The following is a 57,671-nucleotide window of genomic DNA, read 5'->3' as shown; positions in this document are numbered from 1 at the left end:
AGTAGTTAAGGCCTTATACATCCAGGCAAGGCAACACGGTCGACCTCCTCCTCCCATCGACCAGCCTGACCGCGAAGGTGCGGTCACCGCCCTCCAGTCGTAGTCCATCCGCCGTGGCTGCGACTCTGCGATCCCTGCTCCTGGCTCCCCTCCCAGACAGAGCAGGGATCGCTCCCCTTCGCGGCACCAAGGCGGCGCCACTTATGTGAAGCATCAATTCAGGGATTTACGCACCGCGGGTGCGGGATTGTGCAATCCAGCACCCGGAGAATCCCGTCCTCTCGATATTACGCGCCGGGCATTCCCGAGTTCGAAAGAACGAGGGGGTCGCCGGCTTGGCGAAGCGGTGGCGGGCGCATCTAGAGTGCGAGCGAAACGCCGCGTTGAGAACGAAAGGCAGGGCTATGGGACGCTGGCGGAAATACATCATCGGGATCTGTACAATCGCGGTCGTCGGCCTTATCGGCGCGGCCTGCTTCTTCTTCTGGCCTCATGGACTTCCGGACGTCCAGGCGAGCAAGGCCCAGCCGACAGGAGCCGAACTCGTCGCCCGAGGCGAGTATCTGACTGTCGCGGCGGACTGTGCCGCCTGTCACACAACAAAAGACGGCAAGCCTTTCGCTGGTGGACTGGCCTTCAAGCTTCCGTTCGGAACGATTTACTCTCCTAACATCACGCCCGACAAGACGAACGGGATCGGGGACTGGAGCGATGCCGAGTTCGTCAGGGCCATGCGTTCCGGTGTCGGCAGACATGGTGAGGATCTCTATCCCGCGTTCCCGTATACCTCGTATGCGCTCCTCTCGACCGACGACATCCTCGCCGTCCGGGCATACCTGACTACGCTCGCTGCGGTGTCGGAGCCCGCGCCGGAGAACGCTCTGGCATTTCCGTTCAACCAGAGGCCGCTGATGCGTGGATGGAAACTACTCTTCATGCCTCGGGCACCCTTCAAATCCGATCCCGACAAAGACAAGACTTGGAACGACGGCGCGTATCTCGTCGAAGCCTTGGCCCATTGCGGCGAATGTCACACGCCGCGCGGCCTCATGTTTCAAAGGAAGCAGGGTCTCGCTCTATCCGGAGGTGACGTGGACGGCTGGAAGGCCTGGAACATCACTTCCGACAAGGAATACGGACTTGGCGACTGGAGCGACGAGCAGATCGCGGACATGCTTTCTGCGGGGCACGCCAAAGACCGCGGCGTAGCCGCGGGACCGATGCGCGAGGCCATCGATCTCAGCCTCAGCAAGCTGCCCAAATCCGATATCGACGCCATCGTCGCGTATCTCCGAACGGTTCCGGCGGTAACGGGAGAACCCGATCACAAGGCCATCCGGCGTAAGGAAGATGAACTGACAGCGGGATCGACAGAGGCTTCCGCCGACACTCAACCAGGTAAGCAAATCTACGCCGGAGCCTGCGCGAGCTGCCACGGATGGAATGGCGAAGGACAGTTCAATCCGCGAGCCGCGATCCTCGGCGGTCACGCCCTCAGCGATCCAACGGCCAGCAACGTGGTGAGGGTAGTTCTTCAGGGCTCTTCCGACCACGAGGCAGCTCCCGGAAAGACTATGCCTTCGTTTGCAAAAATATATTCTGACGAAGATGTGGCCTCACTGGCGAATTATGTCGTCGAGCACTTCAGCGGACGTAAGGGGACGGTCACCGCCGACCAGGTGTCGCAGGCGCGCTGATCGGAGAAAGAGCGGATTACGGGCGCGAACCGCATGGCCGGGCACTTCCACGTTGTCCGGCTTTCTTTCACGTCCTGAGTGATCTCGCGTAATTCGCTGGCCGCGTGAACGGAGTTAAGAATTGAGCGGCCATCCCATCGGTGATTGCGAAGCTGCCGTTCCAAGAGCTCGTTTGTGTTCGTATATCAGCTGCGCTCATGCATCTGTGGAACTGAGATCAGCTGCTTGAGGAGCCGGAATGGGACCTTTGGCGTCGGCTCGTCCTGTCTTCGGATCGGCGTCCGTCACGCCATCGGGGATTGGCGCTTATTATCCATGTTGGCCAGCTATGTTCGCGGGTCAACGACATCGGTCCGTGCAGTTCGTCGTCCACGCTCGATTCGTTCAAAGACTTCGGCGGAAGCTTTGCTGTGTGGAATTGAGATCATCGGCATGGTTGGTTCTTCTTCTGAATGAAGAGTTCGCAGATGCCGGGATGTTCGTCCAAGCAGCGGTCGTGATCCTGCCATGCTTTTTCGCATTCACCGACGCTACGCCGAGGCGTGAGTCTGAATGACATAAGGAGTTTTAATTTGTTCAAGACAACATTAGCCGCCTCGGTTGGCGTGCTTGCTTTCATCCAAGTCGCCAGCGCGTCCAGCGACAGCGCATGGAATGCCGTGTTCGCCAAGGCAAATGGCACCTGCATCGGCCAATCGCGAATGGTGTCTCCCGAAGCCACCGCGCCGGTAGTCTTCGACGATGCAGTGGGCAAAATTGCGATTCTTCTTCGTGAGAAGAGCGGCAAGTCGAACAAGGCGCTTAACCTTATCTGCCTGTATGACAAGAAATCCGGCAAGGCGTCCATCGCCGAGTACCAGTGGCTCGGACAGTAAGAAATGACGGCACGGTGATTCTATATCAACGCCTCCGGCCCGTCTGGATCTTGATCGACTATCCTGGATCACCGTCAGATCTATGCATCGCTTTCGCGATTGCTTCGAAGTACACCCAGTTCAGCGAAGGGGAGAAACTGTCGATGACTATGACTTCCCAGTCGAATTGACTGTGCCGATCAACTCAGCACTCGGTGATAGGCCAGGCTGGTCGATGAATGGTGACGGCAATTTGGCTACGTCGAGAAAAATATGGCGCGCATTCTGTCTCGCGAGGAAACGCCGCTATAATCGATAAGGCAGCGCGCACTTTGGCGCGAACCAGATCTTGCTTGGCCACACCGAGATCGGGAACGCCGTCAGTTATCGAAGTGTCGATATCCTCGAATGCTCTTAGAACTACCAGAGCATTACTCAGCTAAGAAACTCCGCCGCTTCGTGCAGGTCGGGGACGCGCATCTTCGCCTTAGCAGCTTTGCGCCGTCGTTTCAGACGTCGAGGTCATCACCTTGGGTCCCCGAAAGCGGACATGCCTCCACAGCGGTCTCGTGTCTCCTGTGCGCCCAATTCCGTCTGCGCGACTTGGGCGCGGATCAGTTCATCGACTACACTAAGACTTCCGCTGAGGCGCTCATACAAGACGTGGACCTTGTGGTCGATGCGGTCGGCGGCGCGAACATGGAGCGCTTTCCAGGGCCAATCGGACAGAATGTCATCATGCTTATCGTAACAGGGCACATGTATGTCGATCATCTTGAGTTGGCACAATTTCTCCGCGATCTGGATGTGCTTGCGTCTGCAACACGACAGCGTGCCGGCAACATTTCCTATGACGTCGCGGTGGCCGACCCGCAGGTCGGACGCTTGCTCATATCGGAGCGTTGGTCAGATCAATCCGCGCTCAGCGCTCACCTTGATGCCGCCGAGACCCTGGCGTTCGTTAGCCGCTGGCAGTTTCGGATGCGGGGCGATATTCGAAAGTACGATGCCTCGAACGAACGTGACGTCACGGAAATATAGGGTGGGTTGAGTCTGCTTTGGCCCGGTCACGGCCTTGTGCGCCGCCTTGCGCCAGGTGGGGTCATGGTGAGGCGCTGTGCAAGCTTAACAGGGCACCTCCGCGCCGTCGAAGTAGAAGCCGCCTGTTGGTCCGTTCTCATCCAGCGTCGCAAGCGACACGATGCTGTTTGCAGCCTGTTCAAACGTTCTGTAGCCGGAATGACCGTCGAAGTCGGTGGCGGTGTAGCCGGGATATGCCGCATTCACTTTCACGCCGGAGGCCGCAAGTTCCTTGGCAAAAGCCACGGTTATGGCGTTGAGAGCCGTTTTGAGCTGTTGTAGCCGAGGATTTTGACGCCGAAGAACTGATTGCTCGGATCGGAGAGCTGGCTGTCTCGTTAACGACACCTTTCTTTGAAAAATCTATCATTTCAGCACTTCAACGCTCAGAGGAGTCTCACTGAAGGGCGGCGTCAGATCGATCCGAGGTAATACCCGATAGCTTCCTCCAATTCGGTTTCCTCATAGCCGAAATGGGAGCGTACGATCTCTTCAAGTTTTCGGAATGTGTTGCCGGCCTGAATGAAATGTGCCTCCGAGGGGACTTCCGCCAATGCATCTGCCGCACGACTCAGGCGGATGATCAACTCATGGACGACCTCGTGCTCCGCCTTTAGCTTCGCCACAATCTCGCGAAACTTGCCAGCACTCGCTGCCTCAATCCGGGGAAACATGTCCGCGCTTTCAATGTCGTGGTGGAACTTGAGCACTTGGCATTCGCGGCCGCAAATCGATCCGAACGCTCGAAAATTCTCAGCCATATCGAGTGAAAGAACGAGCTGCTTTAGGTGCTCAGGTGGAGCGTCTTGCGCTTCGATCCTGGCGAGGATCGCGCCGACTTGACCCATTTCCCTCAGATGATGGCTGTGAATTGCGCCTAGTTGTCGGCCTTGGCGACGGTGTATGTCTGTTGCCTCGGGCACCGGCGGGGCTTTGGGTCGCGCAGCCTCGTCGACACTCAGTTCATCCAGCAGTTTGGTCGAAAGATCAGTCATGAAGCATGATATTGGCGTATCATAAGCCAAGTCAACGGCGTCCGCTCTGGGCCGAGCTCAGACAATGGCACCAGATGCTTTGATGGCCACTCTCGCCTTCGACACCCCAACATCGGACAATCCGCTTCCGGCCCCTTTACGGAAATCATTTCCGCTATGCGCCTTCATGTCGGACATTGAGGCCTAGCCCCGAAGGTACTCGAAAGCGGTCATGCCCCTATGACAGTGTCATGTCACCTGCGCGCCGAAAGCGGTCATGTTGAGACTTTGTGTAAGCTCACCAGGGCACCACCGCCCCGTCGAAGTAGAAGCCGCCTGTCGGTCCTTTCTCATCCAGGGTCGCAAGCCACACGATGCCGTTTGCAGCTTGTTCTACCGTTCTGTAGCCGGAATGACCGTTGAAGTCGGTTGCTGTGTAGCCTGGATCGGCCGCGTTCACTTTCACGCCGGAGGCCGCGAGTTCCTTGGCAAGAGCCACGGTTATGGCGTTGAGAGCCGTTTTGGAGCTGTTGTAGCCGAGGAAATTGACGCCGAAGAACTGATTGTCCGGGTCCGAGAGCCAGCCGAGGGAACCAAGGCCGCTGCTGACCATGACGACGGTTGCGTTCCCCGCCTTCTTGAGAAGGGGGAGAAAAGCCTGGGTCACCAGGATAGGTGCGAAGACGTTGGTCTCGTAAATGTGGCGGATGTCATTGATGGACTGCTGAGAGGGTGGGACCATCTGGCCGGGAATGCCAGCATTGTTGATGAGGACGTCCAGCTTGCCATCTTCTGTCTCCACGCGATCAGCCGCCTGCCTCACCGATGCCTCGTCAGTCACGTCAATGACAATAGACCTCGCCTCAACGCCTTCCGCAGACAGCAAGCGTAAAGCCTCTTCGCCGCGTGCGGCATCCCGGCTTCCAAGCCATACGCTGTAGCCCTTGTGTCCGAGCTGGCGCGCGGTTTCGAATCCGATGCTTTTGTTCGCACCTGTGATCAACACTGTTCTCTTGTGCATCATGTTTTCCTTTGTTATCGGCGGAAGCTGCCCGACTGACGAACAGATAGATGCTGAAATGGCTTTCGAAAACCACCCGATCAGTGCATATACTGATCGTCATGGCGAACAATGAAGACATATCCGGCTTTGATGACCTGGCAGTGTTTCTCGACATCTGCGACACCGGCGGCTTCCGGAAAACCGCGCAGCGGCTTGGGCTGTCGCCGTCTTCGGTCAGCGAACGCGTGAAGCGCCTGGAGCGGCAGGTTGGCGTCCCGTTGCTGACAAGGACTACGCGGAGCGTTTCACCAACGGATGCAGGCCGCTCGCTGGCGGAACGTCTTTTGCCGCTTTATTCTGAAGCTCGTGCTGCCATGAAAGATGCTGCAAGTTCTGAGCGCGAAGTGCGCGGCCTGCTGAAGCTCAACGTGACGGGAGCAGTCATGGTAGATATCCTGCCGCCGCTCGTTGGCCGCTTCCTTGAAGTGCATCCTGCCGTGCGCATGGAGTTCGTGGTCGAGGATAGACTTGTGGACGCCGTCGCCGCCGGATGTGACGCAGGCATCCGCTATGGCGAGCATCTCGCTCAAGACATGATAGCCGTACCGTTGGGTCCGCGCACGCAGCGGTGCGCACTCGCCGCAAGTCCATCGTATCTTGCAGGCCGAAGAAGGCCTCAGCATCCAAGCGATGTGCTTGAGCACGAGTGCATCCGACTTCGATTCTCCAGCGGGGCTTACGTGCTGTGGGAGTTCGAAAGGGAGGGCGAAGCACTCACGGTCGATCCACAGGGACGGCTGGTCGTGGGGGTGGATGCCGCCGCCGCCGCAATTGATTTCGCCCGATCCAGCCGTGGCCTGATCTATACGTTCGAAAACTGGTTACAGCCACACTTCGCCTCTGGCGACCTCGAACCAGTTCTGCCGGAATGGTGGACGACCTTCGACGGTCCCAGCCTGTATTTCTCCCGCAGGTTCATGCCCGCGCCGCTGAGAGCATTTATCGATTTTGTTGGCTCAGAAAGGAGAGATTAAGTCCAACGGACATCCGTAGTCTGCGTTGGTCCGACAGGCGACTGCCGCTTTGCGCCAAGAGCGGTCATTGCGTCTCATCACTGCACTGCGTAATCTGCGAAACGCGTACGGAAGTCATCGATCTTGATCGACCCAAGCGGGGCTGGCAAAAGTCGTTTTGCCGCGGTTTGCGGCCGCACGGGATGAGTGCGTTCGACGCAGTAATGCAGGAGGTTTTCGTGCGCGCGATCGCCATTATTATCGCCACGGTGGTGTCGATCTATGCTGGATCATCTGCTGCCGCTCCCGTGGAAATGACGGTCGACCGTCTCATCAGCATCTGTATGGCTTCCGACATCCAGGACGTGTCCGCCAATGGCGACGAGCTCGGATGGCAGCGCATGTCCGAGGCGGATACGTCGGAATGGCGTTCGGCGTTCCAGGGATACAATGGAGGATCGGTCGAGGTGGTCGGCTGGAAGCGCGAACAGTCCGACAGCACGGATTCGCTGTCGTTCTGGATCGCCGTCGGGCCCAGTGGTCATCAGGCGTGCACATACTCCACGGATCACCCTGCGGGCCTTCTTGACGCGCTGAAAGCCCGGCTCGGTTCTCCGGACGATTTCGAGAAGATGGAGGAGATCGAAAGCACAACCGCCTTCTGGAATAAGGNGCGGGCCTTCTTGACGCGCTGAAAGCCCGGCTCGGTTCTCCGGACGATTTCGAGAAGATGGAGGAGATCGAAAGCACAACCGCCTTCTGGAATAAGGAAGGGATAGAGTACGCTTTCTCGCAGACAGGATCGTCCGCGATGATCCAGATCAGCAAGGGTCGATGATGGCTACGGTCACACGATTAACCTGCTAACTGTCGGGCAGGCTTCGGAAGTCGTGTCCTATAGGCATGGTGCCCGCGATCCTCGACAACTCGGGGCTTTGCTCCCGTTGCGCTACCTGCAGGTTCCGTCTAGCCTTTCGAAAGCAAGACAATCCTCTGAGGTCAAATCCATTGAACCCGATCGACGTTATAATCGACGTGANCCGTTGCGCTACCTGCAGGTTCCGTCTAGCCTTTCGAAAGCAAGACAATCCTCTGAGGTCAAATCCATTGAACCCGATCGACGTTATAATCGACGTGATATGGCGGTCTATAGAGCGCCGGAATCGCAAGGAYTGGATGGTGTTGTTGGGAGGAATCCTTATTCTTAGCCTGGTCGGACTGAGCCTATTCCTGCAGTTCCGCTAACAGTAACAGCCGCACGCGACGACAACGTTCGCAATGGCCAGAAGGCGTCTTCCGCTTCGCGCCANGGTCGGACTGAGCCTATTCCTGCAGTTCCGCTAACAGTAACAGCCGCACGCGACGACAACGTTCGCAATGGCCAGAAGGCGTCTTCCGCTTCGCGCCACACGCAGACAAGGACCCGCTGTAACCCGATGCTGCCTTCATCCTTATCTTTGTCGGGCTTTGGCCACGGAGATGCACACCACGGCAAAAATCGGTATTCCCAGCAAAAGAATGCTCCAGGGGAAAAGTGCGATCAGGAATGCAGTAAGACTTCCTACACAGGCAATAGCTGCAATAATCACGAGTGTCGTAACGGCTGTATCTCTCATTCTCGCCCAGCCCAATCTACCGGAGGTCACATAGTATCGGCAAAATGGCAATGTTGCCACCGCTCCGACCGCTTTGCGCCTTCAATCCGAACGTTAAAGTCATCACGTCGTGCGCCTGAAAGCGGGCATGCCGCCAGGCGAAAGCTGGTGCAGAAGCTCATCGAGGCAACCGGCTTCTTTTCGATTGATCTCGGTTCGCTGGATGATGGCGGCCGGCTCGATGTGCCCTGCACAGTTCGCTAGAACAGTTCTATCCTTTGACGGCACTGGCTAGCATGTCGACAAAGGCTGTGACTTTTGGGGGCCTGAAGCGGGCGGCCGGATAAACCGTGTATATGCCGCCGGGCGGCAGATGCCACGCTGGCAGAACTGCGATCAGGCTCCCGCTCGACATCTCTCCAATCGTCAGAAAGTCCGGCAGGACTGAAATCCCACCCCCATACCGTACAGCCTCCATCACCGCCGGTGTGGTGTTGATGGCGATACCCGACTGGAATCTCACGATGCGAGTTCCCCGATCGTCATGGGTGAAGGTCCATTCCAGGGGCTCCCGCAGCGCGGCATTGGCGACGAACGGTAGGGCCGGGAGATCCTTGGGATCTCGCAACTGTGCTATCCGATCGCCGAACTGAGGTGACCCGACCAGGAGTTGCTTGAACGAACCGATCCGTCGGGCTTGCAAGCTCGAATCCGCCAGCCAGCCCACTCGGATGGCAAGATCCATGTTGTCGGCAATAAGATCGACCGACTTGTCGCTGAGATTGAGTTCGACCTTGCAATCCGGGTAGCGAGCAGTGAAGGCCGCGACAATCGGAACCACGACGGACGTGCCATAATCAAAGGATGCGGTGATCCTGAGAAGCCCCTTCGGATCGGTCCTGGCTTCGGCCAATTCGCTGAATGCGTCTTCAGTCTCACGCAGGATTGAAACACACCTTGCATGGAATATCCGCCCCGCTTCGGTTGGCTGTAGTCGGCGCGTTGTTCTCATCAACAACGTGGTGCCGACCTCCTTTTCCAATCTGGCAACCTGCTGGCTGACGACAGCTTTTGTGATGCCGAGATGCTCAGCCGCCTTGGTGAAGGACCCCGCATCGACGACAGCGGCAAAATAGACGAGGCGGTTGAGGTTGGCCATTTCCTGCATGTAGGGCTCCTGTCGATTGTAAGCCTATAGCATACATTCTGTCATTTTTGCCGATCTTTTTGTTTCAATGCGACCATGTCATTTTTGCTGCACAAGGAGCAAGACATGAGCGACAAGGTTCACATCACCTATCTTTTCGACCCTCTCTGCGGATGGTGCTACGGCGCTTCCGGTATCAAGAGAGAACTGTCATCGCGACCGGAGATAGCGGTTGAAATGACGCCGACGGGTTTGTTTTCCGGTCGTGGTGCACGGCAACTGGATGCCCAGTTTGCAGCCTTCGCCTGGTCAAACGACCTGCGCATCGCAGCGCTTACTGGCCGAACCTTCACCGAGGAGTATCGTGAACAGGTTCTTTGCAAACATGGTGGCATGCTCGACTCCGTGCCGGCCACGCTGGCGCTGACAGCCGTTTCTCTGACCGCGCCTGAAACCGAGTTGGATGCCCTTAGGCTAATCCAGGAGGCTCGCTATATCCGGGGTCTCGACGTTACCGAGAACCTTGTCCTCATCGACACTTTAAAGAACGCCGGTTTCGGCGCAGCCGCCGCTCTTTTGAGAGCATCGGACGAAGGCCTGCTCGAAGCCAATCATCGGAGACTTGTCTCAGCGCGTGCGCTCAAGGACCAGTTCCGGGTGGACGGTGTTCCGGCTCTTATCGTGGACGACGGGGAAATTCGCCGCCCGCTTGGGGCGAGCGGCCTGTTTGGCGATCCGGATTTGCTGTCGACGCTTCTTCGGCCGCGTGTATCTGCCGTCGCGGCCACCCGTTCACACCCCAATCCATAAGAGAGGACTGACAGATGACACCCAGGAATTTTACACCTGTCTTGCTTGCTTCGGCGCTTCTGGGTCTGACCATGTCGACTGCCCGCTTTGCACAGAGCATTCCGTCCTACGGAGCTCCAATTACGGTCGAGCAGGCCAAACGGGCCGCGGAAGCCGCCGTCGCTGAAATGCGCAAGCTCAATCTGGACATGACGATTGCGATCGTCGATTCGGGCAGCAACCTCGTCTATCTCGAACGCTCCAATCAGGCCGGTATCGGCACAATCGACGCGGCCATCGGCAAGGCAAAGGCCGCCAATGATATCAAGACACCGACAAAGGTGATCGGGGACATGATCCTCAAGCATGGCCAAAGCAATCTCTTAGGCGTGCCGGGTTCCTTCCCCGTTGAAGGCGGGTTCCCGATCATCGTGGAGAACAAGGTCATCGGTGCGATCGGTTCGAGCGGTGGCATGCCGGTCGACGACGGCACCGTTGCCAATGCAGGCGCCAAAGGACTGTAGCCCTGACGCTGACATCCACGCTCGCCGATTCTGCCCCTTCAGGGTGCGGCATCGGCCCCTTCCACTCGCCCATCAAAATAGGAGACACCCCATGTTCACCAGGAGAACCATCATGAAAACCACTGTTGCCGCTGGCGCTGCCGCAGTCTTTGCCTCCGCAGGCCTCGGCCACGCCGCAGGAAGCCTCACCTGGCAACATTTCCCCGCTGGTCAGAACGGCTTCTTTCGCGCACCCGTTCTGATCTCTGGAGTAACCGAAGCTGTCCTGATCGATGGTGGCTTCACGCTCTCTGACGGCCAGGCTGTCGCCGAGGCCATCAAGGCAACCGGCAAGACGCTGACCACGATCTTTGTCAGCCAAAGCGATCCGGACTATTACTTTGGTCTTGGCCCGATAAAGGCAGCATTTCCAGATGCCAAGGTGATCGCCGCCACGGCCACCGTGTCTGCCATCAACGGCAATGTTGAAAAGAAGCTCGCAACTTGGGGACCCCAGCTCAAGGACAACGGTCCGCAGACCCTGGCCGACGTGGTCCTGCCGGAGGCCTTTGACGGAAAGACGCTTACAGTGGACGGCGAAATCATTGAGATCGTTGATGCGGATGGTCTGGCCAATCGTCGCTATCTCTTCGTGCCGTCCCTGAATGCGGTCTTCGGTGGCGTTTTGATTTTCAACGGTGTTCATGTGTGGACTGCGGACACCGCCAGCGCAGAGCTTCGGGCAGCATGGGTGAAGACCCTTGATGCGATGGCTGCACGCGCACCGTCGATTGTCGTTGCCGGTCATATGACACCCGAGGCCAAGACCGATGTCAGCGGCATCGAGCACACCAAGGCCTATCTGCTCGCTTTCGAGGAAGAGCTGGCCAAGGCGAAGGACTCCGCTTCGCTCAAGGCTGCCATGGAAGCGCGCTTCCCGGGCCTTGGCATGGGTGTCGCGCTGGACATCGGCTCCAGGGTCGCGACCGGCGAAATGAAGTGGGGCTGATCGCCATGGGTGCCAATCTCGATCTGATCCGTGCCACGTATGAGGGCTCGTCAGAAGAGAATGGCCGCAATCTGCTTGCGGCCCTTGCTGCCGATGCGACCTGGACGGAGGCCGAGGGTTTTCCCTATGCCGGCACCTATGTCGGACCGGACGCCATTGTCGCTGGTGTCTTTCGGCGACTTGGTACTGAGTGGATCGGCTATCGCGCTGAAGTGCATACGTTCATGGAAGACGGCGACCGCGTGGCCGCCTTCGGGATCTATCACGGCACCTACAAAGGGACCGGGAAGTCCATGACGGCGAGCTTTGCCCATCTCTACGAGGTCCGTGGTGGCAAGATCGCCAGCATGGTGCAGTATGTTGACAGCCAGATGGTGTCGCAGGCCCTGCGCGCCGACTAAAATTCGCCAGGTATCTCGGCACGGTTCAGGACTGTGCCGAGATTGTTGTCAGTGAATGAAATGCAAATCACCAGGTCTTAATGGCGAGCCCGAAAGACTCCCCGACGGGATCCGATCTGGTTGAATACCGGAAAAGCATAATCAACGTTTCGTGCTGTTCGCTGGCGACGAATTCCCAAACATCAACGTCGCGGCTCTTGCACCTAAAGCCCCTAGAGGTCTTATGATGCCGCCGAATCGGGATGGATTGGTGAACTCAAGCGTTCTCACCGGATCGTGTAGACAGGCTTAACGGAGAGGTAACGTCCATCGGTAGAATGGGCGGGCTAACTCCACTTGCACCAGGGCAGCAGAACCGCGGCATGACTTCCAACTTTGCAATCTCCCGGACTCTGAACCCTGTTCGCGCGTTTATCCAAACAGGCTTGAATCTGCTCTCGGCTACACGGGCGAGGCTCTCATGGTCCATGGTGCCTGCTCGTCCTCCGGATGCTACGCACTCACCGACCAGGGTGTTGGTGAAATCTACGCGGTGGTTTCAAAGGGGATAAACAAGAAGCGCCGAGCCTCAACACTCGTCAACGGAAGCAGTCTCCGTAGTATGGCTTCCAACGATCCGGCAACGCGCTGCTCATGAAGGAGCGTGCCGCGCGGTTCCTGTAGAGGTCTCTGCCAATCCAAGAATGCTGATTTTAAGACTTCTGCGGGACACTGGAGGAAACCAATTGTGTCTGTCACGGGGACCAAGCGGTTTTCGAGAAGGCCAATCATACGTTCCACCCCATGACAGCGTTCTCCGCCATCTTGCCAATTTCAGCAAGGCTGCAATCCACCCTTCGCCGACACCAACGAAGCCCTTGCCTATGTCGACCGAGAACGCGCAAAAGCCAAGGTCGGGGTGACCCTGGGTCGTTCGGCTGATCGTCGCGTTTAACTTCACGGCGCGGCTCCGACGGTAAGGGAATCCGGCAAGGGAGCAATGACCGCTGTTGGCGCGAAGCGGAAGACGCCTTCTGGCCATTGCGAACGTTGTCGTCGCGTGCGGCTGTTACTGTTAGCGGAACTGCAGGAATAGGCTCAGTCCGACCNATCACGTCGATTATAACGTCGATCGGGTTCAATGGATTTGACCTCAGAGGATTGTCTTGCTTTCGAAAGGCTAGACGGAACCTGCAGGTAGCGCAACGGCAGCAAAGTCCCGAGTTGTCGAGGATCGCGGCACCATGCCTATAGGACACGACTTCCGAAGCCTGCCCGACAGTTAGCAGGTTAATCGTGTGACCGTAGCCATGATCGACCCTTGCTGATCTGGATCATCGCGGACGATCCTGTCTGCGAGAAAGCGTACTCTATCCCTTCTTTATTCCAGAAGGCGGTTGTGCTTTCGATCTCCTCCATCTTCTCGAAATCGTCCGGAGAACCGAGCCGGGCTTTCAGCGCGTCAAGAAGGCCCGCAGGGTGATCCGTGGAGTATGTGCACGCCTGATGACCACTGGGCCCAACGGCGATCCAGAACGACAGCGAATCCGTGCTGTCGGACTGTTCGCGTTTCCAGCCGACAACCTCGACCGATCCTCCATTGTATCCCTGGAACGCCGAACGCCATTCCGACGTATCCGCCTCGGACATGCGCTGCCATCCGAGCTCGTCGCCCGTGGCGGACACGTCCTGGATGTCGGAAGCCATACAGATGCTGATGAGACGGTCGACCGTCATTTCCACGGGAGCGGCAGCAGATGATCCAGCATAGATCGACACCACCGCGGCACGAAAACGCTCGCGAATGACGCCGGAAAGCGCCCCGANCACGTCCTGGATGTCGGAAGCCATACAGATGCTGATGAGACGGTCGACCGTCATTTCCACGGGAGCGGCAGCAGATGATCCAGCATAGATCGACACCACTGTGGCGATAATAATGGCGATCGCGCGCACGAAAACCTCCTGCATTACTGCGTCGAACGCACTCTTCTTGTGCGGCCGCAAACCGCGGCAAAACGACTTTTGCCAGCCCCTCTTGGGTCGATCAATATCGATGACTTCCGTACGCGTTTCGCAGATTACGCAGTGCAGTGATGAGACGCAATGACCGCTCTTGGCGCAAAGCAGGCAATCTCCTTACCCCTAAGCCGACGTCGCTGGCCTCGGTACGGTTGCCGTAAGGCGGTAGAGGAAACCTCCCGCTGCTCCACCCGACGATGCGGCAACTATCATCAGCCCGGGGTGGAGTTCAGTCGAAAGTGTCGGCGCAAGCCACATGAGCGTCGCTAGGGCGAAAAGTCCAGCGAGCAACCCGGCTATTGCGAACGTCCTCTTCCTTTTTGCGCGAAACCGGTTCAATAACAGCAGTAAGACGGCAGCGTATGGCGAGATCACAAGAAGCAAAGGTATTAGCATCAGGCTTGTAAGCACCCACGCGGCCATGGGAGCGGCCCAACCACCCGGTGCACACACTATCAGGCAACTCACATACGTTCCTACGAGGTGAGCGATAGCTAGGCTACCTGCTGCATCAAGTACACGGGTCACAAACGACTTTGCAGCAGAGCTATGCTCATCTTTCATTTATTTCCTCAAAGAAAAGAGAGCCGCCGAAGTACCAGCGTTTAAATGGTCCCGCCATCGGGAAATTCGTCGTTCAGGAAAGCAGCAGCGTCGATAATTCCGTCCAACGACAGCAAAACGAAACTCCCCTCCAGGCCGACAGCGCCGGTCGGTTGGCCGTTTGCCAGGCAGTACAGGTTTCGCACAGCGGCGGGCAGTTTCAAACCAAGCCGGCGTTCGGTCGCTTCGATCTCATCCGCGGATGCCGGCTCGCTGAACGGCCGCTTTCGGTTCGGGTCTTGTTGTTCGATCCATTGCGCCACGATTTCGAAGCTGCGTTCCATCACCGGTCCTCTAAAAAAACGTCGCCTATGCAAAATAGGCGGCCTCATCTCTTCTGCAATGACCGCTCCTGGCGCGAAGACGACCAGGCGATGGGCAGTCTTAGGTCGAGGAACTCCCCGTTAGTAGGCGTAGCTAAACTCGATGCCAGCGAAGACCATGCTCACCGCCGCGAAAACAATCCCGGCTGGGAAGAGACTGGGAGTGACCGAGTAGTAACGCCGTGAATACAAGAAGGCAGACAACGGCATGATGAAATTCGCTGCGAGCTGCCATGATCTGAGGGTGGAGAAAATCCCGGTGAGGCCGGAAGCCGTCAGGACCAATGCGAGAAGCCACCCAGACACGAGCAGCACTGCACAGCCGCCAACTGCTGCGGAGAAGACAACGCCGTACTTTTTGCCAAGGCGTCGCAGCTCGGGTATCAAAAGTCCGACAGCTACTACGCTCGTCGCCAGGAATTGTGCCCACATCTCTCGAAGAGTAAACAGCTACCAGAGAGGTGACAATACCAGAGGTCGACCGCACTCGGCCCGAAGCGGTCACTGGGAAGAATGCTGCCTAATCCACGCATATAGGCGGGACCACATATCTTTCACATTTGCTGGGCTTTCAAAAACGTGTCCTTCGCCCCAGTAACGGACAAATTCGACGGGCTTTCCGAGAGTCCGCAACGCCGTGAACATTTCCTCTGCTTGGGTGATTGAGACATAATCCTGATCTCCGTGGATCAGCACGACGGGTGCCTCTATATCAACGGCAGAAAACAACGGACTGTTTCGGACATATCGTTCGAGTATCTCCCAAGGTGGCCGAGATAGCCCGAAAATACGGCTCATAGATGCGAGGCCGTCAGCATCAACCTATTCGCCATGTCTGAATCTAACGTCTGATATGCCGAATTCTGAGATCAGATTGGTGGGGGCTGCGGCAGCAACTGCGCTTTTGAATAAATCTGTTTGTGCGACGAGATGAAGCGCTGCCCATCCCCCAAGACTGTGTCCGGCAACGTGGAGCTGCTGTCGATCGGCAAAACCAGCTGTCACGGCCGCCTCAATCGCGGGGACTACAGTGCCCAGAAGCTCTTCCGAGAGTTCGCGACGTCCCCCAACCTCAGAGTCGGTTGGCATGTCTGGTATCAGAACGATGAAGCCTTCTGAGACCAGAGGATGCAGGTTCAAAGGACTTGGATCATTTCTCGCGTCTAGATGGTGGAGGTAGTCGAACGAAGTTTCGTAGCCGGGATAGACCCAAACTATGGTTGGTCTCGCCTCTCCCGGCTGATGATCATGTGGAAGGAGGCACCGCACATGAGCTGTCTGTCCGTCCATTGTTTGGAATGGAAGACGCCGGACGTTGGGAGGAGGCAGCGCAGCGAGATGGGTATCTGTTTCAAAGACAACCTGCCCTCTAGCACTGTCGATATGCCATAAGCGCGTACCGTCCGAGCTGCGGGCGAGGTAGATGTTGCTTGACGAGGTTTCTGAACTCGCAACCAAAATGCCTTCGGGTGGGGCTTTCGATCCTGGGCCGATGCATCGTGGCGGATATTCGATCGTTGGTCGATTTGCGAACGACTCCATGGCAGCCGATAGGCCGTCCTGTTTTGTGAAGCTTTCGGCTTCACCCGTAACTGTGTCTATCTCGACGTAAGTAATGATCGGCGGGCCGATGGCAGGGCTGTCGTCTCTCAGCCTGCTCGCCGTGGCCTGCTGCCCATCCCAAGCACGTTGCCAAACAGCCACCATGAACCTAGCTGCCCTTAGATCGATATCCATCCAGGTCGGAGGTACACCCTCTGGGAGGAGCTCGCATAAGATCTTCGTCGGTCCATTCCATGCGAAGACCCCGCGAGGCGATTCAATGCAGAGATTACGATCCGAGAGGATTGTAGCCAACCCTGTGGACACCTCAATCACTGCTGGCCGGACGAAGCTGCCGTCAGTTAGGGCTACCGCAACCATGGTGCTGTCAGGCGACCAGCATGGCGACATCGCTCCGCAGCCGACTGGAAGAGGGATTTCTTGAAGTTTCCGGGTCGCCAGCTCAATGACATAGAGGTCCGCTTCGCTACCGCCTAACGTGGGAGCGAAATGGCGTGTCGCTTTGCCCGTTGGTTTCGGTAATGCGAACACGAGATACCGCCCTGAGGGATCGATATCGAATGGATGGCCGCCGAGCGTTGGAAAATCATGCAGGGAAAGTAGATCGTCTAAGCTGAATCGACCGGACAATACCAAACCTATGCGTTTGCGCCTGCTATAAATAAACAGAGCATGGCAAGTTTATCAACGGTTGCCGTGACGGAGAGACCACCGCCTGCGGCAATGATCTCACCTTCCTTGCCTCATTTTTGATGTCGTGAGAGCTATCAGGTTACCGAGCATAGTAGAGAGTACGGCGAGAACTGGGACTAACGAAAGGAATGTCCATGGCAGCGACAATTCACCCATCAGGTAGAAAGGAAAGATAAGCGGAAAGAAAAGCGGGACTATAATCGCTAATATCTTGGCCCTAAGCCACCATGAGCTCTGTCAGCTACGACCCACCAAGCCCAGATTCGATACTCCCATCCGCCCGTCTCCTCCATTCTATGGAAAATTCAACGCCTCCATTACAATGAACCTGCGGGATCAACGACGCCACCACCGTGCCCGTCTTGTCGATGACCTCCAAAGTGCCAACCCAGATGGGGATGTTCGCCTGATATGAAAAACCTGATGCGCGCGGGGTGAGTTCAGCAAGCGGGGAAGTAAACTCCTTGTTGTTGTTGAAGCGCTTGAAAGCTGCCTCGCTGGCAGTGACTAACTCTGCAATCGGTTTAGTTGCACATTCTTGAGCGTCAGCTTCAGAGCATGCACCGATAACGACAAGTGATCCTAGCGCTAGCGCTCGTCGCATAAAGCTTCCTCTCATATCAACTTAGTTGAAGCTTCCATCACATAACCTGCCGCCCTGTAAATGCGGATGGCGCCTGTGATGCGTAGGGCGCCGTGGCTACTTAGGGCGCATTCGCCGCGAACTTGGTCTGCTATCGGCCCCAAGCGGTCATTGCCTATTGCCCGGACTTGATCATCTCACGAATTTTGACCGCTTTCTCGAAATGGTCTAGCGCATTGGTTTTGATCCACCACTCGGCAGCTGATCGGGAATAATACGCTTTTACGGAAGCCTTGCGTCAAAGGTATCTCCTATCGTCCGTGGTCATGGAGTAACTGGTTCAGGTCCCTCAAGGCGGTCGTCTGAAAACCGGTCACCCCCAGTGCGGACGCGGAAATTATTTCCGCATGTTGTCAATGAGTAGAGCTGTCGTCAGGCGGTCCAACTGCGTTGTTTCGGTTCGAATCCTGTCAAGACCGTCAGGTTCAGATCAAAGCCCAGCAATTTCCAGGTCTCGCTTCTGCACACAGTGTCCGAATATTGTTGTCTCTCAACATGATCCGGCCGCCCCAGATTACATAACTTCAGAGATCCAGAACCTCGAAATATCCGGCACCCTCCTCTGTAAGGAGCGGACGAGCATCTTTGAGGGGAACCGTCAGGAGATCGTCGGTGCAGGCGAATATGACGTGTGGCAGGCCCTGCAGGGTGAAAACGAGATTATCGGCGTTGAAGTAGACTGCGAGATTGCTCCGGATGAGGTCTTCATACCCACACCCTTTCTCCGTCTCGTCATCGAATTTCTCGCGGTTTTTAAGAATGAACTGGATCAGGCTCTCGCTCGGGCCAAAGCTTAGCAACGAGGGATCCGCGACCGTAGAAGGATCGACCACAGTTCCGTCTCCGTTGGTTGCGGTCCAGCCGCGCAGCAGGGTTTCCGGCACGAGTGCTTTGCCCGTTCGCGCATCGGCGAGACGATGATCCCCGAAATTACTGGGATGAGCGCCACCGCACCAATAGCTGCCACCCTCTGCAATACCGACCAGGCGCGAAGTCAGATGTTCAACCGTCACAGATCCACCGCCGTCATATCCGCTGGTACCTTCCGCATCCTGTCCCGACCAGCCGAAGCCAAGATAGGCTCTTGCCATGCAGGAAAAGGCGGACAAGGCAAGCTGCAGGCGCTGTTGCGCCAGGTAGCGGTTGATCGGTGCTGGATCGACTTTTCCAATCGAAAGGACAACCGGATAAGAAAGTCCGGTTCGGCTGTCTTCATCCATGCGGTAGCTTCTGTCGCCAAGATTGGTCGTGACGCCTTGTTTGAAAGGGCGATCCATCTTCAGGAAATCGTAGGGCAAGCTGTCTTTGCTCAGCACCATCGGCTGGTCGGTCCCGGTGAGCGCGTAGCTTGGGTCGAGAGCAGCGAGCAGGTCTGGTTCGCTATCGGAAATCGTCCGCTTGCCCTTCTTGACGAGCTTGACCTGCAGCGTCTTGCCACTCTCTTTGTCCCGCCATGTCCCCAAAAGTCGCTCGCCGCTGCCTTCGGTTTTCAAGTTCCATTCAGCGGCGATAGGCGCAACATCGATGACGTCACCATCGGCGGTTTTGCAAAGCTTTTCGGTACAAGACTTTTCTTCGAAAAGTAGCATGGCGTCAGGATCCTTAACCTTCATGCCATGCAAAGGGATGTCACCGCCTTTGGCAAGATAGGCATAGCGTCCGGCCCGCAAACCATCGGCACCCGGCGACGCCAATTCAAGGATGATTGGCAGAGACCCGATGGAGCCGACGTAGGTAACCGCCTCAGCCGAATGCGCAACACCGGTTCCGAAGGAAAAGACAATCAAAGCAGCAAGAGGAAGGCGCATGTCTGATCCACATCCGGTTGTGATCGTTCATCTTTAACGCCCACAGCCGCGGTTCGCCAGGGATATGATTGTTCCTAATAAGACGCTGATTGGTGTACGAACCCAAGATCTTGACTTCTGGGCCTGCATGTTGCCGTCGGTTCGGATTGGTTTGAGGCGGTTTGCAGGCTTGACATCGGAGCTACGGCAATCACACATGCCCGCCTTTATGCGGCTAAGGGAGATTATCGAGATGCGTCATAGGCTTATCACGGCGACGACCGCCATTATTATGGCTTTTACCACGGGGGCGTCCGCGACAGATATTAGCCAGGACAGCGCCAACAACATCCGTGACACTCTCAATCACCTGCTGCCCAAGGACATCGCCAAGCGTGCGCCTGTTACGGTCACGCCGGCCGGATCGCGCTACGAGATCGGCTATGACTTCTCCAAACTCCTGGCGCAGATCAAGAAAACGGATTTCGACATCAAGGGCCTGAAACCCTTCAAAATCTTCGCCACACCGCAGGACAACGGGCTCTGGGATCTGGAAGGCAACAACAACCTCAATGTCACGGGGCATTTCATCGGGCCTGACAAGAAGCGCTCGGACTTCACCTATTCGGTTGCCGACATGGTGTTTAACTCGGTCTTCGACCCGGCAATAAGCTACTTCCGCTCCGGTGATTTCAGCGCCAAGGAACTGAAATTTATCTCATCAACCGATACCGAGGTGATCAAGGCCAGCTTCGGCAACATGATCTACAAGTTGACCTCTGCCGAAAGCGTCACTGCCGGTCGCCTGGATTTTGCTGCCAACGGCAAAATGAGCACCTTTGTGGAGCAGGTCAGCGGCAAGGAAATGCCGCCGATCCAGATCTCGGCAGACAGTCTGGATTTCGATACCAAGGTCAAAGGCGTTGCAGCCAAGGACTTGAAGGAAATGGTCCTGTTCGTGCTCGATCACGTCGAGCAGAAGCATCTCACCAAGGAGAGCGAGACCAAGTTCAAGGACATGCTCGGCAAAGCCTTTCCGTTGCTGAGCTCGCTTGAGGAAACCATCAGACTCAACAACCTCGCCGTCACCAGCGCCGTCGGAAGCGGCGGCGCCAAGTCCTTTGGCTATCACTTCACGTCGATGGGCCGAGCAACGCGACGCGCGTTGGCGTGGCGATCGATGCTGGCGACTTGACGCTAGACAGCGTGCTGGTTCCTGAGGGTTACACCGCCTTCCTGCCTCAAGCACTCGATATTCAGTTCGGCGTCCCGGGCATGGATTTCGCAGCCCTTGGCGACGAGTTCATGAAGACGGATTTCACCACGTCAACGGGCGACAGCAGGATGGCGGGACAACAGGAGGCCGCGAAGCTTTTTCCGGGCGGCATCCTGAAGGTTGATTTTCCGAAGGTCAGCGCCGAGTCTAGCGTCTATAACATCGAGGTATCCGGGGAGATGGAAGGCCGCGTCGATACGCAAAAAGACTACAGGGTGAACGCATCGATCGTGGCGCGCGACTACGACAAGACGATCGCGGCCGTGCAGGAACTGGCAAAGAGCAATCCGGATCTGAACAATGCCTCCTTCGGATTGATGATGATCAAGGGTTTTGCCAAGGCCGACCCTGATGGCGCGCAGCGTTGGGACGTAGCGGTCGCCAGCGACGGCTCGGTCAGCGTCAACGGCCAACAGATCAAGGGGCCGGACGCACCGGCCACTGACGAGGCAGCGCTTTCGGACGAGGTGGCTCCCTTGGACGAGACAGCGCCTTCCGACCAGACCAAGCCCTGAATTTCGTTCGGTGACAATCGCGGAGAGCCGGTTACTGGCGGCACGCCCTGCCGCAGACGATCGGAAAGTCCGCGATACCGGCCTCGCAGGCATTAGGGAAGGTTCGCGTCCGGCGGCAGAATTGAACAAATGTCCGATCTGACACAACGAGGCCCTGAGAGGTCATAACAGCGGAAAGTCGTCGTGAAAAAACTTATTTCTATCGTGATCGTAGCGAGCTTCGCGTGTTTACACCAATCCTCTCCAGCGTGGGCAGACGGTGCCGTAACTGAGCTGTTTCAAAAATATCTGGCCAATGGACGCCTTGATGAGGCAGACGAGCAGATGTTGTCCACAGCTGCCGCAGCCCCTAACAATGCTGACGCACAGTTGGGGCTCGGTCTGGTGCGATCGGCCCGTGCATTCGAAAAACTATCTCGGTCGCTGTACCGCTATGGCTTTGGCTCCAAGTCCGACGGCTATGAAATGTTTCTAGGCCGGGCCTCCGGCGAAATTGCCCGAAACGTAAATCCCGAGGCAATCACATACGACCAGTTTCGCGGCATTCTTGCGGCCTTCATTGAAGATCTGGATGCCGCCGACAAGGCTCTTGCAGCCGTCGGTGAAAAGCCGGCAAAATTGAAAGTCGACCTCTCCGTCGCGCGCTTTGACTGGAATGGCGACGGCAGGGTCGGGCCGGAAGATCACATTGGGCGGGCCTTTTCCAATCTGGACGAGAAAGGTGGGGCGCTGCCTTTCGTCGTCGGTTTTGACACTGCCGACGCCAAATGGCTGCAAGGCTACGACAATTTGCTGATGGCTGCTGCCAAGGCGTGGCTGTCCCATGATTTTTCCGAAAGCTGGAACGGGAGTTTCGGTGTCATCTTCCCACGGGCCGTCTCGACATTGTCGGTGGCCAATGGCAAAGGCGCGGATGACATGACGATGTTCGGCGTCAATAAGGCGCAAGCTGATGACATCGCCGACTTCGTCACGCTTATTCACACGATCCGCTGGCCGGTTACCGACACGGCAATGTGGGGCGAAGTGCGCGATCACCTGAAGAAGGTCATTGTACTCAACCGGGAAACTTGGGCACTCATCGACAAGGAAAACGATGACGATCATGAATGGCTGCCGGGGCCAAAACAAAACAGCGGGGTTCTGCCGTCCTTTAACGTCACGCCTGAACGCATTCAAGCATGGCTCGCAGTCCTCTCGCAGTTTGAAGCCGCCCTCGATGGCAAGATCCTTGTCCCGCACTGGCGCTTCGACAAGCGCATCAACCTTGCACGAGTTTTCACAGATCCTAAGCCTTTCGACCTCGTGCTCTGGGTAACGGGACCGGCTGCGTTACCCTACCTGCAGGATGGCAAAGCCATGAGTAGCGGCGAGTGGAACCAGATTACCAATATCTTTGAGGGGAATTTCGCGGCCTACGCTTTCTATTTCAACTAATGTGAACCGGCGAGGCGTCGCGATGCCGATACGCATGATAACCCACTATAATTGCCCACGTTGACGGGGCATTTCTGTATGCGGGAACACAATTTCGCAAGACGAAGTGGCTGTCCGTCATTCAAACGCCCCAGTATCATCTATTCTTCAAGATAGAAAAGTCCGTGCGATTGACGACTCCTCGCCTCAGCTGCCTTCCGCAGTCAGACCTTATGCGCCGAGGGATGAAGCGACCGGACCGGCTTCCAAGTCTTCGTCCGCCAGCGCGCGCCGTGCATGCGCAGCAGAAAGATAGCGGCCCACAAGTTCCGAAAACGCATCGGCCTTCATGCCGCGAATGCCGATGGCGTCCAGCTCAATCATTCGGCGCTTGGGCTTCACTTTGTTGTAGAACGAAAACCGCGTGCGGTTGGGCAGCGGCTCGTTTTCCCCGAGATACAGCTGGAGAGCAAAACGGGTTGTGGCATAGACCTGATAACCGACGACAGCGTCCCACCGCACCGGCTCGCTCAGCCATGGGGACCGAAGTGTCTCCGGCGTGAACACCATCAACGGACGGGCGCCGCGGCGGCGGTAGAAGACGACGGCCGCAAGGCATAGGAGCATGCCGGCACCGAGCACCGCCGCCAAGATTGCCTTGAAGCTCTCATTGCCCCCGAAGCCCATCTGGTAGGGGAAGAGATAGGTGCAGGCGATGAACAAGCCGAACAGCACAATGATGAACATCATCGCGCCTGCCATCGGTCCGGTATTTTCATGCACCACCAGTTCCGGCTCGGCGACCCCGGCGGCGGCCGTCTTCAGTTCTTCACGATATTCTGTGCGAACGGAGCTGGCATTGAGCAGGAAGTCCGCTGATAGGTCGCGGCAAAGCTGATCCCAGTCGGAAAATGCACGCCTACCGAAGGATGCAACGCTCGCGTCCGGCAAACGCGTCGCATGCGCGAGAAGCTTGTCATCGATACCGAGGCCGAGCGCCTGTATGCGCTGGATCGTCGGCGGATGGCTGTCGGTCGGGTGGGCCTGGCGGTCTTCCAGATGGGCAGCCGGATCGTCGAAGCCCCGCTCGGCAGCCACCGTTGCAATGGCCGCAACAAGATCGGGCTCATGTCCTTCATTTCCCCGGAAAGCATCGCTCAGAACGAAATGTACGCTTGGGTCGGCAATATGAACGCGAACAAGCGCGGACGCGGCGCCGGCCGCGCCGCTGACCGTGCTGCCATGCCGATCCGCTTCGAACTCGCGCAGCCGGCTCCAGTGGGCAACGGCGGTATCGAAGCGCGACAGCGCGTGATAACCGAGGCGAAGGCCGGCGGCGATGCCGAAGTCACCGTTGATATCGGCACGATAGAGTGCGTCCAGCGAACGCCGCAGGCTGGAATAGATCGGCACGAACCTCTGCGAATATCGCGTATCGTCGCCGGCGAAATGCGCAAGCTCGTGTCCAACGATGGCGGCGATCTCGGCGGTGTCTAGAAGTTCGAGGAAGGGGGCCGGCATATAGAGGGTCCGGCCTTCGATCAAGCGCTCTTCGGGAAGCAGCAGAAGCCGGCTCTCGGTCACGTAGAAACCGCTGGTCAGGCCGACGACGATCGTGTCGGGCGCGCCGGCCTGCATCCGCCCAGCCAGATTGCGGACGAATGTCCAAAGGCCAGGCGCGTCCTCCTCCGTGACGACGCGGGCCCGTTCCACTATTGGCTCCGGCTCGACCAGAGCGAAGACGCGGCGCAGTCCGCGGACCGCGGTGACGGCGCAATAGAGCGCGACACCAGCGAGAAGGATGCCGGCGAGCGCCAGTTTCACGGCATTGCCCGAGATATCGCCCCAGAACGGCAGCGTCATCGTCTCGAACACGGTGGCGCCAACACCCGCAAAGCCAAGTCCCAGCATCACGGCGGCGAGGAAAAACGGCAACGTCATTTGCAGCCATGTGAAACTGCGCACCAACTGATCGCGCGACCGGCGGGCTGACCGGCCGGCAAGGCTGGAGCCAAGCAGACCGACCGCGCCGCCGAAGAAGGCAAGCGCTCCACCGGCAATCGTGAGATAGGCGAACGGATGTCGGACTATCGCGACTGTCTGGAGAAGATCGTTCTCGCCGACGGCTTTTTCCAGTTCCGCAAGCGCCATCGAGGCCGGATACGATTGCCCGCCTTCGAAGCGGATCATCGTGCCGGGCGTCTGAGCCGCAATGGGTCGGATTTCATCGAGTGCCCGAACCATGTCCTGTCCGTTGGTTTGGACCAGCCGGCCGGCTTCGACGGACCGATCAAGCTGCCAGATCCCGAGCCCGGCGAGCGCCAGCGGCAGCAGGATCAGCCAGAAGGCCAAAACCACGCCCGGCGGTATCTGGCGCTTGGCTGCCTCGGTGGGTGCTTGCGCGTTGGTCATGACGTCCTCCCTGTCGCAGTATCTTGCAAAGCCTCCCCCAAGCCGGGCGCCCGGCTTGGGGGAGGCTTCTATCCGCGGTAATCACATCACCCGACAGCTCTCTTAGAGAGCCGCTCCCAGCGCGTCGACAATCGCCTTCGTTCGATCGTCGACATCTGCGGAATTGGTGAACGGCCGGAAATTGACGTCCAGGGTGCCGGCTTCGAACTTGACGCGTTCCTTGTAGGCGGATGCAGGGCTGCCAGCCTCCGTGTAATGGACGGTGATCGTCTTGAGTTTTTCGCGAAGCGCCTGCTTGCCCATCTCGTCCCGGGCAATGTCTTTCATGGCATTTTCGAGCGGGGTGAAGACCGTTTTGACGAGGTAATCGTCCTGCCCGTAATATTTATCGTCACCTGGCAAGGCGAGGCTGTTCCAATCCACCTTGATCGGAACCTCGAAGCCTGCAGCAGTTTGAACGCTCTTCTGCAGCGGTGGAAAATTGTCCTTTTCGAAAGCCGCGATCGCACGCCTTTCCGCAAGGCCCGGCGAGGTTTGCGCCACTGCCATTGAAGTAAAGGCTACCAAGGCGGTCAAAGTGTAGGCGGTCAGAGTTCTTCTCATACTGCTGTCTTCCCTCGTGATCCGGTTGTTTTGATAAAGAAGGTCTATAGGACGGTGGTTATCTGTCTACCTGCTATGACAGTTGTTCGGGTGCTACCTCGCATGCCGCCAAGGGCGGCGAAGGGGTAGGTAGCACTGGTTGTCAAAAAGGGTAGAAAGGCGCAAAGATTTCGCGATGAGCAAGTTATGGGACCTATACGCCCACGGCACGAACGTCGATCCTGCGGTGCACCGGGCGCCGCTACCGCAAGTCAATTATGGTGTCGAAAACCAACTGGCATAATGGACATCCCGTCCCTCAATCCTTCCTGGATTGGCACCGCGGACAAGGAGCGATCTCACTAAGTCCTTCGGTTTCAACGTAATCATCGGACTTTCAACGGGCCAATAGTTCGAGTTGGTTCAAGGCGGGCATCTCGACAGCGACTCTATACTATATTTGTGAAAATCGTATAGCGAGGATCGCGGTGCGTAGTGTATTGCATTGGGGTAGCACAGGCGGGCAGCGTCCACTGGGTGGAGTCGAAGCTTGCTTCCGGGTTGCGACTATACTAGATTTGTTAAAAAGATATAGAGGCCGGCGTGATTAAACAAATTGACCTCATGTTTCGCACCATGGTCGCGGAACTACAGCAACGGGCATTCGACGATGATTGGGCAGAAGATTTCCCCCCATCGGGTAGATTCGTGCCCGTGGCAGTTAATGGTCGACGTTATTGGTATTTCGACCAACCCGACGGGGAGGGTGGGCAGAAGCGTCGGTATGTCGGGCCTGCCGACGACCCCTCGATTTCGGAACGGGTCGAAACCTTCAAGGGTGAGAAGTCAGACTATAAGGCTCGCCGCAAGTACGTTTCCACGCTAACGCGCGAAGCCGGTTTGATTGCCGCTGATCGCTTTACCGGCGATATCGTACAGGCGCTTGCCACGGCCGGTCTCTTCCGGCTGCGCGGTGTTCTCGTCGGCACTGTCGCTTTTCAATGCTACTCGGCATATCTTGGCATCCGTCTGCCTTCGGCGGCGATCCTAACAGGTGATGCAGACCTAGCCCAGGATTTCGCGATCTCCGCCGAGGTGGCAGATTCGCTGCCGCCGATCCTCGATCTCCTAAAAGGGCGTGATCCAACGTTCCGCGCAGTGCCGCATATCAGCGGCAGCTCCCGCTCTCATGCATTCCGGAATCAGAGCGGTTACAGGGTCGAATTCATGACGACAAACAGGGGAGCCGAAGAATATTCGGACAAACCCGTGAACATGCCCGCTCTCGGCGGCGCGTCAGCCGAACCGCTGAGATTCATGGATTTCTTGATCCGCGATCCCGTTCGTTCGATCTTGCTACATGGTGCCGGTATCTCAGTTGTGATCCCTGATCCTTGCAGGTACGCGGTGCACAAACTTATCATTGCCGGTCGCCGCCAGAATGACGCCGGCGGCCAAGCCAAACGAGATAAAGACCTTAGACAGGCGGGAATACTATTCGACGCCCTGCCGGTCACGGGCCACGGGCCCTCGCTGGTTGACGCTCTAGAAGAAGCGTGGGATCGCGGACCTGCTTGGAAGCTGGCGATCTCGGACGCAGCCGAAACCATGCACAAGGAATATTGGGGCGCTATCAATCGAATGGTTGGCGTTATCAAGAGATAAAGGTTAGGCCTGCTCGAAAGGACGGCCCTATGACAATACTCATTCGCATCAGGTTGCGCTCGGCCCAACCTCTGTCTGAAACAGCTCTTCATGCTGCTTTTCAGCCTGGTTCAAAATCTTGGCGGCCAATGCTGCCTTGTACTCCGGGAGAAAGCGACCACAGTGCTGTTGCACGACATCAGGCCAACCCGAAAAGCAAATGAAATCAACAGGACTCTGTGACCTAATAGGAAGCAATGGTTCCTATCCGTTCAAGAGCATGAGAGGTGGCATCGCTGCATCTACCTAATGAATGTCGATTGTTTGCGCTGGACCGATATGGAGCTAATCCACTGGCCTGACGAATGTGCCGTTGATCCAACCTTCTGCGCCGGAGGTAGTAGACTTTACCCGCCACCATTTGCCGTTTTTTTCAAGTACGAGTAGGTTCGTACCGTTCGTAAGTGTTTCGATCTTTACATATGCGGCATCTGGCCCCTCTCGTAGGTTGAGGTCCGTGGACGTCCTGACCTCTTCTCGCGGCAGGTCCTCTTTTCCAACACTGACGGCGGGCTGATCAAAGACTTTTGGGGTTGAAGAGACCTCCTTGGTCTCGAGCGGCGAAAGTTCGTCCGTAGGCCTAGAGCCTTCTGTGATCATCTCCACTGGCTTTGAGTGGGGCACTGCGAGCGCAACCTTCGTGGCCGCGTCGAAAGCCACTCGAATGTCCGCGTCGATAGATCGAATGACAGCAACTTGCGTTGTGTCGGCGGAGGTGGATGCTCCCGGCATTAATGTCGGCGGAACTATTCGCCCCGGTGTGGCACCTGGTGGATCAATGGACGCTGGGGGTTGTGATGTGACTACAGGGGACGAGACTTCATTCGACTTGGTGCTGCTGATGCTAGAGTTCGACCGAGGTTGTTCGGTCGACGTTACGTTAGCGATCATGACTGCAGCCGCCGTCATTCCCACGATTAGCCAGAATCCTCGGTATGACGTTGCCATGGTCACCTCAACTCACATCGAGTTCGACTTGTTTCAGGCGCTTGTAGGCATCAACCAACGCTTGTGGCGGGGTTGATCTAAGGGCACTCGCGTGATCGGCCAAATGCTTAAGATCCGCAGGCGCTTTGGTGAGCTCTCTCTCGAGTTCAGTCCGCTGCTTCGCAATATCGTTCTTCACGGCTTGCACGGCAGCCGGATCGGTGGGGATCGAGGCGTTGAATACAAACTTCCTCTCTACAGTTTTTGCCCAAGTCTCAACTTCGCTGGCTAGGGAGGGACCGAAGCCGGGAACGTTTGTCACAGGCCGTTGCTGGACATCCCAGGCGTTTTCAAAACCATAGGATTCCAACGTCGCTTTCCGGCCTCTGCCGACGCGTGGAATCTTGGCCCTATCGATCCTATGTGACTCCATATGCTTTTCGAGCTGAAGCTGACGCTTTTTCTGCTCCAAAATAGCGAGCCGTTCGCGTTCCTTCTGGGGAAGGATTGCGTGAGCAGACGCGAGATCAACGTAGTGGTTGCGCCGCTTTTCGAACGTCCCCGGACCGGCGTTGCTTTCCCAGATTTTCCGCTGCTCCTCCCACCCGCTTTTGGCGCCACTCAGTTCCGTTGCGAACCTTCCTTTTATGTCCATAGAACGGAAAGCTACGACTATGACGCCGATCAGAAGTGCCACGCCCCAGAACCCGCTTACGGTGGACATGAGGTAGAGAGCCACAACCGTTGCGACGACGCCGGCAGCACCGGCAGCGTTCCGTTCTCGCCGCGCCTTTTTTGCGGCAGCAGATCGGCTCAGTCCTAGTAAAGGTCCAATAAGCTGCTCAGGGTCGGGGGCTCGAACCGGTGCTGGCATGGTTTTGATTGCAGTCAGGAGCTGCCCAATATCCATTATTGGGGCGCCCGTACTGAATTGAGCAGGAAACAGAGATCGCCCCATTGTCCTCTCAAGTTTGCACCAAGGGCAGCCGGTCAATTGGCGGGGGTAGGCGTGCGACTTGTCGGCAGGACACGAGGCGAGGTCGTTCTCGACTGCTTTCAGTAGGATCCCCCAAGATGCCGCCGTTGGCCGCACACCAGCCTGAGTGCTTGGCCTGAATGCGTCTTCGAAAGCCTTTCGGACATTGTCGCCATAGTCCCCAAGTGCCGGCACGAACGGCGGAGGCTCCATCATCGTCTGGGCTTTTTGAGAGCTGTAAGCGAACCTACCGTCTTTGATGGCCGTCTTAATATCCATGTCGCCTTTGCCAAGAAATTTTCCGGCGAAGGGGTGTCTGCCAAGAAAGAGGAGTTGGAACAGGAGAACGGCAAGACCGAAATTGTCGTGGTTCGGGGTCCGGTCAACCCTGTCGAACTGTGTCCCCTGCAACTCTTGGGGCGTGTATTCAGCCACACCGACGAGACAACGGTACGTGGTGCTGCCGGATCGATACTGAAAAGAATCGCTGTCGATGAGCGATACCATCGCCTTATCAGAGACGAGAATTCCAGAATGGTTGATATCGCCGATGACGCAGCCGGTCGTGTGGATGCTGGCAACGGCGTTTGATAGGTTGATCGCGGACCGCAACAGAAATTTCAAATCGGCGGTTGGAAACTCGACTTTGCGACTTCCAGGGCCGTAGAGGTCATGGACGCTCTTGTACCCAGTCACCCTCTTCATCGTGAAGCCCAGGAATTCGCCTGACGGCGATGTGAGAGTGTCGACGGGAAAAGCGACATAGTCCGATCTACGATGAAGAGTGTCGGCCACCATCGCCGCGACCTTCTCTCGACGCTCGTGCGCTTTCCCTGGATTGTAGATTTTTGCCGCGAGATCTGGAGCCTCGGCAATGTGGTAGACTGCTCCTTCACCCCCCTTACCGATAACCGATCCAAGAGTGAGGCGGCGACCATCGGATGAGGTTACCGTCTTCATGCCCTGAGTCCGAGTATCAGTGACTTGTCATCATCAGTGCGCTCGCACACGGCCGGGGTTGCTAGATAACTCTGCAGAGCGGCCGAAAGGTCTCGGTCGAGGGATTGGGCTTGCGATGTTTTCAGCGGCGCGAGCATTCTATTGAAGAACGGTTGGTGCGCCGTCTTGGAGACATGGTCGAGCACCAGACGTTCGATACCGTCAGAAAATACCGCGAACTCCTCTACAATTCCTTCAACTGCCGTGACGACTAACCGAGGTTGTGGGTCATCGGTCACGAAGGAAGTTGTAGATGCGTACTCACCTTGGAATGGCCATGAGGGGACGATCCATTCTTCCGTGCCAGCCTGCTTTAGAACAGCAGCTCCGTCACCGACGTGGACAACGACAGAGTGTTCTGGGCCTGCGAGCACAGCAACCAGCGTCGCAGCGAAATCACGCGGCCGCGCATCGCATTCTTTTGCCTTGAGGTTGATCGCCTCACGAATAGCGTCGATCCAATCCCAGACATCGTCCTCACTCAGGGATGACAAAGATGATCGGGCGAGAAACGACCTGCAGGCCTTCAAAAAGCCCAGAGACACGGTTCGCGAGCCGATTTCAGCATGCGAGGCACTGCCAGCGCCGTCTGACACGACTGCAACCATGACAGGGCCTTCAAGAGTGAGAAACTCCTTAGCGCATGCGTAGTCTTGGCACGGCGTTCCGGTCTTACTATGCGAAGTCCCGATTGACCGGGCTCCAGCCCACCGCCAGGATGTGCGCATCAAACGGAAGCCCATCCTTCCGGCGTGGCCGGGTTGGACAAAGGCACGGCGTCGCCAGGGTTCGATTGGGAGACGGAACTAAGGGAGCTTGAAAGCCAGGAGAACAGATCGCGAAAGCGCAACTCCTTAAGTGAAAGGGGAGCGCGGGCGCTGAGCTGCCCGAGGACTTCCATGTTTGCACCCTCAACTCCTACCGCAAAAAACGAGAACGCCTTTTCAGCCTCGCCCGCTTTCACTTCGTTGGCCGCAGCGTGCCAAGAGTCTGTCGGCCCGCCGTCGGTGATGAGAAATACCCATGGCCGATAGTAGGAGATACCGTTTTGGCGATACTGGTTCTTACGATCCCTTAACAGTTGCAGGCCCTGTTCAATCGCCGCTCCCATGGGAGTGTCACCTTGGGACTGCAATTGCGGGGCATACCATGTCTGTACGCCTTGAAAATCGTTCACGATCGAGACCGGACCGAACGTGACAATGCCAACCTCGACGCGCTTTGCCGCCAAGGAATCCGCAAACAATTCATCGCGAAACTGGACAAGGCCGTCGTTGAGCTCGCGGATCGGTCTGCCATTCATCGAACCGGAAACGTCTAAGATCAGCAGGCAGGGACAACGCGGTTCCGGGTTATCGACAAACTCCGCCCCTTCGAATGGCTGTTGCTCGAATGGATTGCTCATGTCGGGTGCTCTTTCTTGAGGGAACTTCAGTTCGCCACGATTCCGAATGTATCAAGGACTTCAGGGGTAATTGTCCCGGTGACTTTCAGCCGGTAGTCCGTTTGCATAGCGGTCAACGCCGTCTTACAACTCGGACCAACTTTTCCATCAATCAATCCGGTATAGTACCCGTAAGCAGTTAGCGCGGACTGGACCTGCATCGCGATGCGTCTGAACTTGTCTGTGTTGCCAGGCAGCGTCTTGAGTGGTGCCGCAAGTGCGGCAGCCACGGGCGGAGTTACTACCGGCGCAACTGGGGCCGCTGGCGGAGTATAAACAGGCGCGGGGGCGGTATAGGTCGGAGCGGGCGGCGTGTATGACGGGGCCGATGGAGCCGTGTAGGTAGGGGGGCTGTAGTTTCGATAACTGTAGCCGCCGCTGCTGCTGGAGCGGTGGCTCGAGTGCGAACGGTGCGAGCTATGAGATCTGTGTCCCGCCAATGAGAAGATATGCTTGAGCTTCAGCCTTTCGAGCACGGATGGCTGTCCATTTTTGGCGGTGACGAAGTCACCTGGCACGATTGCCCCGGCCTTAGATGGCAAAAATCCCGCAGCAATCAGCGACGGAATTAGGAATAGCCTTTTCTTCATAACGCCCCCAATCCCGCAAACCCCTCTTTGTGACTATACCATTCGAAGAAACCACCACAAGCTGCACGGGAGCCGCATGCCTCGCAAATATCGAGATACTTCTGCTTCCAGTCTGAGATTGTTGACAAGGCAAACTCGCGGTATTGCAAAGGCACCGAACAGAGCGGAAAATTGTAGAGAGCGACAGAGATGCCGCGCGCTGCGCTCATATCGATCGCCCTCGCCAGCTGTGTGAAATCGGCGGAAGAGTCGTGGAACGACGTCGCCCAGTTCATTCGCCCGTAACCGATGCGTTCCATCTGCATGATTGCCCAAACATCGATACAGCTTAGGCGTGTGAATAGAAAATTGGCTAGATCGCTCAATCGGTCCTTGTTCTGCTGCATGACAACAGTACGCAGTTCGATGGAAGCCCCCGCTTTTATGAGAATGCCAAGTCCGCGCTGCAGATTTTGGAACGCACCATCTTTTCCCACGATACGATCATGGGTGAGCCCGTCTGCAGCATATAGCGGAATGCCCCAAAGTATCCTCTCCGTACCCATGGCCACCAGGCGCCGTATGTCTTCAGTGACGAAGTGCTGACCGTTGCTGAGAATGTGGAACCTGATGTCTGGCCTGGTTGAGGCAACAGTTTCAACCATTGAGAACAATCGCTCCTTGTGCAGCAAAGGCTCTCCGCCGGAGATGCCTATCGTTGCGTTGAGGGGGGCGAGACTTGCAGCGAGAGCGAACTGAGAAAACAAATCCGCATGATGCTTCTTAGGCGGCTGTGAGCACATGACGCACAACTGGTCGCACTGCTCAGTCACCAAGAACGTGTTGTGAGGCGACTTCGAACGGATCAGCCGATGGGCTATACGTTGTCCCGGCAAGGCCAAGATAACGTCGCCGTCGAAATTCTCGTCATCCTGTCTGTGCAGCCCAAATGAAAACCCGTTGTAGTCGTATTCGAGCCTTGTGCCCTCTGTATCCACCAGCACAGCATCGTGCTCGGTCTGGCAGTTCTGTGGCTCGTTGCGAAGCCTGATGACGAGAGGTTCAACGATCGGAAGTGGGTCGATTTTGAGGCGGAGATCGATCATTGATGACACCGGGCGATCGAAGCATCGAAGCTCGGAACTCCGGCCCAGATCGCAAGTGACTTCCGAATTTTCGGATCATCGGAGTAGATCATAGCGAAGATCTTGTCGAAGAGCGCAAGGTGCCGCTGGCAGAAATCGGTCTGGTCCTTCGGAAGATCGATGCGTCCGTAGCGGGAGAGGTCATCAACAAGATCAATGCCGCAATAAGCCTGGTAAGTGCAGTGGACACAGTCAGGATGAAAGTTGTTCGAAGCTTCCTCGTTCAATGCATCTACCGTCGCCATCGTCATGCCAGTGAAGACGTCCCCCATCGACAGATCGAACTGCCCGACACGACTCACCATCCGTGCTTCGTCCGTCGGATAGATCTTACCGTCGTGATCGATCACGACGTATCCATGTCCGACAATGTTAGGGTTACGAAGATCGACGTGGCCGTTATGTCCGGCTCTCAATATTCGGCGCAGGCAATGAACGAAGTAGTATTCCTCGGCGGGGACTTCGGCCGTGAAATTGAACTCCACAAGTTCGTCGATAAAGCTGGAATGATAGGCATTCCAGGCCGATGATGATGCCCGCGCATCGTATCGTTTACGGGCAAACCCCTGGTAATTGACCGGCCTGAGATAAATGGAGTTCATGCCTCGGCTTGTGTACGCCTCGATTACTGATTTAGGCTCCGGTGGCCGCCGGGGATCGATTGTGGGGAGTGCAGAGACCTTACCATTGCCCAGGCGTGCGATCGCGGCATCGAGGTTTTCGACGAACTGAGCCGTCCGCGCTGACTTAAACGTCCGTTGAAGCTCGTGTGTGGACACATCCCCATCGAGGGACGTGCTCACGTAGACGTCGGTCAGGCTCAAGAAGCTCCAGACCTCATCCGACACGTCCTGCAAGTTCGTGCATACGACAAATTCGCAGCGTTCGAACCGGGACCTGCAGAAATCGCGAACTGTACTGAGGATATCCAGGCGGAGCGTTGGCTCTCCGCCCTGAAACTCAATCTTTATCTTGGGTGCCGTGATCGTACCGAGGAAAGAGAGCACAGCTTCGAGCGTTTGGTTGCTCCAGTCGAAGCCCGGAGTATTCTCATTCACCCTGGATACCTGACAGTAGCCACAGGCAAGATTGCACCTCAGGGTCGGAACGAGGATGATGTAGTCCAAAGGTCCTGGGGCATATAAGCGGCTCGCAAAGCGGTACTCGAAGCCGGAATAGGCGACGTCTCCTACCTCTTCGAAAGCGTGACCGTTGCGAAGCAAAAATGCATCGTCGTCAGCTGTGAACTGGTCGTGGGCATAGCGTGATAGAAATGCGTCATCCGATTTGAAAAAGCCGCCCGCGTCGTCGCAGAACAGGACGTCGCCGTCGGCTGTTTGCCGAAATTTGAGAGGGAAGACGGTCAAATTCCTGTCACCCCAGCGATCAGAGTAGTGCGGAGCGGGAGCGTCTCTGCATATACCTTCTGCCGATAGAGACAAAATAGGAAATGGCGCTCGAGGTCGTTGGACATCAAATCAGCCCCAGTCCTCGATATAAGCACGAAACCGTCTCCGGTTTTTACTTGAATGCCTGGATTGAGGTATCGAAAGCGTACGACCGCGTCGGAGAGGTAAGGGGCGAATTGGCTCGGAAATTCTATTCTGTTTGAGTCCGGCTGCATACGGGTTACCCAGTGATTTGCAGCCACACTAGGAGGTTGTGATCGAGCAGGCAATCGCCAAATATTCGCTTCTACTTAATGTTGGATGCGACCTCTTTGGCGCAGGCGTCCAGTGTACCGACCTCTCGTCTGATCAGCTCAGTCCAAGACCCGTCGTCGAAGCTGAAGAACTGAACAAAGCATTTGTTTGTGTCGTAGTCGCCCCACTGGGAAATCAGCAGTTTGCTTTTCAGTTCGTACTTCAGCTTGAGGGAAAGATTATTTTGCCCCCCAACAGGGGCGTCGAACACTTCGCCTGTACGGCTATTCGCTACATAGGCAACCGAACAGCTACTTCCGCACCCGATCTGTATAACCGAATACTCACCCGCGAATGTCGGGCCTCCTGTCATCGCATTGGTGATTCCAGTGCGGTACCTGCTAAAATTGCTGTCCCGACCGTTGAAGTCCGGAAAATTCTGGGGACCTTCGTAAACCCGCGATACAGGCAACTGTGAAGGCCTGATTCGGGCTAGAGAAATGCCGCGTTCAACGACATTCGTGGTCGCAAACGACAGCGCCCAAGTCAGGGGGGTGTAGCCAGTGTCCAGTACGCGTGCCGCGCCGGTGGCCCTCTCCAGATAATCTCTCGTCGAGATAGTCAGCGACCGGAGAACCGCGGACGATCCTACCTTATCGTACGCCTTGTCACCGTATCGTTGACGTAAGTTGCCCAATGCTTCCTGGTCAATGGATGTGATGAAGCGGACGACGTTCGCAGTCGCTGCGACGTCGTAGAATGCAGAGAACTCAACTGAGCCTGACGAGTTTGCAGCCACGGGTAGGATTTTCTCATACAGAAGACCATTGCTGGAAGTTCTAGACCGGATGTCCGATAATTTGGTCCGTCCAAAGCGTAAATCACCGAAACCAGCAGATGGACCAACCTGGCTCCCTGACCACGACTGCTGAAGCGATACTATTTGGTTTGAGGAGAGCTCAAGCGTTACAGAGAATTCGACGCCATTCGGCAGCCGGTATTGGTTGGTTGTGTAGCCTGCGACAGTTTCGGTTTTCTGCGGATTGCCAAAACGGTTTGGTACAGCACTGTCGCTTCCCAGCGTGACGCCTTCAATTGTCTGGGCAGGGAGCGAAACCGGAAGCGCTGCCATCGTGACCGCAATGCTTGCGGCAGCTGGTAGTTGTTTCCAACTCGCGGCGAGCTTTGCGAAATAGCCCATGGCGTACCTTAACATACTGACTTCGCCAGTCATCGGCGACCCGGCGTCCCGCTAGAGGCTATCATTGCTCAAGTAGATGAAACCACGCAACGTGTATGCTTACAAGGCTCATATCTCGATGGCTGTAAGCTTGGCTTAAGGGACTTGAAAAGGCAGAGGCTTCACCAGGGCCGATCATACATCACGTGTCGCACCCGGTGACTCAACACCCTTTTCGGAACTGCGACTCTCTGCGCAGGGCGTCGTTCGAGGTCTCGATCGTAGTCAGTGAATTCATAGGGATAGCTTCCCCAACTGCCGGGCCGAAAGTTCAATCTCCCTTAAGACCTCTGATGCACTTAAGTGGGTGGAGTTAATTGCCACAGATAGTTGTACGTCAACAATGGAACGGTCGTGAGCGATGTCAGCATGAAGGTTAAGCCTATCCTGCTGACCGAGACCGTTATCATCTACTAGATGCTGCCCCGTTCGCTTTCGATCAGTTCAAGACACTTCAATTTAAGAGCGGGCGGCGTTCCAGACAGGCTTGCGATCAGCATTTCACCCGCTTCGCGACCAAGCAGTGCGCTGTCGATTCCTATCGTCGTCAGGCCGGGTGGGATCTCGGCGGCGATGTCGCTTTCGCCAAAACCGAGAATGCCGAGATCGTCGGGTATGCGTATGTTCAGGCGGCGGGCTTCCATCAGGCATCCGAGCGCCAGCACGTCATTGCTGCAGAAGAGCGCCTCCGGCTTGACCGGCTGGGACAATGCAGCGGCAATCAGGCGTCGTCCGTCCGAAACTCCATTGACATCGTCGATGAGATGTTCGCCGACAAACGTTAATCCGAGCGCCTCACATTCCCTGCGAAAGCCCTGCAGGCGCAAGGCACCGCGCCCACTGCGCCGGCCGATGTAGGAGACCGAGCGGTAACCCTTCCGGTGCAACATTTCTGCAGCACGTCGTCCAGCCTCCGTGTTGGAAAACCCGACCAGCATGTCGATGGGGTCGCGCGGCAAAGCCCAGGTTTCCATGATGGGTATGCCAAGTCCGCGCAGGAGCTCCCGATTGGTTTCCAGCTCTATGACACCCGTGAACATGACGGCGGCAGGCTTCATCGCGTGCAGGGAGCGGATGGCGGCGGTTTCGCGCTCATAGGAATAGGAGGTCTGACCCACAAGAAAAAGATAGCCGGCGTCTTCCAGCACGGCAGCGCAGGCTTTTAATGCAGAGGAAAACTGTTCACTCATTAGGTTGGATGCGAACGCCAGCACGACATTTGACCGGCCGCTTTTCAACGCGCTCGCGTGCGGATTGACGCTGTAGCCGGTTTGCTCGACGGCACGCTGAATACGCTGGCGCTTGTCCGCGCTGACCTTTTCCGGATTTCGCAACGCCCTGGAGACCGTGATCGGCGCAACCTCCGCTAGGCGCGCGACGTCACCAATAGCGACCCGCGCCAGCTTTCCCTTTTCTCGGCCGTCAAACAGGACTGGCTTTGATCCACCGGCGCCGGTGATGCGTACGACCTCGTCGTATACGAAGGTCGTCTCGTCTTCCTTGCGCTCGATAGCCATTGGTCTCCAATCTTTTGTTCCGGATGATGTTTAATCCGCGCTCTGGTGACAGGCAACCGCCAGATCTTGGGGGAGGCCAGCCTTGGATGCTCTCCGGTGCCCAGCACATGCAATAGGATTCTTGCGCGAATGATAACGTTGTCATTGACTCCACTATCGCTGATGGTAACGTTGTCATCAAGCGGCGACGCAGAGCCTTGTTCACAACCTTGCCGCCTTCAAAAAAAGGGGAACGACATGATCACCGTCACGACGCCAATCTGCGCCTCCATGCGCCGTCTTCTTGCCGCAGCAGCGACTGCCGCAATCATGGTTGCGACTACTGCAAGTGGTGCATCCGCTGCATCGGGATGCATCAAGGGTGACCGCAAGGCGCCTTACACGATCGGCTGGGCCAATATCTATTCGGTGCCGACCTGGATGAAGCAGACCGAGGGTACCATCACAGCCGAAGTCGACGAACTCAAGAAGGCCGGCCTCGTCAAGGACCTGATGATCACCGACGCCCAGGGTAATGCGCAAACCCAGATCCAGCATATCCAGTCGATGATCGATGCCAATGTTGATGCCATCGTCGTCATCGCCGGTTCTTCCAACGCACTGGACCGCGTCATCTCGGATGCCTGCGACAAGGGTATCGCCATCGTCAACTTCGACAGTCTCGTCAACACGGACAAGGTGACTGCGAAGATCAACACCGACTCCGCCGAATGGGGCGGGGCCGCAGCAAAGTGGCTGGTCGGCCAACTGGGCGGCAAGGGCAAGATCATCGTCATGAATGGTCCGGCCGGCATTTCGGTTTCAGACGATCGCCGCAAGGGTGCGCAGCCGGTTCTGGATGCCAACAAGGACATCGAAGTCATCACTGAAACGAACTCGGAGTACAACGTCGCGCCTGCCCAGGAAGCCATGACCAGCCTGCTCTTCGCCAATCAGGAGATCGACGGGGTGCTGTCCCTCGGTGGCGCGCTTTCGGCCGGTTCCGTTTTGGCGTTTGATCGTCAGGGGCGTGACCAAGTACCGATCACGGGTGAGAATGCCCGCCAGTTCCTTGAACTTTGGAAGGAGAAGGGCCTGAAGGGATGGGCGACAATGCAGCCGAACTGGCTGGGTGCATTTTCGGTCTATACGGCGGTGCAGGCTCTGGAAGGAAAAACCGTTCCAGCCTTCATCAAGGTTCCGCTGCCGGTCATCGACGACAGTTCCGTTGAGAGTTACCTTGCGCGCGCCGAAAACTTCCCGGCCGATGGATATATCTACTCGGACTATGACAAGGCATTGTTCGATAAACTCCTCGCCCAGTGAGGTATTCGACGTGACAGAGGTTCGGCCGATCCTGGAGGCGCGCGGGGTTTTCAAGGGGTTTTTCGGCAACCCGGTGCTGAAGGGCATCGATATCGCCCTTCAGCCGGGCAGGGTGCATGCCCTGCTCGGCGAAAACGGAGCCGGCAAATCCACCCTGATCAATCTTCTGTCCGGCGCCCTGACGCCGGACGAGGGCACGATCGCCATCGACGGGAAAGCCGTGGCCCGGCTGTCGCCGTCCATGGCGCGGGCGGCCGGGATCGGTGTCGTGCAGCAGGAGCTAAGCCTTGCCAGCCAGTTGTCGATTGCCGAGAACATCGGGCTGGGTGCCTATCCGAAGCGGTTCGGCCTGATCGACTACCGCGCGCTTGCGCGTGGAGCGCGGGATGTTTGCGAACTGGTCGGGGTCACAGAGCCGCTCGATACGCCAGTGTCGAGCCTGTCACTCGGGCGTCGCCAGATGGTCGAGATAGCCAAGGCACTCTTTGCCAAGCCACGCGTCCTCATCCTGGACGAGCCGACATCATCCCTTTCTGCCCATGAGGCCAGCGTTCTTGCTGACGTCATCTTTACGCTGCGGGACCGTGGTGTGGCCGTCCTCTACATCTCCCATCGGCTGAACGAAGTCCGCGCGCTTTGCTCGCATGTCACAGTTCTGAAGGACGGCGGCATCACGGCCGACCGGTCGCTCGATGGCATCGACGGGGAAGGCCTTGTCAGGCTGATGGTTGGTCGCGAAACCGGCGCACTCTTTCCGCCTCGTCCAGACATCGTGCCGGGCCCTCTTCGCCTCCGCACGAAGGGCTTTTCCGCCGGCATTGTGCGCGACGCCGATGTTCTCGGGCACGCCGGAGAAGTCCTCGGTATAGGAGGGCTGGTCGGGCAGGGGCAGGAGGATCTTCTTCTCGGCCTTTATGGTGCCATTCCAGCGAGATCCATCGAGACGAAGATCGATGGTCAATCCGGGCTTCCGAACAATGTTGCCGCCGCCAATGCCGCGGGCATTGTCTATGTGCCGGCCGACCGGAAGCATGAAGGTCTTGTGCTGACGCATTCGATCGCCTCGAACATCATCCTGCCGTCGCTCGCCAAGCTGGCGCGCCGGGGTCTGCGCAGCCGGGGCGCTGAGGCCGACATGATCGGCGATCTTGCCCGCCAGCTCATGATCAAGGGTGACGTGGCGCGACCTGTCCAGGCGCTTTCTGGTGGAAACCAGCAAAAGGTCGCTCTGGCGAAATGGCTTCCGCTGGATCCTGGCGTCCTGCTTCTCAATGATCCCACGCGCGGCGTCGACATCGAGACCAAGCGGGAAATCTACAAGATGTTGCGGCGTTTTACAGGCGAGGGCCGTCTTGTCATCCTTGCAAGCTCGGATACGCCGGAACTCGTTCATCTCTGCGACCGGGTGCTCGTGCTGCGGGAAGGCCGGGTCGTTTTGGAGTTGCGCGGGGACGCGATCACGGAGGAAGCGATCGTCGGCGCCGCGATGGGGATCGAGGCCGATGGCGAGACACGCATCGTTAGAGAAGAGGTTGCCCAATGACCCTTGCAACCTCATCGAGCCTTTACCGCGCCGTGCAACGCCGGCGAAATCGTGGCCTTCTCGGCCTGTACATCGTCGTTACCGCTTTTCTGATCCTCTATGCCGTGCTTTTTCCCGGTATCCTGTCGGTCGGCGGGTTTTCAAAATTCACGCAGAACTGGTTTCCGCTAGCACTGGTTGCCATGGCGCAAGCGCTGCTGATGCTGAACGGCGGCATTACCCTTGCCATTGGTCCGATGGTCAGTCTGGGCGCTGTCATTGCCGCAACGACCATGGGCGGACCCCTCGGCACGTTTGGTGGATTTCTCGCGGTCGCCGCTGCCGGTCTTTGCATCGGGGCGGCAACAGGCGCAATCGTTGCACTTCTGCGCCTTCCGGCGATCATCGTCACGCTGGCTGGCTCCTTCATTATTTCCGGCGTCGCTCTTATCATGTTGCCGCGTCCGGGCGGCTTCGTGCCGGAATGGCTCTCCACATTGCTGGCGGGCCATACGCCGATGGCATTCCTGCTGCTGGTGCTTATCCTCGGCCTCTGGAAAATCTTCCTCGCTACCCCCCTCGGGCTCGGCATCTATGCCGCGGGGGATAATCCGGTTGGCGCGTATCGGTCCGGCGTGCCGATCGATCGCGTAAAGATCGTCTCCTTCGCGCTGTCGGGTCTTCTTGCCGCGCTTGCCGGGCTATTCGTGGCGGCTCAGACGGGTTCGGGCGATCCCATAATTGGCACACCCTTTACCCTGAACTCTATCGCGGCGGCGGTTCTCGGCGGTGTCGGCTTTCTCGGCGGCAAGGGAACGATGCGGGGGGCGGTCTGCGGCAGCCTGCTGCTGTCAGTCATGATCAACGTCATGTTCTTTCTCGGTTTCCCTCCGGTCGCGCAATATGTCGCGCAAGGGCTCATCATCGTCGGAGCCGTGGCCGTACCTGAGTTACTAGGACGCTGGAGGACCAACCGATGAGCCTCTTGAAGACCATACTTCGCAATCCGCCACTTCTGACGTTCCTACTCGTTGCGCTCGTTTGGCTAGTTGCCGGTCTCACGCTGCGCGGTTTCGGTGCCTTTGGGCATCTGCGCTACCTTTTGGAGCTTGCATCTGTCATCGGCATCGCTGCTGCCGGCCAGACGCTGGTGATCCTCATGGGCGGCATCGACCTGTCCGTGGGCGCGGTGATCACCGTCACTGCCATCCTGCTGCCGCTTCTGTCGCCGGCCTGGGATCCGACGGGACTGGTCGGCGTCGTCCTGGCACTCGCCATCGCGATCGGCATCGGTTTTCTCAACGGGCTCGGCGCTGCGGTTCTCAGGGTACCGCCGATCATTATGACACTGGCCATGGCGACATTTCTGCAAGGCGTTCTCGTCCTTGTTGCGGGCGGCAGCGCGGTAACCGTCCAGAACCCGGCCGTCATCCTACTCGGCCAGACAAGACCTCTCGGGGTCCCTGCAGGTGTGGTTCTGTGGGTCGTCGTCTCGGCTGTCGTGCTGATGCTCATCCATCGCATGCCGATCGGTGCACGCTTCCTCGCTCTCGGTGCCAACCCGCTCGCCGCCCGCCTGTCGGGCGTCAGCCTAACGCGCAATACGCTCATCCTCTACTCGCTCTCCGGCTTCTTTGCTGGGCTTGCCGGCATTCTTCTGCTCGGCATGAACCGGCAGGGCTATGTGGGGATCGGCGATCCTTATCTGCTCACTTCGATTGCGGCGGTCGTGCTCGGCGGCACCTCAATCCTCGGCGGGCGCGGTACCTATGCGGGGACCATTCCCGGCGCCCTCCTTCTGGTCACCACGACGGCACTGATCACGGTCGTCAACGCCTCGCCCGGCTGGCGTTCGATCATGTTCGGGTCCCTCATTCTTGGCCTGCTGCTGATCTCGGGCAGGGAGGCACGCCGATGACGCGCTATGACGGACCGGTGATCGACCCGCATCATCATCTCTGGGATCTCGGCCTCAAGCGCCATCCCTGGCTGGAAAAGAAGTTTGGTGCATCAAGCGAGATGGTGTTCGGCCAGATGTCGCCCCTGCTGCGGGACTACGGCGTCACGGACTATGCCAGGGATGCCGCGCGGCAGAATATCGTGGCCACCGTTCATGTGGAGGCAGGCTGGTCGGACAGTCATCCGCTGGAGGAGAGCGCGTGGCTCGACACACTCGACCACACAGGCGGCATTGCGGAGCGCTATGTGGCCCGTGTCCGGCTGGACGATCCCGAAGCGAGGATCAAGATCGAGGCCGAAGCGACCAATCCGCGCGTTGTCGGGATACGCGACATCGTCAGCTGGCATCCGGATGCCACCAAAAGCTTTGCGCCGCATGCCGGGCGGATGAGTGATCCGCAGTGGCGTCTGGGGCTTTCGCATCTGTCCGGTCTCGGCCTGGTCTTCGACCTGATGCTCTATCCCTGGCAGATGCATGAGGCCTGCGATCTGGTTCGCAGCTTTCCGGAGACGCTTTTCGTCCTGAACCACGGGGGCAGTCCGGCGGATCGGACAGAGGAGGGGATGGCTCTTTGGAGAGACGGCCTCTCGTCTCTCGGGGAAGAGCCCAATATCCGCCTGAAGATTTCCGATCTGGTCGCCTATGACCACGGCTGGAGCTTCGAAAGCCTGAGGCCGGTCATCGAGCACTGCCTTGAAAGCTTCGGCGCTGCCCACTGCATGTTCGCCAGCGATTTTCCGGTTGCCGGCCTTCACGCCACATTCGACGAGGTCTACGAGGTGTTCCGCCGCGCCGCCGAACCGCTGTCGCTGGATGAGCAAACATCGCTGTTCTTCACCACTGCCAACAACACCTACCGGCTCGGCCTTGCCGAGGTCGAAACGCCTGCCATGAGAGAAAACCATGTCTGACGCCACCCTCAGCACCACGTCCACTCCTCTCCTCGACGACCGTGTCCGTGGCTTTCCACCGGGACACCCACCGTTGCCGCTTGAGGCGATCGGCTCACAGAACTGGAAGCCTTACGACGGTCTTATGGGACTGCCGCTGATGTCGCTGGATGAAGCGGCCTTCGCCGGCAACATCGAGGCGATGATGGGCTTTGTGAAGGACCATGGTGTCGAGATTGCTCCGCATGCCAAGACTCCAATGGCACCGGCACTGGCAGAGGCGCTGCTTTCGGCCGGCGCATGGGGAACAACGGTTGCCGACATCCGCCAATTGAGCGTGTTCCTGAATGCGGGCCGGAGACGGCTCATTCTTGCCAATGAAATCGGCGGGGTTGCGGCCGCGCGTCGGCTGTCTGCGCTGCTGGCCGGGTTCCCGGACGCGGAAGTTCACATCTTCGTCGACTCGCGTGAGTTAGTGGAAGCTCTTCGCCAGGCCTGGAGCGAACGCGACGACCTGCCAGCGCTCGGCTTTCTTATCGAATTCGGTGCCGGCCGGGCAGGCGCGCGAACGGTGCAGGCCGGATTGGATATCCTGGATCTCGTTCTTGCTTCGGAAACGCCAAAGCTCCGTCTGACAGGCATTGCTGCCTATGAAGGTGCAGCGGCAACCAGCGACGCCCGGGAAACGGCGGAGCGCATCCGCGGGCTTCTGCAAATGACGTCCGAATTTCTGGTCCTGCTACGGAGGCGCCTCGCCGACGCGCGCCCCCTGATCCTCACTGCGGGGGGCTCCGTTTTTTTGACATGGTGGTTGCCGGGCTCTCCGATGCGGTGGCGGCCGATCCGGGCTGCCGCCTAATTTTGCGCAGCGGCGCCATCTTCTTCCACGATCACGGGATCTATGAGCGCGGGCTTGCCGCTCTTGATGCCCGCGGCGGCTATGTCCGGCACGGCCTGGTGCAGTCCGCAGCTGCGGCCTTCGTTCCCGCGCTCAGGATCTGGGCGGAAGTTTTGTCTTGCCCGGAAACCGGACTTGCCATCTGCGCCATGGGTTTGCGCGATGTCGCCAACGATCAAGGTCTGCCGCGACCGCTTGCGCTTTATCGCGACGGGCAGTGCCGGGCCGATCTGGAGGGATGCGAGGTGCTGCGGCTCAATGACCAGCACGCGTTCATACGGGTAGGCGCGCAAAGCACGGTTGCTGTCGGCGACGTCATCGCGTTCGGCATTTCGCATCCCTGCACCTGCCTCGACCGACATGCCGTCGTCTATGGGCTCGGCCCCGATCATCGCGTGAGGCATGCCTATCTCACGAGCTTTGGTTGAGGATCGTAGGGTGCCGGTTTCGGTACCGACATTTCTTTCGTCGGAGACTCGACGCCTGGCGGAATGACCGAGCGTCTTGAACGCATGGGTCGACCTTCAACATACGCCGCGGCGCGCCCACTTTTTGCGCTGTTAGACTGGAGACAAAATGCACAGTGGCCTCGTCAATCCGATCGATCTTGCGAAAGAGGGCCGACAGGCCGGCTTTCTCGCGATCCCTTTTTCGATCGACCGTTCGCCCTACTACCAGATCCGTATTCCCGTCCTGCGCCTGAAGAACGGCGAGGGGCCGAGCATCCTGCTTATGGCAGGCAATCACGGCGACGAGTATGAAGGTGAACTTCAGTTGGCGCGCCTGATCCGGCACCTCGAGCCGTCAAAGATCAGGGGTGCCATGACCATCCTGCCAATTGCCAACGTGCCGGCGGTCATGGCGGCAAAACGCTGCTCGCCGTTTGACGGCGGCAATCTCAACCGCGCGTTTCCCGGCGATCCCTTCGGCACGCCGACAGCGCGCCTAGCGCACTTTCTCGAGACACAGCTCTTTCCCTTCCACGACATTGTCCTCGATCTTCATTCGGGCGGCACATCCATGGCGCATCTCCCCTGCACCCTGATCGAGCGACAGGCGGATGACGCTCGCTTCAGGCGCTCGGCCGAACTTCTAGCCGCCATGGGCGGTTCCCATGCCTTTATCGCCGACAATGGTCAGTCCGCGCCGACATCGATGGGTGCCGCCAGCCGTGCCGGCGCGATCGGGCTCTCGGGCGAATTTGGCGGCGGTGGAACGGTCACTCCGGATAGCATGGCGTTTACAGCTTGCGCCATCGACCGCCTTTTGCTGACACTCGGGATCGTTGACGGGCCGATCCTGTCGAGAAAACCTTTGCCAGCACCGGGTCCCCTGCAACTGCTGTCCCTGTCACGCCATAGTCAGGGTATTTATGCGGAGCGACGCGGCTGGTTCGAGCCGGCCGTCCGGCTCGGCGCTGCCGTCCTTCAAGGGGACATTGCAGGCTGGTATCACGACCTCGAGCGTTTGGATCAACCTGAGGAGGCGCTGCTTTTTGCCGAAGGCGGCGTCGTCATTTCGAGCCGGTTGCATTGCGACAGCCAGGCAGGCGATTGCCTCATTCAGGTGGCCGAGCCGATCGATGGCTGACTGGGCCATTCGATCCTACCTTGTGGACTTCATTTCAACGGACGAAAGGCAGCGCCATGCATCTTTCCATGTGGACCTATCCCTGGGACCTTCAGGACCAGGGACTTGTCGAAGCCACCGCCGAACTGCGAGACCGCGCCGGTCTCAACAGCATCAGTCTCGCGACCTCCTATCATGCGGGGCGGTTCCTCCAGCCGCGCAGTCCGCTTCAGAAGGCATATTTTCCCGAAGACGGTACGGTCTACTATCGTCCGCAGGACGCGACCTGGGTCGGAAAGGAAATCCGGCCGCTGATGGCCCAGAATGTGACCGAGCGCGGCGACATGCTGGCGGCACTGAAGCAGGCACGGGCGACCGGCGGCATAAAAGTTTCCTGCTGGACAGTCTGCCTGCACAACACGCGCCTCGGCATGCTCCATCCGGAACATGTGACGCGCAACGCCTTCGGCAACGCCAACTATTACAATCTCTGCCCGTCGAGCCCGGCCGCCCGCGACTATGTCGTGACTATGGTCGCCGAGATTACGCAGAGCTACAAACCCGACATGGTGGAGCTCGAAAGCCCGAGTTTCATGGGTTTCGCGCACGAGTATCATCACGAAAAAGACGGCGTCGGGCTTTTGCCGGAGGATGACTTTTTCATGTCTCTCTGCTTCTGTGATCATTGCATGGCGCGGGCGCAAAAGGCGGGTGTTGCGGTTGAAGGAGCACGCGACACGGTGAAGCGGTTTATCGTCGAGCTTTGCGAGCGGGAGGTGCCGGAGGCGCAGGTTCCCGGTTTCCCGGCGGAGGGCATCGATGCCTTCCGTGCCTGGCCCGACCTGTATAGTTACCTCAGCTGGCGTACGGAGCCGGTCACGAGCCTCGTGGCGGAGATCCGCGCCGCGGCCGATCCGGCAACGCGCATTGTTCTCATCGACCTTAAAGACGGCTGGCTCGGCGGCGTCGATCTCGCCGCAGTCGGCATGATCTGCGACGGTGCGATTCTGTGCTGCTACTCCATGGAGCCGGACGCCGTGTCAGACCTGATGCAGGCCGGTCGTACTGCTCTCGGACCAGAAAAGTATCTCGGAGCCGGATTTCGGGTGTTTTATCCCGAAGTCACCTCGGCTGAGGCACTTGCGGCGCGCGCACGAGCGGCAATCGATGGCGGCGCCGATGGCATTAACTTTTACAACTACGGGCTTATTCCGCAACGGAGACTCGATTGGGTTCGACAAGCCATTCATGGATTGCGAACGTAACTGCGAGGTTTCTATCGGACAGTGTTACTTGAGCATGATGCTCGTTGTGAGCCCGCAGTAACCATATCGGCTTCGATTGGGGGAGTACTTGTTTCCCCAATGAATGGCTGGCTTGCGAGTGCCAGTACCGACAAGGTAGCAGTTTCCGGAATGTCGATTTCATCGCAGCCGGCCACCATTTTTGCGTTCGCACCGCGATCTTGTGACCTTGGATAAGATCCGAACTGTTCATTCGTCGTCGCCCGATATGAAAAAGATTATCACCTAGCTTCAGTACCTTGATGCCGATCAACTGACTGGTCGTCGGTTCGGATTGGTTCAAGGCGTTGGGCTCAACGATGTCTGTAATCGGCCTGAGCACTCACTCCGCCTGAGCAAGAGAGCGCCTGGCAACATCCACGATTGTCGATGTCAACTTAGCAAGGCGATCCGCTGCCAACCGGTTGATGTGCCAATATAAGGCAATATCCACAGGGGTATCTGGGATTAGCTCAACGAGGCGACCAGCTGACAAGTGGTCTCTGGCGAGGTAGACAGGGTTCATCCCCCACGCCATACCCATTAGCGTGGCGTCGAGAAAGCTTTGTGTCGACGGCATCCAATGAGTCGGCAAATGAACGTCAGTACCGAGTGTGCGGCGAACCCATTGCGATTGAAGTCGATCTTTTTGGCTGAACGTCAGCGTCGGCGCATTGGCCAACGCCTCCGGTGTGACGCCGTCGGCAAAATAGCTGGCAATGAACTGCGGACTAGCGGTCGCGTAATATCGAAGTGCGCCAAGCGGAAAACGCCGACAGCCCGATATAGGCCTTTCCGAACTTGATACAGCGGCGACGACTTTCCCCTGCTGAAGCCAATCTCCAGTGTAATCTTCATCATCGACTGAGATGTTCAAAAGGTAGCTCGACGATTTCGAAAACTCTGACATGGCTTCCAAAAACCATGTCCCGAGACTGTCGGCGTTGGTGGCGATCCTTATGGTGACGCGTTGTCGAAAGTCGTCTTTGTCAGCCAGCGAAGGCAGTCCTTCAAGCAGGTCGTGCTCCAGCATGCCGACGTTTTCCATGTGACGACAGAGCTGTTCGGCTTTTGCTGTCGCCACGCAGGGAGAGCCGCGTACTACAAGCGCTGCTCCAACCCGTTCTTCTAGCTGCTTGATGCGTTGCGATACTGCCGAGGGCGTGACGTTCATCACAGCGGCTGCCTTTTCGAAACTGCCGGATTGAACGACAGCCAGCAGAACACGAAGCGCAGAGTAATCGATCATTAGTTTCACTTAACCGAGGTTAGCGGGTTTAATTAGCCTAATCCGGCTCGTGGGTCTATCTCGCTCCGACCTCATCTACATTTGAGCAAGTCCAGATGGATTTTTCGACCTATTTCACCGGAATGACGGTAGGGCTAAGCCTGATCGTCGCCATCGGTGCGCAGAATGCATTTGTATTGCGGCAGGGACTTCGAAACGAATTCGTCTTCGCGGTATGCCTGGCCTGTGCCCTTTCCGATGCTATCCTCATCGTCGTGGGCGTCACCAGTTTGCCGCAGATCGTGGAAGTTCTGCCGTGGCTCGATCCTGTCATGCGGTATGGCGGCGCTGCTTTTCTGATCTGGTACGGCGCCAAAAGCTTCATGTCGGCGTTGNGCAGATCGTGGAAGTTCTGCCGTGGCTCGATCCTGTCATGCGGTATGGCGGCGCTGCTTTTCTGATCTGGTACGGCGCCAAAAGCTTCATGTCGGCGTTGAGAGGCTCTAGCGCGTTGGAAGTTAGTGATAGCCTCTCAACCAGCTTTGCAAAAACGATGGCAATGTGCCTGGCTCTCACATGGCTGAATCCACATGTCTACCTCGATACGGTCGTGCTGCTCGGGACAGTCTCGACACGGTTTCCCGAACACCGATTTGAGTTCGCCGCTGGGGCGGTGACAGGGTCTTTCCTGTTCTTCTTTTCCCTTGGATACGGCGCGATATGGTTGAGGCCTCTCTTTTCCCGACCGTTGTCCTGGCGCATTCTCGAAGCCGTCATCGGATGCGTCATGTGGCTGATCGCGTTCAAGCTGCTAAGTCGCGTCTGATTTCAAGCAAAGGAACCATCATCGGCGGTTACGCTTTGCTGTTCTCGTCATCGGATGCGTCATGTGGCTGATCGCGTTCAAGCTGCTAAGTCGCGTCTGATTTCAAGCAAAGGAACCATCATCGGCGGTTACGCTTTGCTGTTCTCGACCGCGCCGATGATCCGTATCTACCGTCGCGCCCGTCGCTGGATCGAGGGCACCCTCGCAGTCCTGTATGGAGCGGCAAGCAAGAAGCTCCTGCTTTCGCGCTCATAACGAAGGAAACCTGATGACCCTGTTTCAAGGCCTGTCGGCATTTCCCATCACTCCAACTGACAAGGCTGGCGTTGTCGATACGTCAGCATTGGCGATCATTCTGAACCGTATTCAGGAAGCGGGCGCGGATTCCATCGGACTTCTCGGCAGCACCGGGGGATACGCGTTCTTGTCTCGTGATCAGCGACGCCGCGCCGTGGAAACCGCGCTGGCGACGGTCGGGGGGACGATACCCGTCATCGTCGGTGTCGGTGCGCTTCGGACAGACGAGGCTCAGGCGTTGGCGAGGGATGCCAGAGAGGCAGGGGCGGATGGCCTTCTCCTTGCTCCCGTCTCTTACACGCCTCTTACCGAGCAGGAAGTCTACGAGCACTACGCGGCAGTCGCTGACGTCGGACAGCTTCCCCTGTGCATTTACAACAACCCCAGCACCACGAAATTCACGTTTAGCGTTAAACTGATCGAGAGGCTCGCCAAGGTTCCAAACATCGTGGCGATCAAGATGCCGCTGCCCGCCAACGGGGATTACTCCTCCGAGATGGCCACTATCCGACGTAACACGGCATCTACTTTTGCGACTGGCTATAGCGGGGACTGGGGTGCTGCCGACGCGCTGCTGGCAGGAGCCGACGCCTGGTACAGCGTTGTGGCAGGGCTTCTGCCATCGGAGGCTTTGGCTCTTACCAGAGCTGCTCAATCCGGCGACATTGAGGGAGCGGAGCGCGTCAACAGGGCGTTCGAACCGTTGTGGTCTCTGTTCAAGGAGTTCGGAAGCTTTCGTGTTATGTACGCAATCGCGAAGATAGTTGGGGTAGGAAGCTTCGAGCCGCCCCGTCCAGTTCTGGGGCTACAACCTGAAGCAAGCGTCCGGGTCTCAGAGGCAGTCGATGGACTGCGTACTGCGGTCGACTTATCGGCTACGCATTAGCGTGGTCAGTCCAGTGGAGACATCGGAACAGGGAAGCACCGTCCTCGACGACAGCCAACGACCGAAAAAGTGGGCGCTTGTCCGCTGGTACGCTTCATCGGCCACGCTGACAGTGCCGCAGGCTGCGGGACCTGTCGCCTTTTCATTCGTCGCGCTCAGCCTTACTGGAGATACAAGGGGCGGCGCAGCCATGATTTTAGCCATGACGGTGGCGCAGATGGTCGGCGCTGTCCCGTTGGCGCGAGCCGGGAAGAACCTATCGGCCGCGACGGTGTTCAGGCTACTGGTCTGCTTTCGCGCTGTAGCTCTAGCCGCGATTGTTATCGGCGCAGAATATCACCTTCCGTTCGCATGGCTGGTGCTGTTCGCGGGGGTGGCAGGCTTGGTCAACGGCGCAGCATATGGCTATCTGCGATCGTTGCTAAACCAGTTCGTCCCAACCACGCGACTACCAAGAGCGCTTGGGATTGCGTCGACGCTGAATGAGGTAACCTTCGTCATGGCCCCGGTAGCGGCGTCCGGGCTCTCGACTTTTTCACCGATATTTTCTCTCGTTGCGCTGATGATCCTTGGGTCGTTGCCTGCGATTTTTGTTCCATGGACTGCTGTGCACCGTGTTGATGAACCTCCGACATTCAGCGGGACAGTTTTTACCCCGGAAGTGCTCATGTGGTTCGCGTGTGCAGCAGGAGGTGGCGCAACGGTCGCCGTCATTGAAATCGGAGCCGTGGCGCTGGCACTGAACTTTGGTTACGAACCCGCTCTCGCCATCCTGTTCACCGTACCGCTCTGCATCGCGTCCGTCGCCGGAGGCATCTGGATAAGCGTCCGAAACCGCATCGCTTCGCGAAAGGTCGTGCTTGTTCAGCTTGCCGTGATGGCCTGTGGGTTAGCGCTCGCAGCAGCCAATCATTCGATGGCGGTAACCATTGCTGGAACGCTGCTCATAGGTGCAGTGCTCACCCCTCTTGGCACCTACTACTCACTCGCTCTGGACGCTCTTGCCCCTCCTGAACGACGACCGGAAATCTTCGCGCTTCTGCGGACTTCCCAGGCAATCGGCGTCGTATTTGCAAGTGCATTGCTCGCGTTGGAGGGGCTATCAACGTCGATGGTCTGGGTAACCGTGCTTATGATTGCCGTGACTGCCATGGTAGGAGTCGCGTCTCGTGGATGAGCGTTCGATGTATTGGTTAACGTGAGGTTGACTACGTATTGCGACGACTGCAACCATTCTCGGATTGGGGCGTACAGTGGCTTATGACCAACGATCACCCGAGATTATGGCTTGCTGCGGCTATCGAAGCAAAAAGCCATAGGCAGATGTATGCAATCGCTATGGAGATTGGGGAGGCCGGCACTTTGGCTTCTCCGGCATTACGGAAGGCGGCTCGAAATCTCGCTCGTTCGCTCCACGGCGTAATCGAACTACCGATTGCGGACGCAAGCGTGTTAGCCAAAGCTGACCGACGGTTCGCTGTGTTGTTCGAGGTTTTGAAGAAAGCAGCCTCTGGGACACCGCCGCGTCTCGCGGCCTAAGCAAGTTCTCAAGAGAGTACGGATGGCTTGCCGCTGAAACTCAAGCTGCGAAGGAGGGTAGGGGTGCGCTGGCTCATGAGGCGGACGGCTTTGTCTATTGCCGGTTAGTGGAACTAACGGTGAGTTTGGCGCTGACAAAGCTCAGTGAAAATGCTGTGCGACTGAGGGTCGCGAGGTGGCTGGACGCGTTCATCGTCGACGATGGAGCTGCGACATGCGGATTTGCGTCCCGCCTAGCTGATGGCGTGCACAATTGCTCGTCCACCCGCTAGACTGCCGTTCACGTTTCTCCTGTATCGACAGAAGCCGTAGAGAGCCACCGCGCCGCATGTCTTATCGCACCATCTTCCCGCACCTTGCTGCGGCAGCCCTGTTTCTTCTTGGTCCTTCACCTGCCTTCGCAGAGGAGCCGGCCTTGCCGCTAGGTGCCGAGACCGCGGGTAACGCGCTGCCCAGCGAAATCATGCTGCGTGCGGCACCCCTGATGCAGGCGGGCAGCGGTGATGAGGCGACGTTCTGGTTCTATGCCGGACAACTTCGCTGGCGCTCACGCCTGAACGCCAGCCCAGCTCTGGACCCGAGCGGCGAACCCGCTCTGTTCTCGTCGCTGTTCGAGACACTCGGGCCGCCCGTCAATGATTGGGCATTCGGCGATATCCCCAAGCTCCAGCGGACGATCGACGCCGTGCTGCTTTGGGACGCACGTTATCCCGATCCTTCGCTGGATCCGGTTGTACACGAGCGGATGCGGGCAGGACTGAGGGGCCTTCGAGACCAGATCGGTCGGGAAGCGGACATGATCAGAACCGAGCGCGCCTCAAAGGGTCTGGAGAACCGATAATGCTGCGCATGAGGTGTTGCATCGACATGGAACGCTTGTCCCGCCTGCTGCTCGCCTCCGCGATGCTACTTGCCATCTCCGGATCCGCATCGGCGCAAGATGGTCCTGTCGCGGATCCGTTGCGCAGCGGTCTGGAGGGCGCACTGCGCGGCTGCGAGACTTGGGTCCTCGACCCGTCAAGCTGGCTGAACGATCCGACGCGCTTCCTGGCGGCCATCGATCTTGGCAGCGCGGTGTACGAGACCGAGAAACTGCCCGAGCCGCTCCTCCCCCCTGAGCCCCTCCGACGCGGCAACCGCTACTGGCGGATCAATGCCGGACCCAACGAGGGTTACGCGCTGGTGGTCTCGCGCGACATTCCGATGTGCCACATCACGGGCGGCGGCGGGGTCGACTTCCAGCCGGCGGCCGAAGCCATCGCCGTCTCGCCGGACTTCTCTGATCGCTGGGAGCGCATCGGCGAGGAGCGCCAAGAGGGCATGGTCTCGACCTTCTTCCGACTGCGCGAGGAGCCAAAGCTGGCGCTGGTCCTCAGCCGTGCCGACGCGCCGGGTGCACGACGTGACCGCGCCCAGGTGATTGCGACGGCGACCTACGACCTTGGTCGCTGAGGCGACGCAACTTCGTCTGGCCAGCGTGGTGGAAACGGTAAAACAAGAACCTCATCGTTCAGCGCCTCGATATCGAGCATNCCGCGCCCAGGTGATTGCGACGGCGACCTACGACCTTGGTCGCTGAGGCGACGCAACTTCGTCTGGCCAGCGTGGTGGAAACGGTAAAACAAGAACCTCACCACCCGGCGGGATCGGTCCCAAATGGCGCAGGACACGGTCATAGTTCTGGTTACTCGGTTGGTAGCGCAACTCACCATGTCCGACAACGGACCCGTCTTCGCTTTCGGCTCGCAGCCGCAGGACCAGCGTGCCATCGGGATCGCTGTGCGCTGAGCCGATCGACGCCTCCGCGGAAGGAGGAGCCGGCGCATGCCCCTGCGAATTGGCTCGCCGGTTGGCGGACGCCGCCAACGCTTCCAGCACTGCGACGAAACGTGGTCTTGGACAATCGGAGCCGACCTCCTGCAGGACGTCGTCGCCATCGAACAGGGCGACGCTGCACAGTTGGTCAGTCGGCTCCCCGATCATTGGCGGATCGGGATCCGGCATGATCCAGACCTCGTTCCCGGACGCAATCACGTTGCGCCGCTCGTCCTCCGAAATGGCGTCGGTGCGTTCGCGTTCGATCTCCACCGGCCCTCCCGCATCGGCTAGACGGGTCGTTGCCTGCCGGATCGTCATGAGGTCGAGATCAATGACGATTCAGCGAGCCAGCGGCGACAGGACGTTGCCGGTCGTGACCAGCATGCCGCGACGGGGCAGTTCACCAACAGGAAAAGGCGAGACGGACGCCCGCGCGGCTAGTGCGTGCGGGCGAGGCGATCTTTGCTTCGGCGTAACCGCGCTCGTGCGCCTCCGCTGCGACCGGCAAGATGGGGAGGAGGACGAGAAGCTCCAAGGTGCCCAGCCGTCGTAAACGGTCAAGCACTCCTTCGCGCCACTTGGTTCCAGTCTTGGACCGGTATGCGCCCGTCCTGCTGCCTTCCAGTAGCGAGCCCGCTTCTGTTCGTTTCACTCCGGCAATGCTATCTACGCTGGTCTCAGCCGTCATCCGTACTTGGTCAGCAATCCGGGTAGTAGGGGCTGACCTCGACCAAACAACCGAGCCGCTCGCCGAGTTCTTGCCCAAGCGCCGTCATGCCGTCCGGATCGCTGTGCTGCGCCAGGAACACAGACTGGTTGTCCGCGCCGGGTGCATGCGTGTAACAATGGGCATGAAGCGACGAGCCGCCCCCGCCCTTGGCCGGNGGATCGCTGTGCTGCGCCAGGAACACAGACTGGTTGTCCGCGCCGGGTGCATGCGTGTAACAATGGGCATGAAGCGACGAGCCGCCCCCGCCCTTGGCCGGAGTCATACGAATGACCTCCAAATGCAGAATTTCGGTGCGGTGCATGACGAAGAGCTGATCCGAAACCACAATCAGCGCTTCGCCGTCTGCTGACAGCCCAAGCATTCGCCGCCGGTCCTCGACCAGGTCTTCTGGGTCGCGCACATATTCGAGTTCTGTCTCGCCCGGCGCAAGGCGGCCAGCCTGTGCCATGCGCTCTATCCCGACATCCCCCTCGAATGCGAGAGGCACGGAGCTTGTCACCCATTCTCGTTCTCTTGCGCTTAGAGGCAGGCGGAAGCCCGTCGTCAGCGTCACGTGGCAGGCCCTGACGGGCCTGCAGTGCCAAAGCGATATTGTCGGCCACGGAAAGATCGCNGCCATGCGCTCTATCCCGACATCCCCCTCGAATGCGAGAGGCACGGAGCTTGTCACCCATTCTCGTTCTCTTGCGCTTAGAGGCAGGCGGAAGCCCGTCGTCAGCGTCACGTGGCAGGCGGTCCTGAGGCGAGGGTCGCGATCCTCGGACGGGTTTTGCAGATCTTGCGATTGCCACTCCGGCGGCCAGGCTGTCAGCGAGACCTCAGCCAGCCCCGACCGCCACGCGGCGACGATGGTATTCCATCGCTGACCGACCGGCGTGGGCCCGAGCGATGCCGTCAGATTGTCGGCGACGCGCCGAAGGTTGGCGTGCGCGTCGTCTTCGAACCACGCAAGGGCGGTGAAACGGCTAATCGGGAACTGGGGTGGGATGCGCTCAAAGGCGCTTGCCGTCCAGGGCGCAAGTGCACCTGGCAGGAGTTCGGCGTCGTTCAGGACGAGCGCTGGCCATTTGTAGATCGGATCGGGCAGAACGCCGCAGCGCGCCAAGACCTCCGTGCGCGTTTCGTGACGGGGTAAGCGCCAATCGTCTGCAACGCGTAGGATCGGGTTCATGCCATCGGCAAGCAATGGAACCTCCGCCGGCCCGGGGCCGTCGGGCCAGGACGTGAGCGGCACCAGTGCGATCTGCGTGCGGCGCAAGAGGCCGTTCAAGAAGTGTATCGCGGCCTCCGTTTATGTCCGCCGCTCACCTACGGGCCCAGTTAGAATACAAGATATGCGCTGCCCATGTCCACGTCCCGCACGTCTTGCCCGCAAGTGGACCGAAAAAAGTTGGCCGTTACGAGGGAGTGAGTTTCCGGAACAGATTAGACCGCTCACGGCCCATGCCGGCCGTTCGAGTGCAGGTAATCACTGGGTTAGATAATTTAATTTGAATATAGCGACAGGGTCGGCGGTTCGAACCCATCAATGCGAATGCGTGTATCGCTACGGCACCTTTACGCCCTCATGTCGGTCACAGAGGCCACCGTTTCGCCTAACTGAGAGCAGTCATCCTCTCAGCCGGCGCCACCATCATCCCTTTAAACCAACTGCGGTTGTGCCGAAATCTGGAGTGCGCTCAGGACTTCACTTCCGCAAGAGCGCGTCGCAGAGGGGCATCTGAAATCTGGATCGTGCCATGAAACGGAATGTCCATATCCAGGACCAGGTAGAAAGCCGTTGCAATCAGACTGGCTGCAACCGCAAAAGACAGAACCACGATCGCATTGCGGGGGGCACGATAACCGAAGCTGCCGAAGATTAGCGTGAGCCAGGCGGCCAGCAGGGCGATTAACGGCATTGGTATTGCACCTTCAGCGTTTTCCACGATACCCCACCTCTGTTCGACCAGCCGGTGATACTGCTGCCGGATGTCGATCAGCAAATTCTGCTGGAAGTCTCCAGACGGCTGGATTGAGAGGAGCGCGTTTCCGACCGCATCGAGCGCACGCCCGGCATCATCAGGCTTGGTCATGTCAGCTCTGACGGGATTTTCAACAGCATGCACCAGGTAGTCCTGAAGCCTGTCTCGGGCCTCCCTGCCTGTAAGGCCGTACGTCCGTAACGAGCGGTCGAGTAGGATGATATTGGTCGAGAAAGCATGGACGCTGGTATCGATGCTTTCGTAGGTGTTCTTGGCCGAGTTGATCATAAGGCCGAAAACCAATGACGACATTACAACGAAGATGTTGGCAACAAGCCGGACGACCGCGTTTGTCTCATCGTCGCGGTGCCGGGCGGGCATCTTCGGGGACAGAACCATCGCTCCGTTAGACGCGGCCGACAGGCACACGAATATCATGGCGGCAATCCATATTTCGTTCATCTATATTCCAGCGCGCATAGATCAGGTATCGCTCGATCCTATCGTATCACATGCTGCCGAGCCAAGCTGCCTGGTTCGTAAGATCCTGCTTCTTATGGATGATGCCTCGGCAGCGAAGAGCCGCAATAGTCCAGCCGCTCGCGCAGATTGACTGACTGCTCTGGAGCGATGGCGCTCTCGTTCGAAAACGCGACATCGAATTAGAACGCGCCAGCCACCGCTATCACTGACTTAAGATGCAAGGGAACGGCTCAAGGTTGCAGCGGGGATTTCGTTTGGGACTGCGGTCTCGACGCGATTCCGACCAAGGGCTTTTGCGCGGTACAGGGCGCCATCAGCGCTTGCGAGCATTTCGGCGAGGTCGTGGCAGTCCGGTGCCGCAAGACCAATACTGACGGTTGCCTGGGTCTTCAGGCCCTCTGCTCGCGCGGCTGTGATGGCGAACCGGCGT

The 57,671-nt window shown here is 58.0% G+C and carries 44 protein-coding genes and 7 pseudogenes; 28 read left to right on the top strand and 23 right to left on the bottom strand.

Annotated features, from left to right (window positions below):
• Window positions 1-404: 404 nt before the first annotated feature.
• The 4 genes and pseudogenes from ASG19_RS13820 to ASG19_RS13810 all read left to right on the top strand — a co-directional run bounded on the left by ASG19_RS13820 (window position 405) and on the right by ASG19_RS13810 (window position 3,592).
• Window positions 405-1,697 carry a c-type cytochrome gene (locus tag ASG19_RS13820; protein WP_062458268.1) on the top strand — a complete coding sequence of 431 codons (1,293 nt, stop codon included), beginning with the start codon at window positions 405-407 and terminating at the stop codon, window positions 1,695-1,697.
• 572 nt (window positions 1,698-2,269) lie between these two features.
• A complete protein-coding gene (locus tag ASG19_RS13815) occupies window positions 2,270-2,572 on the top strand; it encodes a hypothetical protein (protein ID WP_062458265.1) in 303 nt (100 codons plus the stop codon).
• Window positions 2,573-3,145: 573 nt separating this feature from the next.
• Window positions 3,146-3,262 (top strand): annotated as a pseudogene (locus ASG19_RS23925) (zinc-binding dehydrogenase); the annotation flags it as partial.
• Window positions 3,251-3,592, top strand: a complete 342-nt coding sequence (locus ASG19_RS13810) for an antibiotic biosynthesis monooxygenase (RefSeq protein WP_244476217.1) — start codon at window positions 3,251-3,253, stop codon at window positions 3,590-3,592. The pseudogene ASG19_RS23925 and the gene ASG19_RS13810, both read left to right, overlap by 12 nt.
• Window positions 3,593-3,676: 84 nt before the next feature.
• On the opposite strand, the gene ASG19_RS13805 is transcribed toward ASG19_RS13810, so the two are convergent.
• The 3 genes from ASG19_RS13805 to ASG19_RS13795 all read right to left on the bottom strand — a co-directional run bounded on the left by ASG19_RS13805 (window position 3,677) and on the right by ASG19_RS13795 (window position 5,629).
• A complete protein-coding gene (locus ASG19_RS13805; protein WP_348271492.1) occupies window positions 3,677-3,877 on the bottom strand; it encodes a hypothetical protein in 201 nt (66 codons plus the stop codon).
• A 167-nt stretch (window positions 3,878-4,044) separates the two neighbouring features.
• Window positions 4,045-4,626 carry a hemerythrin domain-containing protein gene (locus ASG19_RS13800; protein WP_062458262.1) on the bottom strand — a complete coding sequence of 194 codons (582 nt, stop codon included), beginning with the start codon at window positions 4,624-4,626 and terminating at the stop codon, window positions 4,045-4,047.
• A gap of 277 nt (window positions 4,627-4,903) precedes the next feature.
• On the bottom strand, window positions 4,904-5,629 hold the full coding sequence (locus ASG19_RS13795; protein WP_200933903.1) for an SDR family oxidoreductase: 726 nt from the start codon (window positions 5,627-5,629) through the stop codon (window positions 4,904-4,906).
• Window positions 5,630-5,676: 47 nt separating this feature from the next.
• Between ASG19_RS13795 and ASG19_RS13790 the strand changes: the two genes are divergently transcribed.
• Window positions 5,677-6,642: a LysR family transcriptional regulator gene (locus tag ASG19_RS13790; protein WP_348271491.1), complete on the top strand. Its 966-nt coding sequence runs from the start codon at window positions 5,677-5,679 to the stop codon at window positions 6,640-6,642.
• Between the two features lie 1,845 nt (window positions 6,643-8,487).
• Here the strand turns inward: ASG19_RS13790 and ASG19_RS13775 are convergent.
• Complete coding sequence (locus ASG19_RS13775) at window positions 8,488-9,384, bottom strand: LysR family transcriptional regulator (protein WP_062458250.1); 897 nt, start codon at window positions 9,382-9,384, stop codon at window positions 8,488-8,490.
• A gap of 105 nt (window positions 9,385-9,489) precedes the next feature.
• Here ASG19_RS13775 and ASG19_RS13770 point away from each other — a divergent pair, with 105 nt between their 5' ends.
• From ASG19_RS13770 to ASG19_RS13755, 4 genes are all read left to right on the top strand, one after another.
• Window positions 9,490-10,173, top strand: a complete 684-nt coding sequence (locus ASG19_RS13770) for a DsbA family protein (protein WP_062458247.1) — start codon at window positions 9,490-9,492, stop codon at window positions 10,171-10,173.
• 14 nt (window positions 10,174-10,187) lie between these two features.
• On the top strand, window positions 10,188-10,676 hold the full coding sequence (locus ASG19_RS13765; protein ID WP_062458244.1) for a heme-binding protein: 489 nt from the start codon (window positions 10,188-10,190) through the stop codon (window positions 10,674-10,676).
• 91 nt (window positions 10,677-10,767) lie between these two features.
• Window positions 10,768-11,664, top strand: a complete 897-nt coding sequence (locus ASG19_RS13760) for an MBL fold metallo-hydrolase (RefSeq protein WP_200933902.1) — start codon at window positions 10,768-10,770, stop codon at window positions 11,662-11,664.
• A gap of 5 nt (window positions 11,665-11,669) precedes the next feature.
• Entirely contained in the window at window positions 11,670-12,065 is a 396-nt protein-coding gene (locus ASG19_RS13755) for a nuclear transport factor 2 family protein (protein ID WP_062460338.1), read from the top strand.
• Window positions 12,066-14,671: 2,606 nt separating this feature from the next.
• Here ASG19_RS13755 and ASG19_RS13735 read toward each other — a convergent pair.
• From ASG19_RS13735 to ASG19_RS13710, 4 genes and pseudogenes are all read right to left on the bottom strand, one after another.
• Window positions 14,672-14,953, bottom strand: coding sequence for an SMI1/KNR4 family protein (locus ASG19_RS13735; protein WP_062458226.1), 282 nt, complete (start codon window positions 14,951-14,953; stop codon window positions 14,672-14,674).
• Between the two features lie 540 nt (window positions 14,954-15,493).
• A pseudogene (locus tag ASG19_RS24470) lies at window positions 15,494-16,534 on the bottom strand (alpha/beta fold hydrolase).
• 1,472 nt (window positions 16,535-18,006) lie between these two features.
• Window positions 18,007-18,084 (bottom strand): annotated as a pseudogene (locus tag ASG19_RS24465) (DUF6500 family protein); the annotation flags it as partial.
• Window positions 18,085-18,415: 331 nt separating this feature from the next.
• Complete coding sequence (locus ASG19_RS13710; protein WP_062458210.1) at window positions 18,416-19,699, bottom strand: hypothetical protein; 1,284 nt, start codon at window positions 19,697-19,699, stop codon at window positions 18,416-18,418.
• Between the two features lie 232 nt (window positions 19,700-19,931).
• On the opposite strand from ASG19_RS13710, the gene ASG19_RS24240 reads away from it, so the two are divergent.
• The 3 genes from ASG19_RS24240 to ASG19_RS13700 all read left to right on the top strand — a co-directional run bounded on the left by ASG19_RS24240 (window position 19,932) and on the right by ASG19_RS13700 (window position 22,906).
• Entirely contained in the window at window positions 19,932-20,873 is a 942-nt protein-coding gene (locus ASG19_RS24240) for a hypothetical protein (protein WP_200933901.1), read from the top strand.
• Window positions 20,849-21,469, top strand: a complete 621-nt coding sequence (locus ASG19_RS24235) for a hypothetical protein (RefSeq protein ID WP_200933900.1) — start codon at window positions 20,849-20,851, stop codon at window positions 21,467-21,469. The genes ASG19_RS24240 and ASG19_RS24235 overlap by 25 nt, the downstream gene beginning before the upstream one ends.
• Window positions 21,470-21,652: 183 nt before the next feature.
• Window positions 21,653-22,906, top strand: coding sequence for a hypothetical protein (locus ASG19_RS13700; protein WP_244476170.1), 1,254 nt, complete (start codon window positions 21,653-21,655; stop codon window positions 22,904-22,906).
• Window positions 22,907-23,116: 210 nt separating this feature from the next.
• Here ASG19_RS13700 and ASG19_RS13695 read toward each other — a convergent pair whose 3' ends face one another.
• Both ASG19_RS13695 and ASG19_RS13690 read right to left on the bottom strand, forming a co-directional pair.
• On the bottom strand, window positions 23,117-25,297 hold the full coding sequence (locus ASG19_RS13695; RefSeq protein WP_244476169.1) for a M48 family metallopeptidase: 2,181 nt from the start codon (window positions 25,295-25,297) through the stop codon (window positions 23,117-23,119).
• 102 nt (window positions 25,298-25,399) lie between these two features.
• The gene (locus ASG19_RS13690; RefSeq protein ID WP_062458207.1) at window positions 25,400-25,900 is read right to left on the bottom strand and encodes a hypothetical protein; all 501 of its coding nucleotides are present in this window, start codon (window positions 25,898-25,900) and stop codon (window positions 25,400-25,402) included.
• 585 nt (window positions 25,901-26,485) lie between these two features.
• Here ASG19_RS13690 and ASG19_RS13685 point away from each other — a divergent pair.
• A complete protein-coding gene (locus ASG19_RS13685; RefSeq protein ID WP_244476215.1) occupies window positions 26,486-27,544 on the top strand; it encodes a GSU2403 family nucleotidyltransferase fold protein in 1,059 nt (352 codons plus the stop codon).
• A 324-nt stretch (window positions 27,545-27,868) separates the two neighbouring features.
• On the opposite strand, the gene ASG19_RS24090 is transcribed toward ASG19_RS13685, so the two are convergent.
• The 9 genes from ASG19_RS24090 to ASG19_RS13635 all read right to left on the bottom strand — a co-directional run bounded on the left by ASG19_RS24090 (window position 27,869) and on the right by ASG19_RS13635 (window position 38,043).
• Window positions 27,869-28,243, bottom strand: a complete 375-nt coding sequence (locus ASG19_RS24090; protein ID WP_162238151.1) for an SH3 domain-containing protein — start codon at window positions 28,241-28,243, stop codon at window positions 27,869-27,871.
• Between the two features lie 295 nt (window positions 28,244-28,538).
• Window positions 28,539-30,446 (bottom strand): protein kinase domain-containing protein, encoded by a 1,908-nt coding sequence (locus tag ASG19_RS13675; RefSeq protein WP_062458204.1) that lies wholly within the window; start codon window positions 30,444-30,446, stop codon window positions 28,539-28,541.
• Entirely contained in the window at window positions 30,443-31,213 is a 771-nt protein-coding gene (locus tag ASG19_RS13670; protein WP_062458202.1) for a PP2C family serine/threonine-protein phosphatase, read from the bottom strand. The genes ASG19_RS13675 and ASG19_RS13670 overlap by 4 nt, the downstream gene beginning before the upstream one ends.
• A complete protein-coding gene (locus ASG19_RS13665) occupies window positions 31,213-31,890 on the bottom strand; it encodes a VWA domain-containing protein (RefSeq protein WP_062458199.1) in 678 nt (225 codons plus the stop codon). Before ASG19_RS13665 ends, ASG19_RS13670 begins: the two co-directional genes overlap by 1 nt.
• A 26-nt stretch (window positions 31,891-31,916) precedes the next feature.
• Window positions 31,917-32,519: a His-Xaa-Ser repeat protein HxsA gene (gene hxsA, locus ASG19_RS13660; RefSeq protein ID WP_062458196.1), complete on the bottom strand. Its 603-nt coding sequence runs from the start codon at window positions 32,517-32,519 to the stop codon at window positions 31,917-31,919.
• Window positions 32,516-33,604: a His-Xaa-Ser system radical SAM maturase HxsC gene (gene hxsC, locus ASG19_RS13655; RefSeq protein WP_062458193.1), complete on the bottom strand. Its 1,089-nt coding sequence runs from the start codon at window positions 33,602-33,604 to the stop codon at window positions 32,516-32,518. Before hxsC ends, hxsA begins: the two co-directional genes overlap by 4 nt.
• Window positions 33,601-35,010, bottom strand: coding sequence for a His-Xaa-Ser system radical SAM maturase HxsB (gene hxsB, locus ASG19_RS13650; protein ID WP_062458189.1), 1,410 nt, complete (start codon window positions 35,008-35,010; stop codon window positions 33,601-33,603). The genes hxsC and hxsB overlap by 4 nt, the downstream gene beginning before the upstream one ends.
• Window positions 35,011-35,338: 328 nt before the next feature.
• Window positions 35,339-36,487, bottom strand: a complete 1,149-nt coding sequence (locus ASG19_RS13640) for a hypothetical protein (RefSeq protein ID WP_156466506.1) — start codon at window positions 36,485-36,487, stop codon at window positions 35,339-35,341.
• A gap of 452 nt (window positions 36,488-36,939) precedes the next feature.
• Window positions 36,940-38,043: a LacI family DNA-binding transcriptional regulator gene (locus ASG19_RS13635; RefSeq protein WP_062458180.1), complete on the bottom strand. Its 1,104-nt coding sequence runs from the start codon at window positions 38,041-38,043 to the stop codon at window positions 36,940-36,942.
• 237 nt (window positions 38,044-38,280) lie between these two features.
• Between ASG19_RS13635 and ASG19_RS13630 the strand changes: the two genes are divergently transcribed.
• From ASG19_RS13630 to ASG19_RS13595, 8 genes and pseudogenes are all read left to right on the top strand, one after another.
• Window positions 38,281-39,348, top strand: coding sequence for an ABC transporter substrate-binding protein (locus ASG19_RS13630; protein WP_062458175.1), 1,068 nt, complete (start codon window positions 38,281-38,283; stop codon window positions 39,346-39,348).
• A 10-nt stretch (window positions 39,349-39,358) separates the two neighbouring features.
• The gene (locus ASG19_RS13625; protein WP_062458172.1) at window positions 39,359-40,891 is read left to right on the top strand and encodes a sugar ABC transporter ATP-binding protein; all 1,533 of its coding nucleotides are present in this window, start codon (window positions 39,359-39,361) and stop codon (window positions 40,889-40,891) included.
• Entirely contained in the window at window positions 40,888-41,850 is a 963-nt protein-coding gene (locus ASG19_RS13620; RefSeq protein ID WP_062458171.1) for an ABC transporter permease, read from the top strand. The genes ASG19_RS13625 and ASG19_RS13620 overlap by 4 nt, the downstream gene beginning before the upstream one ends.
• Window positions 41,847-42,788, top strand: a complete 942-nt coding sequence (locus tag ASG19_RS13615) for an ABC transporter permease (RefSeq protein WP_062458168.1) — start codon at window positions 41,847-41,849, stop codon at window positions 42,786-42,788. Before ASG19_RS13620 ends, ASG19_RS13615 begins: the two co-directional genes overlap by 4 nt.
• Window positions 42,785-43,741 (top strand): amidohydrolase family protein, encoded by a 957-nt coding sequence (locus ASG19_RS13610; RefSeq protein ID WP_062458165.1) that lies wholly within the window; start codon window positions 42,785-42,787, stop codon window positions 43,739-43,741. The genes ASG19_RS13615 and ASG19_RS13610 overlap by 4 nt, the downstream gene beginning before the upstream one ends.
• A pseudogene (locus tag ASG19_RS24680) lies at window positions 43,734-45,046 on the top strand (alanine racemase). The gene ASG19_RS13610 and the pseudogene ASG19_RS24680 overlap by 8 nt, the downstream one beginning before the upstream one ends.
• 148 nt (window positions 45,047-45,194) lie before the next feature.
• Window positions 45,195-46,208, top strand: coding sequence for a succinylglutamate desuccinylase/aspartoacylase family protein (locus tag ASG19_RS13600; RefSeq protein WP_062458162.1), 1,014 nt, complete (start codon window positions 45,195-45,197; stop codon window positions 46,206-46,208).
• A 56-nt stretch (window positions 46,209-46,264) separates the two neighbouring features.
• A complete protein-coding gene (locus ASG19_RS13595; RefSeq protein WP_062458159.1) occupies window positions 46,265-47,452 on the top strand; it encodes a hypothetical protein in 1,188 nt (395 codons plus the stop codon).
• Window positions 47,453-47,813: 361 nt separating this feature from the next.
• Here ASG19_RS13595 and ASG19_RS13590 read toward each other — a convergent pair whose 3' ends face one another.
• On the bottom strand, window positions 47,814-48,719 hold the full coding sequence (locus ASG19_RS13590; RefSeq protein WP_062458155.1) for a LysR family transcriptional regulator ArgP: 906 nt from the start codon (window positions 48,717-48,719) through the stop codon (window positions 47,814-47,816).
• Between the two features lie 92 nt (window positions 48,720-48,811).
• On the opposite strand from ASG19_RS13590, the pseudogene ASG19_RS24450 reads away from it, so the two are divergent.
• The 7 genes and pseudogenes from ASG19_RS24450 to ASG19_RS13555 form a co-directional block, all read left to right on the top strand.
• Window positions 48,812-49,093 (top strand): annotated as a pseudogene (locus ASG19_RS24450) (LysE family transporter); the annotation flags it as partial.
• A 1-nt stretch (window position 49,094) separates the two neighbouring features.
• Window positions 49,095-49,524 (top strand): LysE family transporter (locus tag ASG19_RS24445; RefSeq protein ID WP_244476167.1); only part of this gene is annotated, 430 nt, incomplete at its 5' end.
• Between the two features lie 114 nt (window positions 49,525-49,638).
• Window positions 49,639-49,779: pseudogene (locus ASG19_RS13580) on the top strand (LysE family translocator); the annotation flags it as partial.
• Window positions 49,780-49,792: 13 nt separating this feature from the next.
• Window positions 49,793-50,707: a dihydrodipicolinate synthase family protein gene (locus ASG19_RS13575; protein ID WP_062458149.1), complete on the top strand. Its 915-nt coding sequence runs from the start codon at window positions 49,793-49,795 to the stop codon at window positions 50,705-50,707.
• Window positions 50,708-50,720: 13 nt separating this feature from the next.
• The gene (locus ASG19_RS13570) at window positions 50,721-51,884 is read left to right on the top strand and encodes an MFS transporter (protein ID WP_062460332.1); all 1,164 of its coding nucleotides are present in this window, start codon (window positions 50,721-50,723) and stop codon (window positions 51,882-51,884) included.
• Window positions 51,885-52,574: 690 nt separating this feature from the next.
• Window positions 52,575-53,087, top strand: coding sequence for a hypothetical protein (locus ASG19_RS13560; protein WP_062458144.1), 513 nt, complete (start codon window positions 52,575-52,577; stop codon window positions 53,085-53,087).
• Entirely contained in the window at window positions 53,087-53,698 is a 612-nt protein-coding gene (locus ASG19_RS13555) for a hypothetical protein (RefSeq protein WP_062458141.1), read from the top strand. The genes ASG19_RS13560 and ASG19_RS13555 overlap by 1 nt, the downstream gene beginning before the upstream one ends.
• A 108-nt stretch (window positions 53,699-53,806) precedes the next feature.
• Here the strand turns inward: ASG19_RS13555 and ASG19_RS24440 are convergent, their stop codons facing one another.
• The 3 genes and pseudogenes from ASG19_RS24440 to ASG19_RS24320 form a co-directional block, all read right to left on the bottom strand.
• The gene (locus ASG19_RS24440) at window positions 53,807-54,382 is read right to left on the bottom strand and encodes a hypothetical protein (protein WP_062458139.1); all 576 of its coding nucleotides are present in this window, start codon (window positions 54,380-54,382) and stop codon (window positions 53,807-53,809) included.
• Between the two features lie 2,091 nt (window positions 54,383-56,473).
• Window positions 56,474-57,046, bottom strand: a complete 573-nt coding sequence (locus ASG19_RS13535; protein WP_244476166.1) for a hypothetical protein — start codon at window positions 57,044-57,046, stop codon at window positions 56,474-56,476.
• A gap of 405 nt (window positions 57,047-57,451) precedes the next feature.
• Window positions 57,452-57,671: pseudogene (locus tag ASG19_RS24320) on the bottom strand (hypothetical protein); the annotation flags it as partial.

This window comes from Rhizobium sp. Leaf306, from assembly GCF_001423425.1.
GTDB classification, from domain to species: Bacteria; Pseudomonadota; Alphaproteobacteria; order Rhizobiales; family Rhizobiaceae; genus Neorhizobium; species Neorhizobium soli.
Note: the sequence above shows the minus strand (reverse complement) of the source record. Positions and strands in the feature narration are given on the sequence as shown.

Excerpts from the sequence above, each read along its gene's own strand:
- ASG19_RS13635 (WP_062458180.1), bottom strand. The coding sequence starts at position 38,043 with ATGGCTATCGAGCGCAAGGAAGACGAGACGACCTTCGTATACGACGAG.
- ASG19_RS13600 (WP_062458162.1), top strand. The coding sequence starts at position 45,195 with ATGCACAGTGGCCTCGTCAATCCGATCGATCTTGCGAAAGAGGGCCGA.
- ASG19_RS13795 (WP_200933903.1), bottom strand. The coding sequence starts at position 5,629 with ATGATGCACAAGAGAACAGTGTTGATCACAGGTGCGAACAAAAGCATC.
- ASG19_RS13790 (WP_348271491.1), top strand. The coding sequence starts at position 5,677 with ATGCTGAAATGGCTTTCGAAAACCACCCGATCAGTGCATATACTGATC.
- hxsC (WP_062458193.1), bottom strand. The coding sequence starts at position 33,604 with ATGATCGATCTCCGCCTCAAAATCGACCCACTTCCGATCGTTGAACCT.
- ASG19_RS24440 (WP_062458139.1), bottom strand. The coding sequence starts at position 54,382 with ATGACGATCCGGCAGGCAACGACCCGTCTAGCCGATGCGGGAGGGCCG.
- hxsA (WP_062458196.1), bottom strand. The coding sequence starts at position 32,519 with ATGAAGAAAAGGCTATTCCTAATTCCGTCGCTGATTGCTGCGGGATTT.
- ASG19_RS13820 (WP_062458268.1), top strand. The coding sequence starts at position 405 with ATGGGACGCTGGCGGAAATACATCATCGGGATCTGTACAATCGCGGTC.
- ASG19_RS24240 (WP_200933901.1), top strand. The coding sequence starts at position 19,932 with ATGCGTCATAGGCTTATCACGGCGACGACCGCCATTATTATGGCTTTT.
- ASG19_RS13615 (WP_062458168.1), top strand. The coding sequence starts at position 41,847 with ATGAGCCTCTTGAAGACCATACTTCGCAATCCGCCACTTCTGACGTTC.
- ASG19_RS13810 (WP_244476217.1), top strand. The coding sequence starts at position 3,251 with ATGGAGCGCTTTCCAGGGCCAATCGGACAGAATGTCATCATGCTTATC.
- ASG19_RS13710 (WP_062458210.1), bottom strand. The coding sequence starts at position 19,699 with ATGCGCCTTCCTCTTGCTGCTTTGATTGTCTTTTCCTTCGGAACCGGT.
- ASG19_RS13670 (WP_062458202.1), bottom strand. The coding sequence starts at position 31,213 with ATGCGCACATCCTGGCGGTGGGCTGGAGCCCGGTCAATCGGGACTTCG.
- ASG19_RS13575 (WP_062458149.1), top strand. The coding sequence starts at position 49,793 with ATGACCCTGTTTCAAGGCCTGTCGGCATTTCCCATCACTCCAACTGAC.
- ASG19_RS13675 (WP_062458204.1), bottom strand. The coding sequence starts at position 30,446 with ATGAAGACGGTAACCTCATCCGATGGTCGCCGCCTCACTCTTGGATCG.
- ASG19_RS13620 (WP_062458171.1), top strand. The coding sequence starts at position 40,888 with ATGACCCTTGCAACCTCATCGAGCCTTTACCGCGCCGTGCAACGCCGG.
- ASG19_RS13555 (WP_062458141.1), top strand. The coding sequence starts at position 53,087 with ATGCTGCGCATGAGGTGTTGCATCGACATGGAACGCTTGTCCCGCCTG.
- ASG19_RS13775 (WP_062458250.1), bottom strand. The coding sequence starts at position 9,384 with ATGCAGGAAATGGCCAACCTCAACCGCCTCGTCTATTTTGCCGCTGTC.
- ASG19_RS13760 (WP_200933902.1), top strand. The coding sequence starts at position 10,768 with ATGTTCACCAGGAGAACCATCATGAAAACCACTGTTGCCGCTGGCGCT.
- ASG19_RS13630 (WP_062458175.1), top strand. The coding sequence starts at position 38,281 with ATGATCACCGTCACGACGCCAATCTGCGCCTCCATGCGCCGTCTTCTT.
- ASG19_RS13665 (WP_062458199.1), bottom strand. The coding sequence starts at position 31,890 with ATGAGCAATCCATTCGAGCAACAGCCATTCGAAGGGGCGGAGTTTGTC.
- ASG19_RS13590 (WP_062458155.1), bottom strand. The coding sequence starts at position 48,719 with ATGATCGATTACTCTGCGCTTCGTGTTCTGCTGGCTGTCGTTCAATCC.
- ASG19_RS13535 (WP_244476166.1), bottom strand. The coding sequence starts at position 57,046 with ATGATCAACTCGGCCAAGAACACCTACGAAAGCATCGATACCAGCGTC.
- ASG19_RS13560 (WP_062458144.1), top strand. The coding sequence starts at position 52,575 with ATGTCTTATCGCACCATCTTCCCGCACCTTGCTGCGGCAGCCCTGTTT.
- ASG19_RS13610 (WP_062458165.1), top strand. The coding sequence starts at position 42,785 with ATGACGCGCTATGACGGACCGGTGATCGACCCGCATCATCATCTCTGG.
- ASG19_RS13690 (WP_062458207.1), bottom strand. The coding sequence starts at position 25,900 with ATGAGAAGAACTCTGACCGCCTACACTTTGACCGCCTTGGTAGCCTTT.
- ASG19_RS13695 (WP_244476169.1), bottom strand. The coding sequence starts at position 25,297 with ATGACCAACGCGCAAGCACCCACCGAGGCAGCCAAGCGCCAGATACCG.
- ASG19_RS13755 (WP_062460338.1), top strand. The coding sequence starts at position 11,670 with ATGGGTGCCAATCTCGATCTGATCCGTGCCACGTATGAGGGCTCGTCA.
- ASG19_RS13735 (WP_062458226.1), bottom strand. The coding sequence starts at position 14,953 with ATGGAACGCAGCTTCGAAATCGTGGCGCAATGGATCGAACAACAAGAC.
- ASG19_RS13640 (WP_156466506.1), bottom strand. The coding sequence starts at position 36,487 with ATGGGCTATTTCGCAAAGCTCGCCGCGAGTTGGAAACAACTACCAGCT.
- ASG19_RS13800 (WP_062458262.1), bottom strand. The coding sequence starts at position 4,626 with ATGACTGATCTTTCGACCAAACTGCTGGATGAACTGAGTGTCGACGAG.
- ASG19_RS13765 (WP_062458244.1), top strand. The coding sequence starts at position 10,188 with ATGACACCCAGGAATTTTACACCTGTCTTGCTTGCTTCGGCGCTTCTG.
- ASG19_RS13595 (WP_062458159.1), top strand. The coding sequence starts at position 46,265 with ATGCATCTTTCCATGTGGACCTATCCCTGGGACCTTCAGGACCAGGGA.
- ASG19_RS13770 (WP_062458247.1), top strand. The coding sequence starts at position 9,490 with ATGAGCGACAAGGTTCACATCACCTATCTTTTCGACCCTCTCTGCGGA.